The organism is Streptomyces sp. NPDC093225 (genome assembly GCF_044753805.1).
GTDB lineage: Bacteria > Actinomycetota > Actinomycetes > Streptomycetales > Streptomycetaceae > Streptomyces.
Map to the genome: position 1 here is coordinate 1 of NZ_JBIVNX010000043.1, position 55,140 is coordinate 55,140.

Annotated in this window: 51 protein-coding genes, 2 tRNA genes and 1 riboswitch (1 of these 54 only partly in view); of the genes, 23 read left to right on the plus strand and 30 right to left on the minus strand. The window is 73.1% G+C overall.

The genetic code is table 11. The features are described from left to right. Window positions 1–237 precede the first annotated feature (237 nt). The gene (locus ACIQCH_RS29670; protein ID WP_402585903.1) at window positions 238–1,788 is read right to left on the minus strand and encodes a DHA2 family efflux MFS transporter permease subunit; all 1,551 of its coding nucleotides are present in this window, start codon (window positions 1,786–1,788) and stop codon (window positions 238–240) included. Between the two features lie 224 nt (window positions 1,789–2,012). On the opposite strand from ACIQCH_RS29670, the gene ACIQCH_RS29675 reads away from it, so the two are divergent. Next, entirely contained in the window at window positions 2,013–3,050 is a 1,038-nt protein-coding gene (locus tag ACIQCH_RS29675; RefSeq protein WP_402585905.1) for an Lrp/AsnC family transcriptional regulator, read from the plus strand. A gap of 95 nt (window positions 3,051–3,145) precedes the next feature. Here the strand turns inward: ACIQCH_RS29675 and ACIQCH_RS29680 are convergent, their stop codons facing one another. Next, window positions 3,146–3,742: a TetR/AcrR family transcriptional regulator gene (locus ACIQCH_RS29680; RefSeq protein WP_402585907.1), complete on the minus strand. Its 597-nt coding sequence runs from the start codon at window positions 3,740–3,742 to the stop codon at window positions 3,146–3,148. 81 nt (window positions 3,743–3,823) lie between these two features. Between ACIQCH_RS29680 and ACIQCH_RS29685 the strand changes: the two genes are divergently transcribed. Beyond that, window positions 3,824–4,585, plus strand: a complete 762-nt coding sequence (locus ACIQCH_RS29685) for an SDR family oxidoreductase (protein WP_402585908.1) — start codon at window positions 3,824–3,826, stop codon at window positions 4,583–4,585. A 43-nt stretch (window positions 4,586–4,628) separates the two neighbouring features. Here the strand turns inward: ACIQCH_RS29685 and ACIQCH_RS29690 are convergent, their stop codons facing one another. After that, complete coding sequence (locus ACIQCH_RS29690; protein ID WP_402585993.1) at window positions 4,629–5,678, minus strand: SIS domain-containing protein; 1,050 nt, start codon at window positions 5,676–5,678, stop codon at window positions 4,629–4,631. Between the two features lie 269 nt (window positions 5,679–5,947). Between ACIQCH_RS29690 and nagB the strand changes: the two genes are divergently transcribed. Beyond that, entirely contained in the window at window positions 5,948–6,733 is a 786-nt protein-coding gene (gene nagB, locus ACIQCH_RS29695) for a glucosamine-6-phosphate deaminase (RefSeq protein ID WP_402585910.1), read from the plus strand. A 139-nt stretch (window positions 6,734–6,872) separates the two neighbouring features. On the opposite strand, the gene ACIQCH_RS29700 is transcribed toward nagB, so the two are convergent. The 4 genes from ACIQCH_RS29700 to ACIQCH_RS29715 form a co-directional block, all read right to left on the minus strand. After that, entirely contained in the window at window positions 6,873–8,387 is a 1,515-nt protein-coding gene (locus tag ACIQCH_RS29700) for a glycoside hydrolase family 3 protein (RefSeq protein WP_402585912.1), read from the minus strand. Between the two features lie 9 nt (window positions 8,388–8,396). Continuing rightward, window positions 8,397–9,260: a carbohydrate ABC transporter permease gene (locus ACIQCH_RS29705; RefSeq protein ID WP_402585914.1), complete on the minus strand. Its 864-nt coding sequence runs from the start codon at window positions 9,258–9,260 to the stop codon at window positions 8,397–8,399. Beyond that, window positions 9,257–10,252, minus strand: coding sequence for a carbohydrate ABC transporter permease (locus ACIQCH_RS29710; protein ID WP_402585916.1), 996 nt, complete (start codon window positions 10,250–10,252; stop codon window positions 9,257–9,259). The genes ACIQCH_RS29705 and ACIQCH_RS29710 overlap by 4 nt, the downstream gene beginning before the upstream one ends. An 80-nt stretch (window positions 10,253–10,332) precedes the next feature. Next, window positions 10,333–11,616 carry an extracellular solute-binding protein gene (locus ACIQCH_RS29715; RefSeq protein ID WP_030207222.1) on the minus strand — a complete coding sequence of 428 codons (1,284 nt, stop codon included), beginning with the start codon at window positions 11,614–11,616 and terminating at the stop codon, window positions 10,333–10,335. A 288-nt stretch (window positions 11,617–11,904) separates the two neighbouring features. Here ACIQCH_RS29715 and ACIQCH_RS29720 point away from each other — a divergent pair, with 288 nt between their 5' ends. From ACIQCH_RS29720 to ACIQCH_RS29735, 4 genes are all read left to right on the plus strand, one after another. Beyond that, on the plus strand, window positions 11,905–12,669 hold the full coding sequence (locus ACIQCH_RS29720; protein WP_030207226.1) for a GntR family transcriptional regulator: 765 nt from the start codon (window positions 11,905–11,907) through the stop codon (window positions 12,667–12,669). Window positions 12,670–12,819: 150 nt separating this feature from the next. Further along, complete coding sequence (locus tag ACIQCH_RS29725; RefSeq protein WP_402585918.1) at window positions 12,820–15,087, plus strand: carbon starvation CstA family protein; 2,268 nt, start codon at window positions 12,820–12,822, stop codon at window positions 15,085–15,087. Further along, window positions 15,084–15,278 carry a YbdD/YjiX family protein gene (locus ACIQCH_RS29730; RefSeq protein WP_402585919.1) on the plus strand — a complete coding sequence of 65 codons (195 nt, stop codon included), beginning with the start codon at window positions 15,084–15,086 and terminating at the stop codon, window positions 15,276–15,278. The genes ACIQCH_RS29725 and ACIQCH_RS29730 overlap by 4 nt, the downstream gene beginning before the upstream one ends. A gap of 83 nt (window positions 15,279–15,361) precedes the next feature. Then, on the plus strand, window positions 15,362–15,859 hold the full coding sequence (locus ACIQCH_RS29735; protein WP_402585921.1) for a GNAT family N-acetyltransferase: 498 nt from the start codon (window positions 15,362–15,364) through the stop codon (window positions 15,857–15,859). A gap of 6 nt (window positions 15,860–15,865) precedes the next feature. Here the strand turns inward: ACIQCH_RS29735 and ACIQCH_RS29740 are convergent, their stop codons facing one another. Both ACIQCH_RS29740 and ACIQCH_RS29745 read right to left on the minus strand, forming a co-directional pair. Further along, on the minus strand, window positions 15,866–16,180 hold the full coding sequence (locus tag ACIQCH_RS29740; protein ID WP_402585923.1) for a type II toxin-antitoxin system PemK/MazF family toxin: 315 nt from the start codon (window positions 16,178–16,180) through the stop codon (window positions 15,866–15,868). Continuing rightward, a complete protein-coding gene (locus tag ACIQCH_RS29745; RefSeq protein ID WP_402585925.1) occupies window positions 16,170–16,409 on the minus strand; it encodes a hypothetical protein in 240 nt (79 codons plus the stop codon). Before ACIQCH_RS29745 ends, ACIQCH_RS29740 begins: the two co-directional genes overlap by 11 nt. A gap of 109 nt (window positions 16,410–16,518) precedes the next feature. Continuing rightward, window positions 16,519–16,660: riboswitch (cobalamin riboswitch) on the plus strand. A 139-nt stretch (window positions 16,661–16,799) separates the two neighbouring features. On the opposite strand from ACIQCH_RS29745, the gene ACIQCH_RS29750 reads away from it, so the two are divergent. From ACIQCH_RS29750 to ACIQCH_RS29765, 4 genes are all read left to right on the plus strand, one after another. After that, the gene (locus tag ACIQCH_RS29750; protein ID WP_402585927.1) at window positions 16,800–19,196 is read left to right on the plus strand and encodes a ribonucleoside-diphosphate reductase subunit alpha; all 2,397 of its coding nucleotides are present in this window, start codon (window positions 16,800–16,802) and stop codon (window positions 19,194–19,196) included. Further along, window positions 19,196–20,212, plus strand: a complete 1,017-nt coding sequence (locus ACIQCH_RS29755) for a ribonucleotide-diphosphate reductase subunit beta (RefSeq protein WP_402585929.1) — start codon at window positions 19,196–19,198, stop codon at window positions 20,210–20,212. Before ACIQCH_RS29750 ends, ACIQCH_RS29755 begins: the two co-directional genes overlap by 1 nt. A gap of 67 nt (window positions 20,213–20,279) precedes the next feature. Further along, the gene (locus tag ACIQCH_RS29760; protein ID WP_402585931.1) at window positions 20,280–21,764 is read left to right on the plus strand and encodes a hypothetical protein; all 1,485 of its coding nucleotides are present in this window, start codon (window positions 20,280–20,282) and stop codon (window positions 21,762–21,764) included. A 215-nt stretch (window positions 21,765–21,979) separates the two neighbouring features. Continuing rightward, complete coding sequence (locus ACIQCH_RS29765) at window positions 21,980–22,945, plus strand: helix-turn-helix domain-containing protein (protein ID WP_402585933.1); 966 nt, start codon at window positions 21,980–21,982, stop codon at window positions 22,943–22,945. Window positions 22,946–22,967: 22 nt separating this feature from the next. Here ACIQCH_RS29765 and def read toward each other — a convergent pair whose 3' ends face one another. The 8 genes from def to ACIQCH_RS29805 all read right to left on the minus strand — a co-directional run bounded on the left by def (window position 22,968) and on the right by ACIQCH_RS29805 (window position 30,566). Further along, window positions 22,968–23,606: a peptide deformylase gene (gene def, locus ACIQCH_RS29770; RefSeq protein WP_402585935.1), complete on the minus strand. Its 639-nt coding sequence runs from the start codon at window positions 23,604–23,606 to the stop codon at window positions 22,968–22,970. Between the two features lie 58 nt (window positions 23,607–23,664). Then, window positions 23,665–24,660 (minus strand): hypothetical protein, encoded by a 996-nt coding sequence (locus ACIQCH_RS29775; RefSeq protein ID WP_030207258.1) that lies wholly within the window; start codon window positions 24,658–24,660, stop codon window positions 23,665–23,667. A gap of 118 nt (window positions 24,661–24,778) precedes the next feature. Further along, window positions 24,779–26,125 carry an HD-GYP domain-containing protein gene (locus ACIQCH_RS29780; protein ID WP_402585937.1) on the minus strand — a complete coding sequence of 449 codons (1,347 nt, stop codon included), beginning with the start codon at window positions 26,123–26,125 and terminating at the stop codon, window positions 24,779–24,781. Beyond that, the gene (locus ACIQCH_RS29785; RefSeq protein ID WP_402585938.1) at window positions 26,122–27,642 is read right to left on the minus strand and encodes an HD-GYP domain-containing protein; all 1,521 of its coding nucleotides are present in this window, start codon (window positions 27,640–27,642) and stop codon (window positions 26,122–26,124) included. The genes ACIQCH_RS29780 and ACIQCH_RS29785 overlap by 4 nt, the downstream gene beginning before the upstream one ends. A 195-nt stretch (window positions 27,643–27,837) precedes the next feature. Continuing rightward, the gene (gene rsrA / locus ACIQCH_RS29790; RefSeq protein ID WP_030207267.1) at window positions 27,838–28,140 is read right to left on the minus strand and encodes a mycothiol system anti-sigma-R factor; all 303 of its coding nucleotides are present in this window, start codon (window positions 28,138–28,140) and stop codon (window positions 27,838–27,840) included. Then, window positions 28,137–28,781: a sigma-70 family RNA polymerase sigma factor gene (locus tag ACIQCH_RS29795; RefSeq protein WP_030207269.1), complete on the minus strand. Its 645-nt coding sequence runs from the start codon at window positions 28,779–28,781 to the stop codon at window positions 28,137–28,139. Before ACIQCH_RS29795 ends, rsrA begins: the two co-directional genes overlap by 4 nt. Before the next feature lie 310 nt (window positions 28,782–29,091). Next, entirely contained in the window at window positions 29,092–29,733 is a 642-nt protein-coding gene (locus ACIQCH_RS29800; RefSeq protein WP_402585940.1) for an alpha/beta family hydrolase, read from the minus strand. A gap of 17 nt (window positions 29,734–29,750) precedes the next feature. Then, window positions 29,751–30,566, minus strand: coding sequence for an SOS response-associated peptidase (locus ACIQCH_RS29805; RefSeq protein ID WP_402585942.1), 816 nt, complete (start codon window positions 30,564–30,566; stop codon window positions 29,751–29,753). Between the two features lie 53 nt (window positions 30,567–30,619). Between ACIQCH_RS29805 and ACIQCH_RS29810 the strand changes: the two genes are divergently transcribed. The 4 genes from ACIQCH_RS29810 to ACIQCH_RS29825 all read left to right on the plus strand — a co-directional run bounded on the left by ACIQCH_RS29810 (window position 30,620) and on the right by ACIQCH_RS29825 (window position 34,246). Continuing rightward, entirely contained in the window at window positions 30,620–31,345 is a 726-nt protein-coding gene (locus tag ACIQCH_RS29810) for a M50 family metallopeptidase (RefSeq protein WP_402585944.1), read from the plus strand. A 111-nt stretch (window positions 31,346–31,456) separates the two neighbouring features. Continuing rightward, window positions 31,457–32,797, plus strand: a complete 1,341-nt coding sequence (gene aroA / locus ACIQCH_RS29815; protein ID WP_402585946.1) for a 3-phosphoshikimate 1-carboxyvinyltransferase — start codon at window positions 31,457–31,459, stop codon at window positions 32,795–32,797. A 3-nt stretch (window positions 32,798–32,800) separates the two neighbouring features. Beyond that, window positions 32,801–33,811 carry a ribosome small subunit-dependent GTPase A gene (rsgA, locus tag ACIQCH_RS29820; RefSeq protein ID WP_402585948.1) on the plus strand — a complete coding sequence of 337 codons (1,011 nt, stop codon included), beginning with the start codon at window positions 32,801–32,803 and terminating at the stop codon, window positions 33,809–33,811. A gap of 111 nt (window positions 33,812–33,922) precedes the next feature. Continuing rightward, a complete protein-coding gene (locus ACIQCH_RS29825; RefSeq protein ID WP_402585950.1) occupies window positions 33,923–34,246 on the plus strand; it encodes a DMT family transporter in 324 nt (107 codons plus the stop codon). Here the strand turns inward: ACIQCH_RS29825 and ACIQCH_RS29830 are convergent. Continuing rightward, complete coding sequence (locus tag ACIQCH_RS29830; RefSeq protein WP_402585952.1) at window positions 34,212–34,886, minus strand: TetR/AcrR family transcriptional regulator; 675 nt, start codon at window positions 34,884–34,886, stop codon at window positions 34,212–34,214. The two genes, ACIQCH_RS29825 and ACIQCH_RS29830, sit on opposite strands and share 35 nt — an antisense overlap. A gap of 142 nt (window positions 34,887–35,028) precedes the next feature. Here ACIQCH_RS29830 and hisN point away from each other — a divergent pair, with 142 nt between their 5' ends. The 3 genes from hisN (at window position 35,029) to ACIQCH_RS29845 (ending at window position 36,972) form a co-directional block, all read left to right on the plus strand. Then, complete coding sequence (gene hisN, locus ACIQCH_RS29835; protein ID WP_402585953.1) at window positions 35,029–35,832, plus strand: histidinol-phosphatase; 804 nt, start codon at window positions 35,029–35,031, stop codon at window positions 35,830–35,832. Between the two features lie 177 nt (window positions 35,833–36,009). Continuing rightward, the gene (locus ACIQCH_RS29840) at window positions 36,010–36,402 is read left to right on the plus strand and encodes a cyclic nucleotide-binding/CBS domain-containing protein (protein WP_402585996.1); all 393 of its coding nucleotides are present in this window, start codon (window positions 36,010–36,012) and stop codon (window positions 36,400–36,402) included. A gap of 159 nt (window positions 36,403–36,561) precedes the next feature. Further along, entirely contained in the window at window positions 36,562–36,972 is a 411-nt protein-coding gene (locus ACIQCH_RS29845) for a Fur family transcriptional regulator (RefSeq protein WP_030207307.1), read from the plus strand. 121 nt (window positions 36,973–37,093) lie between these two features. Here ACIQCH_RS29845 and ACIQCH_RS29850 read toward each other — a convergent pair. The 4 genes from ACIQCH_RS29850 to ACIQCH_RS29865 form a co-directional block, all read right to left on the minus strand. Beyond that, window positions 37,094–37,167 (minus strand) — tRNA-Met (locus ACIQCH_RS29850). Window positions 37,168–37,269: 102 nt separating this feature from the next. After that, window positions 37,270–39,144 (minus strand): tetratricopeptide repeat protein, encoded by a 1,875-nt coding sequence (locus ACIQCH_RS29855; RefSeq protein ID WP_402585956.1) that lies wholly within the window; start codon window positions 39,142–39,144, stop codon window positions 37,270–37,272. Between the two features lie 283 nt (window positions 39,145–39,427). After that, window positions 39,428–39,501, minus strand: a tRNA-Met gene (locus ACIQCH_RS29860). Window positions 39,502–39,546: 45 nt separating this feature from the next. Next, entirely contained in the window at window positions 39,547–42,456 is a 2,910-nt protein-coding gene (locus ACIQCH_RS29865) for a UPF0182 family protein (RefSeq protein WP_402585958.1), read from the minus strand. A 117-nt stretch (window positions 42,457–42,573) separates the two neighbouring features. Between ACIQCH_RS29865 and ACIQCH_RS29870 the strand changes: the two genes are divergently transcribed. After that, entirely contained in the window at window positions 42,574–43,134 is a 561-nt protein-coding gene (locus ACIQCH_RS29870) for a PPA1309 family protein (protein WP_402585960.1), read from the plus strand. Between the two features lie 23 nt (window positions 43,135–43,157). Here the strand turns inward: ACIQCH_RS29870 and ACIQCH_RS29875 are convergent, their stop codons facing one another. The 4 genes from ACIQCH_RS29875 to ACIQCH_RS29890 form a co-directional block, all read right to left on the minus strand. Beyond that, a complete protein-coding gene (locus ACIQCH_RS29875) occupies window positions 43,158–44,243 on the minus strand; it encodes a PDZ domain-containing protein (RefSeq protein ID WP_402585962.1) in 1,086 nt (361 codons plus the stop codon). Window positions 44,244–44,264: 21 nt separating this feature from the next. Continuing rightward, on the minus strand, window positions 44,265–44,444 hold the full coding sequence (locus ACIQCH_RS29880) for a hypothetical protein (protein ID WP_402585964.1): 180 nt from the start codon (window positions 44,442–44,444) through the stop codon (window positions 44,265–44,267). Between the two features lie 149 nt (window positions 44,445–44,593). After that, entirely contained in the window at window positions 44,594–45,055 is a 462-nt protein-coding gene (locus ACIQCH_RS29885) for a molybdenum cofactor biosynthesis protein MoaE (protein WP_402585966.1), read from the minus strand. 169 nt (window positions 45,056–45,224) lie between these two features. Further along, window positions 45,225–46,346: an SDR family oxidoreductase gene (locus tag ACIQCH_RS29890; protein WP_402585967.1), complete on the minus strand. Its 1,122-nt coding sequence runs from the start codon at window positions 46,344–46,346 to the stop codon at window positions 45,225–45,227. 191 nt (window positions 46,347–46,537) lie between these two features. On the opposite strand from ACIQCH_RS29890, the gene ACIQCH_RS29895 reads away from it, so the two are divergent. Together ACIQCH_RS29895 and ACIQCH_RS29900 are read left to right on the plus strand one after the other, a co-directional pair. Further along, window positions 46,538–47,947, plus strand: coding sequence for a zinc-dependent metalloprotease (locus ACIQCH_RS29895; RefSeq protein ID WP_402585969.1), 1,410 nt, complete (start codon window positions 46,538–46,540; stop codon window positions 47,945–47,947). Beyond that, window positions 47,944–48,468: an NUDIX hydrolase gene (locus ACIQCH_RS29900; RefSeq protein WP_402585971.1), complete on the plus strand. Its 525-nt coding sequence runs from the start codon at window positions 47,944–47,946 to the stop codon at window positions 48,466–48,468. Before ACIQCH_RS29895 ends, ACIQCH_RS29900 begins: the two co-directional genes overlap by 4 nt. A gap of 71 nt (window positions 48,469–48,539) precedes the next feature. Here the strand turns inward: ACIQCH_RS29900 and ACIQCH_RS29905 are convergent, their stop codons facing one another. The 4 genes from ACIQCH_RS29905 to ACIQCH_RS29920 all read right to left on the minus strand — a co-directional run bounded on the left by ACIQCH_RS29905 (window position 48,540) and on the right by ACIQCH_RS29920 (window position 52,404). Next, complete coding sequence (locus tag ACIQCH_RS29905) at window positions 48,540–49,271, minus strand: AIM24 family protein (protein ID WP_402585973.1); 732 nt, start codon at window positions 49,269–49,271, stop codon at window positions 48,540–48,542. 18 nt (window positions 49,272–49,289) lie between these two features. After that, on the minus strand, window positions 49,290–49,973 hold the full coding sequence (locus ACIQCH_RS29910; RefSeq protein WP_402585974.1) for an AIM24 family protein: 684 nt from the start codon (window positions 49,971–49,973) through the stop codon (window positions 49,290–49,292). Window positions 49,974–49,981: 8 nt separating this feature from the next. Further along, window positions 49,982–51,610, minus strand: coding sequence for a TerD family protein (locus tag ACIQCH_RS29915; RefSeq protein WP_402585976.1), 1,629 nt, complete (start codon window positions 51,608–51,610; stop codon window positions 49,982–49,984). A 173-nt stretch (window positions 51,611–51,783) separates the two neighbouring features. Beyond that, on the minus strand, window positions 51,784–52,404 hold the full coding sequence (locus tag ACIQCH_RS29920) for a M48 family metallopeptidase (protein WP_402585978.1): 621 nt from the start codon (window positions 52,402–52,404) through the stop codon (window positions 51,784–51,786). 207 nt (window positions 52,405–52,611) lie between these two features. Here ACIQCH_RS29920 and ACIQCH_RS29925 point away from each other — a divergent pair, with 207 nt between their 5' ends. Both ACIQCH_RS29925 and ACIQCH_RS29930 read left to right on the plus strand, forming a co-directional pair. Then, window positions 52,612–53,781 carry a TOMM precursor leader peptide-binding protein gene (locus tag ACIQCH_RS29925; protein WP_402585980.1) on the plus strand — a complete coding sequence of 390 codons (1,170 nt, stop codon included), beginning with the start codon at window positions 52,612–52,614 and terminating at the stop codon, window positions 53,779–53,781. 41 nt (window positions 53,782–53,822) lie between these two features. Then, window positions 53,823–55,140, plus strand: the 5' portion of a protein-coding gene (locus tag ACIQCH_RS29930) for an ABC1 kinase family protein (protein ID WP_402585982.1). The gene runs 11 nt beyond the window's last position; the window shows 1,318 of its 1,329 coding nt (coding positions 1–1,318); its start codon is at window positions 53,823–53,825; its stop codon lies beyond the right edge, outside the window.

Consider the following 55,140-nt stretch of genomic DNA (forward strand, 5'->3'; position numbering starts at 1 on the left):
CCGGGCGTACCAGAAGTTGGGGGTGCGGGGCCGGGCCGATCTGCCCGCGGTGCTGGGCCGGGTGCCGGCCGGGCGGCCCGCCGACGGGTAGCCGGGCGGGGGGGGGGGGGGGGGGGGGGGGCGCCCCCCCCCCCCCCCCCCCCCCCCCCCTCCCCCACACACCACGTGACCCACCTGGCACCGCCAAGGAGCCGTTGGAGCGGGTGGCGGCGGGGGACGACTCGGCCTGCGGCCGGGTCACTGCGTCGGCGTGGTTTCCGGGGCGGTCTGCGGCCTGGTCCCGGGACCCGTGCCGGGGGTCGCGCCCTCCGTGCGGGCCGCGGGTACGGGGCCGGGCGTGGTCGGGCGGGGGGTGCGGACCAGCAGGAACGTGAGCGCGGCGCCGAGCAGTCCGAGGACCGCTGAGGCCAGGAAGGTGTCGCGCAGGCCCGTGACGAAGCCGTGGTCGATCGCGGTGGCCAGGCCGGGGTGGCCGGCCGCGACGGCGGAGCCCTGGCCGGAGGCGAGGGGGCCGGCCAGGTCGGCGGCGGTGCCGAGGCCGCGCTGCAGTCCGTTGTGGAAGATCACCCCGAGGACGGCGATGCCGAGGGCCATGCCGAGCTGCCGGGCGGTGTTCATCGCGCCGCCGGCCATGCCGGCCCGGGCCGGGGGTACGGCGGCCATGGCGACGGAGGCGAGCTGCGGGGTGGAGGCGCCGACGCCGAGGCCGGTGAGGACGAGGCCGGGGAGGAGGGTGAGGGCGCCGTCGCCGGGGTCGAGGAGCAGGGCCTGGGCGGCGGCGCCGGCTCCGATGAGGAGGAGGCCGGTGCCGATGGTGACGCGGGGCGAGCGGCCGTGCAGGAACCGGCCGCCCGCCGCGGAGACGACGAACGCGGCCAGGCTGAGGGGCATCAGGACCAGGCCGGCCGCGACCGGGCCGAGCCCGCGGGCGGACTGCAGCCAGAGGGAGACGTACAGCAGGTAGGAGAACGCGGCGATGGACAGCAGCAGGGCGGCCGCCATGATCCCGGTGAAGACGGGGTCGCGGAACAGGGAGGGGTCGACCATGGGGTGCGAGGACCGGGTCTCGACCCGCAGGAAGACGGCGAAGGCGACCGCCGCCACCGCGAAGCAGGTGAGCGGGAGGGTCCCGGTCCAGCCGTCCTCGGCGACCTTGATCAGAGCGTAGGTGAGGGCGGCGGAGCCGAGGGTGAAGGTGACCAGGCCCGGCAGGTCGAAGCGGCCGGCGCGGGGGGCCTTGGACTCGCGTACGGCACGGAGGGTCACCAGGACGGCGAGGGCGGAGACCGGCACGTTGACGAAGAAGATCCAGCGCCAGCCGACGTGTTCGCTCAGCAGGCCGCCGAGGACCGGGCCGGCGGCGGACGCGGCACCGTTGACGGCGCCCCAGACGCCGAAGGCGACCGCCCGGTCGCGGCCCTGGTAGGTGGCGCTGAGCAGGGCCATGGTGGTGGCGAACATGGCGGCGGCGCCGATGCCCTGGACGGCCCGGAAGCCGATCAGCAGGACGGGGCCGTCGGCGAGGCCGCAGGCCAGGGAGGCGAGGGCGAAGACGACGAGGCCCCCGGTGTACACGCGGCGGCGGCCGATCCGGTCGGCGAGGGAGCCGGCACCGAGCAGGAGGCCGGAGAGGGCGAGGAGGTAGACGTCCATCACCCACTGCAGGTCGGCGAACCCGGTGTGGGTGTCGGCGGCGATGTCGGGCAGGGCGACGGTGACGATCGTGACGTCGACCAGCAGCATGAACGCCCCCAGGCAGACCGCGGTCAGCGGCGCCCACTTGCGCATGGCTCTCTCCTCGATGTGGTGGATGTCGTGGTTGCAGTGAACGTCGTGGGTGTGGTGGACGGGTCGCGGGTGGGTCGAGGGTGTCCGCGGCGTCCGTCCCCGGGCCCGGGGGCCCGGTGCGCCGGTGTGCGCTCGTCCACCGTCGGGGGCCGGCGGCCCGTGGCCGCGCCGGGCGGGGTCCGGTGACGGATTTCGACACGACGGCGGCTGTGATGATGGATTCCATGAATCCGAAGGAGTCCGTGCGGGACGATCCGGTGCTGGACGATCTGGACCGCCGGCTGGTGCAGGCCCTGATGATCGACGGCCGGGCCTCCTTCACCCGGCTCGCCGAGTTGCTCGGGGTGTCCGACCAGACGGTGCAGCGGCGCTACCGCCGGATGCGGGGCGAGGGACTGCTGCGGGTGGTGGGACTGCCCGTGGGCAGCCGGGTCGGGCTCTTCGAGTCCTGGCTGCGGGTGCGGTGCGCGCCGTCGGCGGCGCGGGCGGTGGCGAAGGCGCTGGCCCGACGTCCGGACATCGCCTGGGTCACGATCAGCGGCGGGGGCGGGGACGTCCACGCGATGACGCGGGCCCGGACCCGGCAGGACCGCGACACGTTGCTGCTGGACCGGCTGCCGCGGACCGAGCACGTGCGGGAGGTCGGGGCGCACACGATCCTGCGGAAGTTCTTCGGGGGGCCCGATCCGTGGCCGGGGGTGGACTTCCTCTCCGCCGCGCAGGTCGCCGCGCTGACCCCGCCGGCTCCGGAGCCCTCCCCGGGCCGGTACGCCCTGGACGCGGCGGAGTCCCGGCTGATGGCCGTGCTGGCCCAGGACGGCCGGACGCCCCGTCCGGCGTTGGCGCGGGCCACGGGGCTGTCGGAGTCGACGGTCGGCCGGCGGGTGGAGCGGCTGGTGGCGGAAGGGGCCCTGTTCTTCGACCTCGAGCTGATCCCGCGTCACTTCGGGTACGAGACCGAGGCCACGGTGCTGCTGACCGTGGACCCGGCCCGGCTGGCGGAGGTGGGGACCTCACTGGCCGGTCACGTGGAAGTGCCGTTCGCGGCGGCCGTGACGGGGTCCGCCAACCTGCTCGCGGTGGTGGTCTGCACGGACACCCAGCACCTGTACACGTACGTGACGGAGCGCCTGGGCCCGCTGCCGGGGGTGCGCCAGCTCGAGGTGATCCCGGCCCTGCGGAGCCTGAAACGGGCGGGGATGCTGGTGACGGACGACCGGCTGACCGACCCGCCGAGCGCCGGTTCCCGGAGCGTCCTCTAGCCCTCCGGTCGTCCGAGGGCGGGCACGGGCGCGGTGCGACCGTCGGCTGCCGGCCGGGGGCGCGGGCGTGGGCGTGGGCGTGGGCGTGGGTCGGTCTACGGGACCGGCCAGGCCTTCAGGGCGTGGGTGGCGACGGCCTCCAGCTGCTCGCGGGTGGCGCCGTCGCGGGCCTGCTGGGACATGCCCTGGAGGACGGCCCAGCTGTACCGGGCCAGGGCGGCCGGGTCGGTGTCGGCGGGCAGCAGGCCGGCGGCGACGTCGGCGCGGATGCGGCCCTCGAAGGCGGTGACGTTGGCGTTGCGGCGGGCCCGCAGGGCCTCCTCGACCTCCGGGGTGGCGCAGTTCGCGGAGGCGGTCATGACCAGGCAGCCGGCGGGCCGGTCGGGGTTCGTGTACGAGGCGGCCGCCTCGCGGAAGGTGCGCGCCACGCCGGCCCGGGCCGTGGGCTCCTCGGCGAGGGCGCGGGCGCCGAAGGCCCCGTACGTGCCGGCGTAGGCCTCCACGACCTCGTCGAAGAGGCGCCGCTTGTCGCCGAAGGCCGCGTACAGGCTGGGCGCGCCGATGCCCATGGCGCGGGTGAGGTCGGCGACGGAGGTGGCCTCGTACCCGTGGAGCCAGAAGGCGTGCAGCGCCGCCTCCAGGGCCGCGGCACGGTCGAAGGAGCGGGGTCGGCCGCGCTGTCCTGTCACCATGACGGCAATTCTATAGCGGTCGCTAGAGAATCTGGTACGGTCCCTTTCTGTAGCGACCACTAGAGAAATGGGGGGCGTGCCATGGGCGTGCTCAGCGGCAGGACGGCACTGGTGACGGGTGGCAGCCGGGGCATCGGGCGGGCGATCTCGGAGCGGCTCGCGCGGGACGGCGCGCTGGTGGCCGTCCACTACGGCAGCAACGAGGCGGCCGCGAAGGAGACGGTGGCGACGATCGAGGCGGCCGGCGGCCGGGCCTTCGCGGTGCGGGCGGAGTTCGGGGCACCGGGCGCGGCGGAGGCGCTCTGGGCGGCGTACGACGCCCACCCGATGGCGACCGGGGCGGTGGACGTCCTGGTCAACAACGCGGGCGCGGCGACCTTCGCGACGCTGGCGGACACCGACGAGGCGACGTACGACCGGATCCACGCGGTCAACGCCAAGGCTCCGTTCTTCGTCACCCGGCTCGCGCTGCCCCGGCTGCGCGAGGGCGGTCGCGTCATCAACGTGACGGGCACGCCGGACATCGCGCTCCCCGCGATCCTCGCCACGGTCATGGCCAAGGGTGCCGTGAACGCGCTGACCGTGTCGCTGGCCGCCGAACTCGCGCCGCGCGGGATCACCGTGAACTCCGTGGGCCCCGGCATCACCGAGACCGACCTCAACGCGGGCTGGCTGGCCGACCCGGCCGCCCGGGCGCACGCGGCCTCCCGGTCGGTGTTCCACCGCGTCGGGACGCCGGCGGAGGTGGCGGACGTCGTCGGCTTCCTCGCCTCGCCCGACTCCCGCTGGATGACGGGCCAGCACCTGGACGCCACCGGGGGGCTCCAGCTGGCACTCCTGTGACCTGCCTGGCCCCCGCCCGCTCCGCGGACGGGGGCCAGGCCGGCTAGCGGGTCCCGGTGACCTTCGCCGGGGCGCGCGGGGCGTCCGGGTCCCGGCCCCGGGCGAGGGTCACCTCGTACGCGAGGAGCTGCAGCGGGACGATCTCCAGGACCGGCTGCAGCTCCTCGGGTACGCCGTCCACGGGCAGCACGAACCCGGCCGAGGCGGCCGCCACGTGCCGCTCGGGGCCGACGACGAAGAGGTCCGCGCCGCGCCCGCGCAGCCGGTCGAGCACGGGACGCAGGGCCTCCCCGCCGCGCCCCTCGCCGACCACGGCGATGACCGGGGAGACGTTGTCGACCATGGCGAGCGGGCCGTGCAGCAGGTCCGCCCCGGAGTAGGCCAGCGCGGGGACGTAGCTGGTCTCCATGAACTTGAGGGCGGCCTCGCGGGCGGTGGGGTAGCCGAAACCGCGGGAGGTGATGACCATGCGCTCGGCGAAGCGGTAGCGGGCCGCGAGGGTGCGCACCTCGTCGTGACGGGCCAGGATCCGCTCGGCGAGGGCGGGGAGCCGGGCCGCGCCGGGCAGGTCCTCGGCGGCGCCGCCGAGGGCCTCCACGAACAGGTACAGGGCCAGCAGCGAGGCGGTGTAGGTCTTGGTGGCGGGCAGGGCCCGCTCCGGGCCCGCCAGCACGTCGACGTGGTACTCGGAGACGGCGGCGAGGGCCGAGTCGGGGTTGTTGGTGACCGCCAGCGTGATCGCGCCGGCGGCCCGGGCGGCCTGGGTGGAGGCGACCAGGTCCGGGGAGCCGCCGGACTGGCTGACGGTGACGACCAGGACGTCCTTCAGGCGCGGGCGGGCGCCGTAGGCGGTGGTGGTGCACATCGAGCTGAGCCCGCAGGGCAGTCCGAGACGCACCTCGAGCAGGTACTTCGCGTAGAGGGCCGCGTGGTCGGAGCTGCCGCGGGCGGCGAGCAGGACGAAGCGCGGGCGGTGTTCGGCGACGGCCTCGGCGGTGGCGCGGATGGCGGGGGCGCCGTCGGCCAGCAGGCGGCGCAGGACGGCGGGCTGCTCGGCCATCTCGGCGGCCATCATGCGGCCGGGGCGTTGCATGGCGGTCACGCGTCCAGTTTGGTCCCGTACGGGCGGCCCGGCACGCGTACGGGACGCCGGGCCGTACCCGGCCGGGCGCCCGCGACTCCGGCGGCGCGCGACGCGTGCGGGTCCGGGCGTTCCGGGAGGCCGTGGCGGGCCGTGCGGAACAGGATGGAAGTCGGGGTCGGACCGGGTGCACGGGCCCCCGGCTCTGCTAAATTGGTCACCAGATTGGTCTATACCACCAGAGCCCACCCCACTTTCCTTCTCAGATCGGCAGGCCCAGCGTGGAAGTTGTCATCGTTCCGGACGCCAAGGCTGGCGGCGAGCTCATCGCGGAGGCCATGGCCGCCCTGGTCCGCCGCAAGCCCGACGCCCTGCTCGGCGTGGCGACCGGCTCGACCCCGCTGCCCATCTACGAGGCCCTCGCCGCCAAGGTCCGGCGCGGCGAGGTGGACGCGTCCCGCGCCCGGATCTGCCAGCTCGACGAGTACGTCGGCCTGCCGGCCGGGCACCCCGAGTCCTACCGTTCCGTGGTGCTGCGCGAGGTCGTCGAGCCGCTCGGCCTGACCGAGGCCTCCTTCATGGGACCCGACGGCTCGGCCGAGGACGTCGCGGCCGCCTGCGAGGCGTACGACCGCGCGCTGGCCGCGGCCGGCGGCGTGGACCTGCAGCTGCTGGGGATCGGCACGGACGGGCACATAGGCTTCAACGAGCCCTGCTCCTCGCTGGCGTCGCGCACCCGCATCAAGACGCTGACCGAGCAGACCCGGGTCGACAACGCCCGGTTCTTCGACGACGACATCGACCAGGTCCCGCACCACGTCATCACCCAGGGCATCGGCACGATCCTGGACGCCCGGCACCTGGTGCTGCTGGCGACCGGCGAGGGCAAGGCGGAGGCGGTGGCGCAGACCGTCGAGGGGCCGCTGTCGGCGCTCGTGCCCGCGTCCGCGCTGCAGTTGCATCCGCACGCGACGGTCGTCGTGGACGAGGCGGCCGCGTCGAAGCTGAAGCTCGCGGACTACTTCCGGCACACCTACGCGAACAAGCCGAGCTGGCAGGGCCTGTAGCCCCGCCCGCCCCGAAGGCCGGCCCCCACCCGGGAGCCGGCCTTCGCCGTTCCCGGGCCCGGCCGCCCCGGCCGGACCGGAGCGGAAACGGCCGGAGGCCGGGCCCCCGCAGTAAGGGTCCGGCCTCCGGGGTCGGGGGTCACAGGGCGGCGACGGCCTCCGCGGCGGCCCGGGCGCAGACCCGCGACGCCCCGTACGTGGCGACGTGCACCGCCCCCCGCGGCGCAGCCATCGGCAGGCCCATCTCGACCACGACCGCGTCGGGCCGGACCGCGAGCACGGCGTCGAGGGCCTCGCCCATCCACGCGTGCCGGTGGGCGTCCCGTACGACCACCACCAGGGTGCGGTCGCCGGCGGCGGCCAGGATCGCCGCGGCCGCGCCGGGCTCGTCGGCGTAGGTGTCGCCGGTGACGTCGCCGAGCAGCTCGGACAGCTCCCCGACCAGCCCCCACGGCGTCTCGTCGCCGACGGCGATGTTCGCGACCGGCGACAGCCGGGCCACGTACGGCGCCTTGACCGAGACCTCGGCACCACGGGTCAGCCGTACCGCCCGCCGGGCCGCGACGAGGCCGATCTCCGCCGGGCCGGACGCGCTCCCCTCCTCGCTGGGCGCGCCCGGCACGGCGGCTCCGGTGGCCCGGGCCCGCCGGGTCCACTCGGCGAGGGCGCGCACCCGGGCGGCGGCGTCGGCGAGCCGCTCCTCGTGCAGCGAGCCCTCGCGCACCGCCGCCACCAGCGCGTCGCGCAGGCGCAGGACGGTGTCCTCGTCGGCGAGCCCGCCGCCGACGCAGATGGCGTCGGCCCCGGCGGCGATCGCGAGGACGGAGCCGCGCTCGATGCCGTAGGTGCCGGCGATGGCGTTCATCTCCATGCCGTCGGTGACGATCAGCCCCTGGTAGCCGAGTTCCTCGCGCAGCAGGCCGGTGAGGATCTGCGGGCTGAGGGTGGCGGGGCGGGTCGGGTCGAGGGCGGGCAGCAGGATGTGCGCGCTCATGACGGCCTTGGTGCCGGCGGCGACGGCGGCCCGGAAGGGCACCAGCTCGCGGGCGTACAGGGTGTCGAGGCCGGCGTCGATGCGCGGCAGCGCGTGGTGCGAGTCGACGTTGGTGTCGCCGTGCCCGGGGAAGTGCTTGGTGCAGGCGGCGACGCCGGCGGCCTGGAGGCCCTCGACGTACGCGGCGGTGTGCCGGGCGGCGAGGTGGGTGTCGGCGCCGAAGGACCGTACGCCGATGACGGGGTTGTCCGGGTTGGAGTTGACGTCGGCGGACGGCGCCCAGTTGAGGTTGACCCCGCACTCGGCCAGCCGGTGGCCGAGCTCGCGGGCCACCGCACGGGTCAGGTCGGTGTCGTCGACGGCGCCCAGGGCGAGGTTGCCGGGGAAGGACGAGCCGGCGCGGACCTCGAGGCGGGTGACGTCCCCGCCCTCCTCGTCGATGGCGACGAGGACGTCGTCCCGCTCGGCCCGCAGCTGCGCGGTGAGTGCGGCCAGCTGTCCGGGGGAGGCGATGTTGCGGCCGAAGAGGCCGACGGCGGTCAGGCCCTCGCCGACCCGGCGCAGCAGCCAGTCGGGGGCGGTGGTCCCGAGGAAGCCCGGCTGGAGCACGGCCAGGGCGTCGCGCGTGAGCGTGTCGACTCGGTGGTCGGTGAGCGTCATCGGGAGTCGTTATCCCTTCACTGCGCCTGCGGTGAGGCCCGCGGCCATCTTGCGCTGGACGATGAGGAAGAGCGCGACGATCGGCACGGCCATCATGGTGGAGCCGGCCATCATCGGGGCGAACTCGGTGCCGTTCTTGGTGATGAAGTTGCTGAGCCAGACCGTGGCGGTCTGGTTCTGCTGGCTCATGAGCATCAGGGCGTAGAGGTACTCGTTCCAGGCCTGGATGAAGCCGTACACCGAGGTGGCCACCATGCCGGGGGCCAGCAGCGGGAAGACCACGCGCAGGAAGGCGCCGGTGGGGGTGCAGCCGTCGACCATGGCCGCCTCCTCCAGCTCCTTCGGGATGTTCACGATGAAGCCGCGCAGGGTCCACACGGTGAAGGGCAGGATGAAGGTCAGGTACGTGATGATCAGACCGGACAGCTTGTCGTACTGACCGAGGTCGTTGAGCAGCAGGAAGACCGGGATGATCATCGCGACGAGCGGGACCATCTGGACGGCCAGGATGCCGACGATGACGACCTTGCGGCCGCGGAAGGCGAACCGCGAGATGGCCAGGGCGGCCAGCATGCCGACGACGATGCCGATGACGACCACGACGCCCGACACGACCAGCGACCGGCCCACCGGGCCCCAGAAGTCGGCGATGTCCAGGGCGCGCCGGAAGTTCTCCAGGGTCCAGCTCGTCGGGAAGAAGTGCGGGTTCGGGTCGATGGCGTCCTTGGCCGGCTTGAACGCCGTGTTGAGCATCCAGTAGACGGGGAAGCCGGCCGTGACGAAGACCAGGAGGCCGAGGAGGTTCCAGCCGAGCTTCGACTTCTTGAAGCCGCCCCGGCGGGCGGTGCGCGGGGTCGCGGTGGTTGAGGTCACTCCACCTCTCCGATCTTGAGCATCTGGCGCATGTAGGCGGCGACGACGCCGAGCAGCAGCAGGACGGTCACGAGGGCGATCGCCGAGCCGCCGGAGTAGTCGTTGACCACGAAGGCCTGCTGGTACGAGTACGTGGTCAGGAGCTGGAACTCGGCCTCGGGGTTGCCGTTGCGCATCACGAAGACCTGCGGGAAGACGCCCATGTCCCAGATGACCGACAGGGTGGTCAGCATGACGATGATGGGCTTCAGGATGGGCAGCGTGACGTGGCGGAACACGCCCCAGGAGCCGGCGCCGTCGAGGCGGGCGGCCTCCTCCAGTTCCTTCGGCACCTGGGTGAGGCCGGCGCTGAGGGTGATGACCACGAAGGGCACGGCGCCCCAGACGACCAGGAGCATGATGACGGCCAGGCCCTGGGGGCCGCTGGCGAACCAGTTGTGGCCGATGAAGTCCACGCCGGGCAGCTTGCTGAGGAGGTAGTTCAGGACGCCGTAGTCGGCGTCGAAGAGCCACTTGAAGATGGCGGTGGACACCAGGATCGGCATGCCCCAGCTGGCCACGAGCGCGACGTTGATCAGCGTCTTGACCCAGCCGGAGACCCGCTGGAGGAGCAGGGCCACCGCCATGCCGAGGACCATGGTGAGGACCACGGCGCCGACGGCGAAGAGCGCGGTGCGCAGGACGACTTCCCAGAAGACGCCGTCGCCGAGGATCTTGGTGAAGTTCGCGAAGCCGACCCACTCGGCGTCCTTGAAGCCCCACAGCTCGGACTTGCCGAAGCTCTGGAACGAGAGGGACACCAGCCGGTAGAGCGGATAGCCCATGACCAGCACGATGACGAGCAGGCAGGGGGCCAGCAGCGCCCAGGGGGTGGCCGCGGAACCCTTGCGGCGCCGCTTGCCCGGCGTGCCCGTGCTCCCGGCCGCGGCGCCTGTGGAGGTCTGCTGCTTCGCCGGTGGCAGGTCGGCGGTGGTTGTCTGTGCGGCACTCATCGCGCGCTCCTCGGGAGTCCCTCTCTCGGTACGGGCAGCAGGGCCCCGCCGGTGAGGTGGCGGGGCCCTGCTCAGTCAGGTCACTTGGTGTTGATGACCTTGTCGATCGCGGCGTCGGCGGCCTTGGCCGCGTCCTCGACCGACTTCTTGCCGGTGCCGATCTCCTGGAGCATGGTCTGGAGCAGCTTGGCCTTCTCGACCTGGCCCCAGCCCGGAGCGGTGGGGACGAACCAGGAGGACTCCGCCGCGGTGGCCGCGACCTGGGTCTTCGGGTCGGCCTTCAGCGGGCCGAGGTCCGTCTTGTTGTTGGGCAGGTTGCCCTTGGCGATGAGGCCCTTCTGGCCCTGGGCGCCGGTGAAGGCGTTGATCCACTCGCCGGCGACGTCCTTGGCGTCGGACTTGGCCGGGACGGCCAGGTCGGAGCCGCCGAGGAAGACGGGGAGGTTCTTGCCGTTCGGGCCGGGCATCACGAAGTTCTCGAGCTTCTCGGCGAGCTTGCCCACCTTGTCGCTCTTCGGGTCGGCGGCGGTGGCGCCCTCCCAGGCGGCGGCGAAGATGGTGGCCGCGTTGCCCTGGCCGAAGACGACCGGGCGGTCGGCCTCGTCCTTGGTCTTGTCGGCGTGCATGTACTTGTCGAGGATCTCCTTGTACTGCTTGAGACCCTTGAGCGACTCGGGGGAGGACAGCGAGGCCTTCCACTGGCCGCCCTCGTTCTTGGCGATGGCGCCGCCCGCGTCGTAGACGAAGGACATGGCCGCGTACCAGTCCGGCGACGGCTGGTACCAGGCGCTGAACTTGGCGCCCTTCTTCTTCTGGACGGCGTCGAGGGCGGCCGTCAGCTCGGCCCAGGTCTTCGGGGCGGCCTTGACGCCGGCCTCGGCGGCCAGGTCCTTGCGCCAGGTGCCCACGCGGCCGCCGGCGTAGTACGGGACGCCGTAGGTCTTGCCGTCGTAGGTGACGGACTCCTTGAGCGCGTCGAGCCACGCGGCGGAGTTGTCGTACTTCGAGGCGTCGATCTCGGAGAAGGCGCCGGTCGACATGTAGCCGATCATCTCGGAGTTGCCCATCTCGACGACGTCGGGGGCCTTGTCCGTCGCGAGCACGGCGTCGAGCTTGGCGTTCTTGTCCGGCCAGCCGTAGTACTCGTGCTTGACCTTCAGGCCGGGGTGCTTCGCGACGACCGCGTCGTCGGCGGCCTTCACCAGCTCGGGCCAGTTGTTCTGGGCGTCGACCGTGAGCCAGACGGTCAGCTCCTTGGCGGCCGACGGCTTGTCGCCGCCCTTCTCGCCGTCCGAACCGCCGCACGCCGCGAGACCGACCACCATGCCCGCGACACCGATCGCCGCGATGAGCTTGCGCTTCACGCCACCCTCCTCAGGGATGCCTGCACTCCCCCTGCCCGCCGCGTGAAATTACGCCAAGTACTGCCGTGGGGCCGGGATCTGATCCATATTGGTTTAGACCAGTAGCCTGGAGCTTGGCCTAGACCTTTGGGGGTGTCAAGGGTCTAATAAACCAGGTGCGGCTCCGTTACCGGACCGACACCTCAGGGAGGGGCGACACCCGTGCTCCGGCCCGTGTCACGATGTGACCGCAACAAGACGGAGGAGCCGGTGACGGCGACGAGACTGGAGTCGGGAAGGCAGGCGGCCATGGCCACCGAAGGGGCGCTCACGGAGCCCGACGGCGGGGCAGCTACACGCACCGCTCGCGTGCCCAAGTACTACCGACTCAAGCGCCATTTGCTTGAAATGACCGAAACGCTGCCCCCGGGCACCCCGGTGCCCCCGGAGCGCACCCTCGCGGCCGAGTTCGACACCTCCCGGACGACCGTCCGGCAGGCGCTCCAGGAGCTGGTCGTCGAGGGCCGCCTGGAACGCATCCAGGGCAAGGGCACCTTCGTCGCGAAGCCGAAGGTCTCCCAGGCGCTGCAACTGACCTCCTACACGGAGGACATGCGGGCCCAGGGCCTGGAGCCCACCTCGCAGCTGCTCGACATCGGCTACGTCACGGCCGACGACACCCTCGCGGGCCTGCTGAAGATCGCTCCGGGCGGCCGCGTGCTGCGCATCGAGCGGCTGCGCCTGGCCAGCGGCGAGCCGATGGCCATCGAGACCACGCACCTTTCGGCCAAGCGCTTCCCGGCCCTGCGCCGCTCGCTCGTCAAGTACACCTCGCTCTACACCGCGCTCGCCGAGGTGTACGACGTCCACCTCGCCGAGGCCGAGGAGACGATCGAGACCTCGCTGGCCACCCCGCGCGAGGCCGGCCTGCTCGGCACCGACGTCGGCCTGCCGATGCTGATGCTCTCCCGGCACTCCCTCGACGCCGACGGCGAGCCGGTCGAGTGGGTGCGCTCGGTCTACCGCGGCGACCGGTACAAGTTCGTCGCCCGCCTGCAGCGGCCGGCGGTCTGACCGGGGCGAACTCCACGTCCGCCCCACCCGTCCACCGCCGCAACGGGAGTCGACCCTCGTACCGGATTGCGGACGGGGTCTTACGTTCACCGGTCGGATCCCCGTAGATTCCCTGCGCATTGCGTAAATGATCACGAGGGGACGAGGGTCATGACGGAATCGGGACCGACCGGGTCGACGACCGGGTCGACGGGCACGGCACGGAACGGGGCGGGCGCGCCGGACACGGCGGGCCCGCCCTCGCCGTCCGGCGGCCCGTCGCCGAAGTCCATCGCCATCTGGTCGCTGGTGGCACTGATCGGCGCGGCGGGCTGGGCCGTCCTCGCGCTCTCCCGCGGCGAGGAGATCTCCGCCGCCTGGCTGCTGGCGGCGGCCCTGGGCTCGTACGCCATCGGCTACCGCTTCTACTCGCGCTTCATCGCGCACAAGGTGCTGCGGGTCGACAAGACCCGCGCCACCCCGGCCGAGCGCCTCGACAACGGTGTCGACTTCCACCCCACCGACCGCCGGGTGCTCTTCGGCCACCACTTCGCCGCCGTCGCCGGCGCCGGACCGCTGGTCGGCCCGGTGCTCGCCGCGCAGATGGGCTACCTGCCCGGTACCATCTGGATCGTGGCCGGTGTGATCTTCGCCGGCGCCGTCCAGGACATGGTGACGCTGTTCTTCTCCACCCGCCGCGACGGCCGCTCACTGGGCCAGATGGCCCGCGAGGAGATCGGCCCGGTGGGCGGCGCCGCCGCACTGGTCGCGGTCTTCGCCATCATGATCATCCTGCTGGCGGTGCTGGCACTGGTGATCGTGAACGCCCTGTCGCACTCGCCCTGGGGCGTCTTCTCCATCGGCATGACCATCCCGATCGCCCTCTTCATGGGCGTCTACCTGCGCGTCCTGCGCCCGGGCCGGGTCACCGAGGTCTCCCTCATCGGCGTCGCCCTGCTGCTCCTCGCGCTGGTCGCCGGCGGCTGGGTGGCCGAGTCGTCCTGGGCCGACTTCTTCACCCTCAAGCCCACCACGCTGGTGCTGTGGATGGTGGCGTACGGCTTCCTCGCCTCGGTGCTGCCGGTCTGGCTGCTGCTCGCCCCGCGCGACTACCTGTCCACCTTCATGAAGGTCGGCACCATCGCCCTGCTCGCGGTCGGCGTGGTCATCGCGCTGCCCACCCTCAAGATGGACTCGGTCACCTCCTTCGCGAGCCGCGGCGACGGCCCGGTCTTCGCCGGGTCGATGTTCCCGTTCGTCTTCATCACCATCGCCTGCGGCGCGCTGTCCGGCTTCCACGCCCTGGTCTCCTCCGGCACCACCCCGAAGATGGTCCAGAAGGAGACCCAGGTCCGCATGATCGGCTACGGCGCCATGCTGACCGAGTCGTTCGTGGCCGTGATGGCGATCATCGCCGCCTGCATCATCGAGCCCGGCCTGTTCTTCGCGGTCAACTCCCCCGCCGGCGTGGTCGGCACGACCGTACAGAGCGCTTCCGAGGCGGTGGCGCACCTCGGCTTCACCATCAGCCCCGAGGCGCTCGCGCAGGCCGCCAAGGACGTCGAGGAGGCCAGCCTGCTGTCGCGGACCGGCGGGGCCCCCACGTTCGCCCTGGGCATGTCCGAGATCTTCTCGGGCGTGATCGGCGGGGCCGGGATGAAGGCCTTCTGGTACCACTTCGCGATCATGTTCGAGGCGCTGTTCATCCTGACCACCCTCGACGCGGGCACCCGGGTCGGCCGGTTCATGCTCCAGGACACCCTGGGCAACCTCTACAAGCCCTTCAAGCAGGTCAGCTGGAAGCCCGGCGTGTGGTTCGCCAGCGCCGTCGTGGTGGGCGCGTGGGGCTACTTCCTGTGGGTGGGCGTCAACGACCCGCTGGGCGGCATCAACCAGCTCTTCCCGCTGTTCGGTATCGCCAACCAGCTGCTGGCCGCCGTCGCCCTGGCGGTGTGCACCACGCTGCTGGTGAAGTCCGGGCGCCTGAAGTGGGCCTGGGTGACGGGCGTCCCGCTGGTGTGGGACGCGGCCGTGACCCTGACCGCCAGCTACCAGAAGGTGTTCTCCGACGACCCGCGGGTCGGGTTCTTCGCCCAGCGCGACAAGTACGAGGCGGGCATCGAGGCGGGCAAGGTGCTGCCGCCCGCCAAGTCGATGGACGACATGCACACCGTCATCACCAACTCCACGGTGGACGGCGTGCTCTCGGCCCTCTTCGCCGTCCTGATCGTCATCGTGCTGGCGGACGCCCTGTGGGTGTGCCTCAAGGCGGTGCGCAACCCGGACATGGTGGTGCTGCACGAGACGCCGTACGTCGCGTCGCGGATCGTCGCGCCCGCCGGCCTGGTCGCCACCGCCGAGGAGAAGGCCGAACTGGCCGCCGCGGGCCTGGACTCGGGCGGCGGCCGGGTCCCGGAGTCCGCGTCCGTCCCCTCATGAGCGCCGCCGGCCTGATGGGGCGGATCCGGCACTACGTGCGCGAGTTCACCGGCGAGGCCGCGTACGAGCGGTACGTCGCCCACGCCCGCGGACACGACCCGGACGCCCCGGTGCCCAGCCGCCGGGAGTTCGAGCGGGCCCGCACCGACGCCCGCGAGGCGGACCCGCGCGAGGGCTTCCGCTGCTGCTGAGGCGCCCGCGGGCGCCGTGCCGGACCGAGAGGGCCGCCCGGGAACGGGCGGCCCTCTCGCGGCTCCTGGGGCACACTCGTGCCATGGACATCGTGATCAGGGAAGCCCGGCCGGACGAGTACGCGGAGCTCGGCGACATCACGGCCCACGCCTACCGGCGCGACGGCCTGCTGGACCAGAACGAGACCGACCACTACTTCCACGTGCTGCGCGACGTGGCCGGCCGGGCCGCCCACGGCGAGATCCTGGTCGCCGTCCTCGACGACGAGGTCATCGGCGGCGTGGCCTTCGCCCCGCCCGGCAGCCCGCTGGCCGACATCGCCCGCGAGGGCGAGGCGGAGTTCCGGATGCTGGCCGTGGCGCGCGAGGGCCGCGGCCGGGGCGCCGGCGAGGCCCTGGTCCGCGCGTGCATCGAGCGGGCCCGGGCCGTCGATGGCGTGACCCGCCTGGTGATGTCCACCCAGCCGGCCATGCGGGGCGCCCAGCGCCTCTACGAGCGCCTCGGGTTCGTCCGCTCCCCCGAGCGCGACTGGTCCCCCGTCCCCGGCCTCGGGCTGCTGACGTACGGGCTGGAGTTGTAGGCCGCCTCAGAGCAGACCGAGCACGAGCTTCACGGCGTGCTCGATGTCGGTCCACTCCTGCGGGTCGACCCGACCCGCGAACTCGCCGAGACGCCCCGGGTCCACGGCCGTCATCTGCTCGACGAGCACGACTGTCGCCGTCCCGTCCATGTCCAGCTTGGGGTGGAGCAGGCCCGGGGCGGCGCTGGTGGACGTCGGTGCCACGATCAGGGTGGAGGTGTTGACGGCCCCGGTCTGCAGCACCACCGCGTAGCGCGCGCCGCGCTGCTCATGGCCCACCGCATCCCTGCGGGGCCGGATCCGGTAGATGTCACCACGCACTGAGGTCGTTCAGCTCCTCCCGCACCTCGGCGATCTCGGCGAGGTACGCGGGGTCGTTGCGCCACTGGTCCAGCTCGGCCGCGGCCTGCCGGTACTGGTCGCGCACGTACGCCTCGTGGATGGCCAGTCTTATGGCGTCCGAGGCGGTGATGTCGCGCAAGGCGGCCAGGGCCTCCAGCTCGCGGTGGGTCTCCGCGTCCGGACGGAAGCTGATGGTCTTGGGCGTCATGCGACCATCGTAATACGTTTCGCATTACATGGCCACGCCTCGATAGCGGAGAGGCACCACACCAGGACTCCGTGTCGTCGACGACACAACATGTAGGGGGTCACACGGGGAGGCCCCCCCACATGTATGCTCGTCCTCGCTGTCGCCGCAGGGGAATCCGGTGCGAATCCGGAACTGTCCCGCAACGGTATGAAGTGCACGCATCCGCGCACGACCAAGTCCGAGGACCTGCCGACGGCGCTCACGGTTCAGCCGAACCGGAGCCGACCACGTCCGGGCCTCGCGGTTGGGCCGGTGGACGCCATGCGGAGCACGCGTAACCCGCCACGCCCGCATGCGCTTCCCCGCGCCCGCGCCGGCCCCGGAGCCGAGCGAGGGAGAGCCCCCACCGTGACCATCGCGCCCGCCGCACCGCGCGCCGAGTCCGACCCGTCCCAGGAGCCCCAGGGCCCCGGAGCCGCGCTGCTGCGCACCCTCACCGAGCTCACCTCGGACCTCCCCGACACCGACCCCGGTCGGGTCGCCGCCGCCGCGCTGCGCGGCCGCAGCGCCAGCTCGGACGAGGCCGAACTGCGCGGGCTGGCCACCGAGGCGGCCGCGGGGCTCATCTCCGAGGACCCGGCGTACTCCAAGCTCGCCGCCCGGCTCCTGACCCTCGCCATCGCCGACGAGGCGGCCGGCCAGGGCGCGGTCTCCTTCTCGGCCTCCGTCGAGGTCGGCCACCGCGAGGGCCTGATCGCCGACCGCACCGCCGAGTTCGTCCGTACCCACGCGGTCCGCCTGGACGCGCTGGTCGACTCGGCCCTGGCGGCGGGCGCCGACGACCGGTTCGGCTTCTTCGGCCTGCGCACCCTGCACAGCCGCTACCTGCTGCGCCACCCGATCACCCGCCAGGTCATCGAGACCCCGCAGCACTTCATGCTGCGCGTGGCCTGCGGCCTGGCCGAGGACGACAGCGTGCCCGCCGTCGAGGAGGTCGGCTCCCTCTACGGCCTGATGAGCCGGCTGGACTACCTGCCGTCCTCCCCGACGCTGTTCAACTCCGGCACCCGGCACCCGCAGATGTCCTCCTGCTACCTGCTGGACTCCCCGCTGGACGAGCTGGACTCGATCTACGGCCGCTACCACCAGGTCGCCCGCCTGTCGAAGCACGCCGGCGGCATCGGCCTGTCGTACTCCCGCATCCGCGCCCGCGGTTCGCTGATCCGCGGCACCAACGGCCACTCCAACGGCATCGTGCCGTTCCTGAAGACCCTCGACGCCTCCGTCGCCGCCGTGAACCAGGGCGGCCGCCGCAAGGGTGCCGCGGCCGTCTACCTGGAGACCTGGCACGCGGACATCGAGGAGTTCCTCGAGCTGCGCGACAACACCGGCGAGGACGCCCGGCGCACCCACAACCTCAACCTCGCCCACTGGATCCCGGACGAGTTCATGCGCCGCGTGAACTCCGACGAGCAGTGGTCGCTGTTCTCCCCGTCCGACGTGCCCGAGCTGGTCGACCTGTACGGCGACGAGTTCGACGCCGCCTACCGCAAGGCCGAGGCGGCCGGCCTGGCCCGCAAGACGATGCCGGCCCGCGACCTGTACGGCCGCATGATGCGCACCCTCGCGCAGACCGGCAACGGCTGGATGACGTTCAAGGACGCCTCCAACCGCACCGCGAACCAGACCGCCCTGCCGGGCCGCGTGGTGCACTCCTCGAACCTCTGCACCGAGATCATCGAGGTCACCAACGACGACGAGACCGCGGTGTGCAACCTCGGCTCGGTCAACCTCGGCGCCTTCGTCGCGGGCGACGACATGGACTGGGAGCGGCTGGACGAGACCGTCCGCACCGCCGTGACCTTCCTCGACCGGGTCGTGGACATCAACTTCTACCCGACCGAGGAGGCCGGTCGCTCCAACTCCAAGTGGCGGCCGGTGGGTCTGGGCGCGATGGGCCTGCAGGACGTGTTCTTCAAGCTGCGGCTGCCCTTCGACTCCGCCGAGGCCCGGGCGCTCTCCACGAAGATCGCCGAGCGCATCATGCTGGCCGCGTACGAGGCCTCGTGCGACCTCGCCGAGCGCAGCGGCCCGCTGCCGGCCTGGGCCGAGACCCGCACCGCCCAGGGCGTGCTGCACCCGGACCACTTCGACACCGAGCTGTCCTGGCCGGAGCGCTGGGAGGCGCTGCGCGCCCGCGTCGCGAAGAGCGGCATGCGCAACTCGCTGCTCCTCGCGATCGCCCCCACCGCGACCATCGCCTCGATCGCGGGCGTGTACGAGTGCATCGAGCCGCAGGTCTCCAACCTCTTCAAGCGCGAGACCCTCAGCGGCGAGTTCCTCCAGGTGAACGGCTACCTGGTCGAGGACCTCAAGAAGCTCGGCGTGTGGGACGCCCAGACCCGCGAGGCGCTGCGCGACGCGTCCGGCTCGGTGCAGGGCTTCGGCTGGATCCCGGCCGAGGTGCGCGAGCTGTACCGCACCGCGTGGGAGATCCCGCAGCGCGGCCTGATCGACATGGCGGCGGCCCGTACCCCGTTCCTCGACCAGAGCCAGTCGCTGAACCTGTTCCTGGAGACGCCCACCATCGGCAAGCTCAGCTCGATGTACGCGTACGCGTGGAAGCAGGGCCTGAAGACCACGTACTACCTGCGCTCGCGCCCGGCGACGAAGATCGCCCGCGCCGCGTCGGCCGCGTCCGCCGTCCCGGCCGCAGCCTCTCCGGCCCAGCTCCCCCAGGCGCTCGACGCCGAGGCGCTGGCCTGCTCCCTTGAGAACCCCGAGTCCTGCGAGGCCTGCCAGTAATGAGCACCACCCGTAAGCAAAACCTTCTCGACCCGGGCTTCGAGCTGACCCTGCGCCCGATGCGCTACCCGGACTTCTACGAGCGCTACCGGGACGCCATCAAGAACACGTGGACGGTGGAGGAGGTCGACCTCCACTCCGACGTGGCCGACCTCGCCAAGCTCAGCCCGGCCGAGCAGCACATGATCGGCCGCCTGGTGGCGTTCTTCGCGACCGGCGACTCGATCGTGGCGAACAACCTGGTGCTGACGCTGTACAAGCACATCAACTCCCCGGAGGCGCGCCTGTACCTGTCGCGCCAGCTGTTCGAGGAGGCCGTGCACGTCCAGTTCTACCTGACGCTGCTGGACACCTACCTGCCCGATCCCGAGGACCGGACCGCCGCCTTCGCTGCGGTCGAGAGCATCCCCTCGATCCGCGAGAAGGCCCAGTTCTGCTTCAAGTGGATGGACTCGGTCGAGAAGATCGACCAGCTGGAGTCGGCCGCCGACCGCCGCCGCTTCCTGCTGAACCTGATCTGCTTCGCCGCGTGCATCGAGGGCCTGTTCTTCTACGGCGCCTTCGCCTACGTGTACTGGTTCCGCAGCCGCGGCCTGCTGCACGGCCTGGCCACCGGCACCAACTGGGTGTTCCGGGACGAGACCATGCACATGAACTTCGCGTTCGAGGTCGTGGACACCGTCCGCAAGGAGGAGCCCGAGCTCTTCGACGACGCGCTCCAGCAGCAGGTCACCGACATGCTGAAGGAGGCCGTCGAGGCGGAGCTGCAGTTCGGCCGGGACCTGTGCGGCGACGGCCTGCCGGGCATGAACACCGAGTCGATGCGCGAGTACCTGCAGTGCGTGGCCGACCAGCGCCTGGTCCGCCTCGGCTTCGCCCCGGTCTACGGCTCTGAGAACCCCTTCTCCTTCATGGAGCTCCAGGGCGTCCAGGAGCTGACCAACTTCTTCGAGCGCCGCCCCTCGGCCTACCAGGTCGCCGTCGAGGGCACGGTCGACCTCGACGAGGACTTCTGAGCAGCGTCCGAGCACGGTCACGGCGGGCCCTGTCCGACGTGATCATGACTTGATAGCGTCCCCGCCCATGGGGAGGAACACCTGGCTGACCAGGGCCTTGGGCGGGGGCGCTCTGCTGTGTGCGGCGCTGGGGACATGGTCCCTGCTGTTCCGTGCGGGCATGGCGGTGGAACGCTTCGACGTGGCGGAGCTCTGGGGCGCGGCCCTGGTGCTGACCGCCGGCTGGACGTGGGCGGGCTCCCGCCCGGTCCGGATCCCGCCGCGGCGCGAGGTCGTGCCGGTGCCGGCGCCACCCGGGCAGCTGCCGCTGCGGCCGCTGCGCTGGGTGCTGCGCTGGCTGCTGGTGGCCCTGCTGGCCGTACCCGCCGTGGCCGTGGTGACGGAGCTGGCCGGCCGGGCCGACGGCGACGCCATGCGGCGGATCGCGGCCGTCCAGGAGGCCGGCGCCGTGCTGGTCGACGGCAGGATCACCGCCGTCGACCGCCTCGTGAAGAACCCGAGCAAGTGGTACGACGGGGACCTGGAGGTCGAGGTGCCCGTCCGTACCGGGGCCGGTGCCGCTGCCGCGGGCGGCACGACGCTGCAGGTCCGCAACGCCCACCTGGGCCAGAACCACCGCGACCTGGGCCTGTGGCACGAGCTCGGCATCCTGGACGCCGGCCGACTGGCCGGGGTCCCCCAGGTCCCGGTGCTGTACGCGCCGACCGCGCCGGAGCTCGGCGGCGTGGTCGACGTCAACGGCGGCCTGGGCCGGTACGCCGCGGCGGCCCCGCCGTTCGCCTTCGGCCGACCGTCGCTGCTGGTGGAGGCCTTGCTCTACGTCCCGGGCTGCCTCATGACGCTGGGCCTGCTGGCTTTCCTGCCGCGCCTGCGGGTGCCGCACGCGCCGCGGACCCTGCGGGACGACGCCCGCAACGGATCCGCCCTGCCCGCCGTACGGGCCCGGGTCACCGGGGCCCTGCGGTCCGACCACACGACCCGGGGGAACCGGGACGGCGCGGTCGCCGTGCGCTCGACCCACCGGATCCGGTTCGAGCTGGCGGACGGCACCGAGATCGCGTTCGAGGACGGCACCCGACCGCCCCGCCAACTGGCCCTGCTCGCGGCCCGCCTGCACGACCGCCCCGGCTGGCTGTGCGGTGCCCGCAACTGGCGGCTGATCAGCAGCCGGCAAACGGTCGTCTTCGTCACCGACGAGGGCGAGGCGCACTGGATGACCATGGAACGCGCGGAGTTCGAACGCGTCCTGGCCTCCGCCGAGCCGGTCGCACCGGACCCGGAGCGTCGCGTCGCGCTCTGCCCCACGCCCACCGGCGTGGTGCCCGGCGCCCACTGGCCCTGGCTGGCGACGACGACGGCGGGCTACGTCGCCGCGGTCCTCGTCCTGACCGTCCCGATGTCCTGGGCCGCCTCCTTCTGGCTGTCCCTGTTGGTCCTCGCCCTGCCCGCGGTCGCCACCTGGCGACTGCTCGTCCGTCTCCCGCTGGTCGGCGGCCGCACGGGTGCGTGGGTGGTCCAGGAAACCCGCGACCCCGCGATAGGACCCGCCTGAGACCGCACGGACCCGGCAGCCGCCCCGCGCAGCTGCCGGTCGGTCCGGCGTTCGCGCAGGGCGCCGTACACGGCGGGCCCGGCCAGCAGGACCGCGACGGACAGGACGACGAGGGCGTTCAGGATCGCGTTCATGGGTCCACTGTCGCGAGGGCGGCGGAATCCGGACAGTGGCAGGACTGTCGCAAGACAACGAATTACTGCCACACTGGGCGCATGTTGAACAACGTGGCCGTCGCCCTGGTCAACGGAGTCGCCCCCTTCGAACTCGGCATCTTCTGCGAGGTCTTCGGGATCGACCGCAGCGAGATGGGCCTGCCCGTCTACGATTTCGCGGTCTGCGGCGTGGAGGAGCCCGAGGTCTCCAGCGGCGACCGGCTGTTCACGATCAGCACGCACCACGGGATCGAGCGGCTCGCCGAGGCCGACCTGATCTGCCTGCCCGCCGACCGGCAGGCACCCGTACGGGACTACCCCGAGCCCCTGCTGGCCGCGCTGCGGGCCGCCGTGGACCGGGGCGCGCGCGTGCTCAGCGTGTGCAGCGGCGCCTTCGTCCTGGGAGCGGCCGGACTGCTCGACGGCCGCCGGTGCACCACGCACTGGATGCACTCCGCCGCGCTGCGGGAGAAGTACCCGAGGGCCCGGGTGGACCCCGACGTGCTGTACGTGGACGAGGGCCCGGTGATCACCGCGGCCGGCACCGCCTCCGGCATCGACGCGTGCCTGCACGTGGTGCGCCAGGAGCACGGTGCGGAGGTGGCCAACACCATCGCCCGGCGCATGGTCGTACCGCCGCACCGGGACGGCGGCCAGGCGCAGTACATCCAGCGGCCGCTGCCCCGCAGCTCCTGCGACACGGTGGGTGGGGTCCTGGACTGGATGAACCGGCACCTCGCCGAGGACGTCACCGTCGAGCAGCTGGCCGAGCGGGCGCACATGTCACCGCGCACCTTCGCCCGCCGCTTCCTGCAGGAGACGGGCACCACGCCCTACCAGTGGGTCCTGCGCCAGCGGGTGCTGCTGGCGCAGGAGTTGCTGGAGTCGACGGACGAGACGGTGGACGCGATCGCGGGACGGTCCGGGTTCGGTACCGCCGCCGCCCTGCGCCACCACTTCCTGCGCGCCCTGGGCACCACGCCCAACGCGTTCCGCAGGACCTTCCGCGGCCCGCGGGCCGCCTAGCGACCGAACCCGGGCGCCGGGACTACGCGTTCGGGACGGTCTCGTAGCGCGGCGTGCCCTCTTCCATCTGGCGCAGGGCGTCCTTGCGGTCGCGCTTGGAGAGCCGGTCGATGTACAGGTAGCCGTACAGGTGGTCGGTCTCGTGCTGGAGGCAGCGGGCGAAGTAGCCGGTGCCCCGCACCTTGATCGGGTTGCCCTGGGCGTCCTGGCCGGTCACCTCGGCGTAGTCGGGGCGGGCCAGGGCGGCGTACGCGGTCGGGACGGACAGGCAGCCCTCGTTGGAGTCGTCCAGGACGCGGCGGTCGGCGGGCAGGTCCACCGGCTTGGGGTTGACCACGACACCGACGTGGCGGACGCCCTCGTCGTCCGGGCAGTCGTAGACGAAGACCTTCTGGTCCACGCCGATCTGGTTCGCGGCCAGGCCCACGCCCTCGGCGGCCCGCTGGCTGGCGAACATGTCGTCGATCAGCGCGGCGAGCTCGTCGCCGAACTCGGTGACGTCCTTGCACTCGCGGTGCAGGACGGGGTTGCCCACGACGGTGATCGGGCGGGCCGTGCCCCGCTCGCGGTAGGCGGCCTCGCGCGCCTCGCAGTCTTCGGTGTCCACGACGTACCCGTCGTTGACCTCGCCGACCTGCTGCTCCGTGTCCTGCTGCGCCATGTCCGCCGTACGCCTTCCTCAAGTCACCGCGTGTACCCGTACAGCCTACGGGCAGGCGTCAACACACCTCTTCGAGGTCGCGCCATTCCCGGGTGTCCGGGCTGTCCGCCACCCAGCCGTCCAGCAGCCCCCGCACCAGCCCCGCGGGCGCGGCGATGCCGCACTCGCGCTCCGGCACCCACAGGGAGCCCGAGCCGGCCGTGCGGTGCCCCAGCGGGCCCGGGTGGCCCGGCTCGCTGTGGTCGTGCGGGTCGACGTGCTCCCCGTCGCCCTCGCCGCTGGGCATCGCGCTCTCCGAGCAGGTCCGGCAGAGCAGCCGCACGGACGAGGACCAGTCCTCCGCGGCGAACCCGGCGTCCGAGGCCAGCTGCTCCAGCGCGTCCCGGTCGGCCTCGGTGGCGGCCTCCAGCAGCACCACCCACGTCGGCACCGGCGAGGGCGCCCACAGTTCGATCTCGTCGAAGACGGGGTACGAGGGCCCGGCCGCGGTCACCCGCTCGCCGTGCGGCACCCCGTCGTGCAGGACGACCTCGCCCCAGCGACGTCCGGACGAGGGCAGCGGGATCGAGAGGACCTCGATCCGGGCCGGATCGAGCCTGCGCCCCCACACGACCTCGGCCTCGCCCTCGGGTGACAGCCGGACCGCCGCGCTGCCCAGCTCCATGCCCACCGGCTCGCCCGTCCCGGACCCGCCGCGCGGGTCCCCGGGCACCTTCAGCCCGTACGCCTGCCAGGCCCGCCGGGCCAGCGGCCAGTCCTGCAGGGCGGTGGCGGCGATGCCCACGTTCCACCAGTCGGGGGCGCCCGTCTCGCGGTCCAGCAGGGCCACCGCGCGCAGGCCGGCGGCCCGCGCCTGCTCCCAGTCGTGCCGGAACTTGTGCAGCAGGGCGAGGTTGAACCACGACTCGGACAGCCAGGGTTCGAGGTCCGCGGCACGGGTCAGCAGCGCGCCGGCGTCCTCGTACCGGCCGTCGCCGATCAGCGTGAACGCGCGGTCGGTGGCCTGCCGCCACGAGGCGGAGGGCCGGTGCCTTACCTTTCCGAAGATCCTCACGATTCCCGCCTGCCTGGGGGCGCCCCAGCGGTGGCTGGGGGTCTACGGTGCAGCCTTGCGGACACTCTCACTTCGCATCCAACCATGCCCACTCGGACGGCCGCTCATTACCCATGGGTTACCCCCCGGGATAGGCGGTGACTCCGGCCCCCGCAGCGGCCCCCGAGGGCCGCCCGCCGCCGCGCTGGAGGACCCGGGCGAGGCACTCCACGACCCGTGGCTCGTACTCGTGGCCGGTACCCAGCCGCAGCTGCTCCAATGCCGCCAGCGAGCCACCGGGGTGCCGGGCCCCGCCGACCAGGTCGTCGTACGCGTTGACGGCCCGGACGATCCGGGCGGCCACGGGCTGCTCCCGATACGGGTCCGCCTGCCGCTCCACCACGACGGCCACCTCCGCGGGCACCCCCGTCTGCCGGGCCACCTCGCCGCCCAGCCGGGCGATCCGCTGCCGCTCGGGCGCGGGGAGCGGGGCGGTGGCGCCGCTGGGTACCGGGTCGACGAGGGAGAGCTGGCCGATGTCGTGCATGAGGGCCGCGTACTCCAGCACGGTCAGGTCCCGCTCGGTCAGGCCCAGCTCGCGGCCGACGGCGCAGCTGAGGGCGGCCACCCGGCGGGCGTGCCCCTGCCGCGTGTAGCCGGCGATCTCGGTGGCCCGGGCGAGGGAGGTGATGGTCTGCCGGTACGTGGTGCGGACGCCCCAGATGCGGCGGAAGGACAGCTGGGTCAGCAGCAGGGGCACGCTGAACACCGGCAGGGCCCACGGGCCGACCACCGCCGTGCCGAGGGCCATCACCACCCCGCTGGCGCAGATCGCCGAGCCGATGCCGCGCAGGGCGCCCAGCTCGTCGCGCAGCAGGGGCCCGTACGGCCAGCCGGTCCGGGCCGCGGCCAGGGCGGCGGCGAGCACCGCGTCGCACAGGGCGGTGAGCCCGAGCAGCGCGACCAGGTAGCCGACGAGGTACGGGCTCTGGCCGAGCCACCGGTCCAGGCGGCCGGAGTTGTAGAGGGGCTGGAAGCAGACGGCGGCGAAGGCCACGGTGAGCACGCGCCGTGCCACGTGGTCGAGGGCGGGCGCCCGGCCCGTCGCCACGTGCGGGACCACGCCGACGAGGGCCGCGGCCACCACGACGGCGACGATCTGGAGCACGCCGTGGTGGGTGGGGCGGCCGGCGTTCTGGCCGAGCAGGGCGTAGGCGAGCGCTCCCGCGGAGCCGAGCGGGGCGGGCTGGCGGCCCCCCGCCAGGGCGTGGCCGGCGGCCTCGGGGGCCTCCCTGCGGGCCAGCTCGCCGACGGTGATCAGGACGCCGAAGGCGAGGGCGGTGGCGGGTTCGACGACCCCGTGCCAGAGCGTCCAGCCGAGGGCGAGTGCGGTGAGGGCGGCGGCCGACCCGCGGACCAGGGCCACCGCCGCCGTCCCGCCGCGACAGGGCCCGGGGGCGTCGCCGCCGGGCACCGCGGCCGTCACCGGCCCTCTCCGGGCCGCCGCGGGGCGCCCGCGGCCCGCGCCCCGGCGCCGCTGCCGCCCTGGCCGGGCACCAGCCCGCCGGGCGTGGTGGCGGTACCGGGCCCGGGCACCGGCCCGTCCGCCGCGACCGGCTCCTCCGCCGCCCGCGGACCGTCCCCGGCCCGCGGACCGTCCCCCGACCGCGGACCGTCCGCCGCCCTCGGTGCGGCCACCGACACGGTGTCCTCGTCCGAGGTGACCGCGGGGTTCCACCCCTCCCGCTCGACCGCCCGCACCAGGGCGCCCACCATCACCGGGTCGAAGTGCGCCCCCGCGCACCGCCGCAGCTCCGCCACGGCCGTCGCCACGGGCCGGGCCCGGCTGTAGCAGCGGGTGGAGGTCATCGCGTCGAAGGCGTCGGCCACCGCCACCACCCGGGCCAGCTCCGGGATCTGGTCCCCGGTCAGCCCGTAGGGGTAGCCGGAGCCGTCCACCCGCTCGTGGTGGTGCAGGATCGCCGCCCGGGCCTCGCCGAGGAATCCGATGCCGCGCACCATCTCGTGCCCGTACTCGGGGTGCAGCTCGATCACGCGGCGCTCGTCGGGGGTCAGCGGCCCGTCCTTGCGCAGCAGCCGGGTCGGCACCCCGAGCTTGCCGACGTCGTGCAGGATCCCGGCGAACCGGACCACCTCCAGCCGCTCCTCCGGCATGCCCAGTTCGCGGGCGATCATCGCGGAGGCCTGGCCGACGCGCTCGCTGTGGCCGCGGGTGTAGCGGTCCTTGATGTCCACGGCCTGGACGAGGGCGCGGATGGTGGCCTGGTGGGCGGCCCGCTCCTGCTGGTACTGGGCGAACACCCAGCAGGAGATGTACATGGGCAGCAGGACGAGCAGGGCGGCCGGCGCCCCGTAGGGGCTGTGCCACAGCACGGCCATCATCAGCCCGGCCAGCCCGTGCACCCAGAAGGGCACGAGGGCCCGGAACACCAGCCCGCGCCAGGCGGCCCGGACCGGCCGCCGCTCGGCCGCGGCCAGGACCAGACCGTCGAGGGCGGTGAGCACGAGGCAGAAGGCGGCCGCCGCGACGGCGGCGGGCAGCAGCACGTACGGGAAGTGCGGCCCCTGGCCGGGGTCGGCTCCGCCGAGCGCCGCCGGCCCGCGCAGGACGGCGTACGTGTGCCCGGCGGCCCAGGCGGCCAGCGCCTGCTGGGCCGCGTGCCACCCGCGCCGGACCCCGGCGGGGCGCTGCTCGACGCGCCCGGCGAGCGCGCCGGGGACCGCGACGAGCGCGGCGGCGGCCGGGGGCAGCAGGAAGACGGCGGCCAGGACGACGGGGAGGAAGGCGCCCAGGCCCTGGGGGACGCGGGCGTCGAAGGTCCGGCAGGCGCGGACCAGTTCCACGCAGAGGTAGAGGGTGGCGAGGACCGCGACGGCCGGCCAGGGGGTGCCGGCGGCGGTCAGTGCGGGGGCGGCGCAGAGGGCCGCGCCGAACAGGGCGCACAGAATGAGGACGCGCGCCCCCGGCGGAAGTGCCCGCATGGCGCTCTCCTCCCCGTGCACCCGGGATAAACCCGGTACGAATCGGTGCGGCGGCACCGATTGGGGAGAATAGGTGGGGCCCGGTCGCTGCCGGGCCCCATTTTCGTATTGCGCCGTCCGGGTAGCCCCGGATTAGCACCTTCGGGTGAACGAAGTGATGCGTTCGGGGCGGCCGTTCGGGTGAATCGGCGGAACTCAGCCGGTGGCGGGCGGAGCGCTGACGTCCTGCTCGGGGACGGCCTGGCCGGAGCGGATCAGCTCGATCCTGCCCATCACCTTCTGGCGCAGGTCGGTCGGGACGTCGTCCGACCCGCAGCAGCGCTTCACCAGCTTCTTCACGGCCTGTTCGAGCCCGTACTTCTCGAGGCAGGGGTTGCACTCCCCGAAGTGGGTTTCGAACTTCGTGCAGTCGCTGTCCGGCATCTCGTGGTCGAGGAACTCATATAGGTGGTCCAGGACCTCAGAGCAGTCCGTCTCGTGCGGCTCTCCGCAGCTCATGAGCCCGAGCCTTTCCGATCGTTCGACTCTCCGGCGCCAGCCGGGACCAGCCCGCGCTCACGGGCGTAGTCCTCGAGCATTCCACGGAGTTGGCGGCGGCCACGGTGCAGTCGCGACATGACCGTACCGATGGGTGTACCCATGATGTCCGCGATCTCCTTGTACGCAAAGCCCTCGACGTCGGCCAGATAGACGGCGATGCGGAACTCCTCGGGAATGGCCTGGAGCGCTTCCTTGACATCAGAATCGGGCAGGTGGTCGAGCGCCTGCGATTCGGCGGAGCGCAGACCGGTCGACATGTGCGACTCGGCCCGGGCCAGCTGCCAGTCCTCGATCTCCTCCGCCGCGCTGCGCTGCGGCTCCCGCTGCTTCTTGCGGTAGGAGTTGATGAAGGTGTTGGTCAGGATGCGGTACAGCCACGCCTTCAGGTTGGTGCCCTCGCGGAACTGGTGGAAGGACGCGTACGCCTTCGCGTACGTCTCCTGCACGAGGTCCTCGGCGTCGGCCGGATTGCGCGTCATGCGCAGCGCGGCCGAGTACATCTGGTCGAGGTAACCGAGGGCGTCCCGCTCGAAGCGCGCGTTGCGCTCGGCGGTCGTCTCCTCCACGTGGCCGTCGTCGGTCCCAGAGACAGGACCCACCTCCTCCAACACCGGGGCGAGGCCGTGGGCGGACCCGCTCGAATCGGAGAATAGTCGACCATCCTGGCCGTCCGCCGCCCGAGCAGGGGCGCGCCTGGGCCCCGGCAGCACCGTCCACTCCAGGTCGGCGGCCTGCGGACGGTTCGGGCAAATGGTCGAACCCATGCGGTCCCTCTCCTCTGGCGTGCGTGCGTACGTTTACCGACGTCTGGCACAACAGAGGGGCCGGGCGGCGCATTCCCGGGCCGGCGGGCGCGGGCGGGTGTCCGTCGCCACATCCCCGACGGGAATGGAACCGCGGCCTCCGCAATCAGCCGGGCAGCTTCTCCAGCCAGTCCCCGACGGCCCCCGTGATGAGCTCCAGGGCCTCGTCCTGGCCGATGTCCGCCCTCTTGGGCACGGCGAACCCGTGGTCCCCAAAAGGTACCTCGACCAGGGAGAACCCGCCTTCCGGGAACTCCTCGGGCCGGCCGAAGGAGTCCCGGCCGCCCTGCACGACGAGGGTGGGCAGACCCGCCTCGGTCAGCTCCTCGGCCCGGGACTTCTCCGGCTTGCCGGGCGGGTGCAGGGGGAAGGCCAGCGCGAGCACGGCCAGCGCTCCGAGCTCCCGGCCGGTGCGGCAGGCCACCCGGGCCCCGGCGCTGCGGCCGCCCGCGACCACGGGGAGGCCGGGCGCGGCCAGGGCGGGCCACAGCCCCCGCCAGCCCTGGTCGAGGACCTTGGGCGCGGACGCGACCTTCTTTCCGGCGATCCTCCAGGGCTGCTCGACCAGCGCCACGGTCACCCCGCGACCGGGCAGGGCCGCGGCGAGGGCCTGGAGGTCGCGGGCTTCGATGCCGCCGCCGGCGCCGTGGCCCACGGCCAGCACGAGGCGGGCGTCCGGGGCGGTGTGCCAGGTGATCCGGGCCTCGCCCGCGGGCGTCTCGACGGATTGCGTGCGGGTGCGCGTCATGGCGCCATCCTGCCCCGTCACCACAGGGTGCCGAGCTCAGGCGCGTCGAGCTCGGTCATCAGCTCGGGGCCGTTGTTGCGCACGTTCGACACGGCCGTCGGCACCGGGTAGGCCCGCATGAGCCCCTCGGGCGGCGGGGCGAGCAGTCCGCGCAGCCGGTCGGTGTCGGTGTGGCGGGGGTCCAGCCAGGCGTCCCAGCGGTCGGGGGTGAGCATGAGGGGCATCCGGGGGTGGATCTCGGCCAGGGACCGCGGGCCCTCGGCCGGGGCGACGCCCAGCGGGGCGGCTTCGGCGTCGGTGGTGATCACCGAGCAGGTCACCCACCAGGCCCGGGGGTGCTCGTCGGGCAGCGTGCGGTCCCGCCAGAACTCGTATATGCCGGCCATCGCGAAGACCGAGCCGTCGGCGGGGAGCACGAAGTACGGCTGCTTGCGGGGCCGCTTCCGCTTCCCCTCCACCTCCAGCTCGCGCTCGTCGCCGCCGGTGACCCACTCGTAGTAGCCGTCGGCGGGGATGATGCAGCGGCGCTGCGCGAAGGGCCTGCGGAAGGACGGCTTCTCGTGGAGCGACTCGGCCCGCGCGTTGATCATCCGGGCGGCGCCGTCGGGGTTCTTGGCCCAGGACGGGACCAGGCCCCACCGCAGGACGCGGAGCTGGCGAACCGGGCGCGGGTCCCGTGCGTCTTTCAGGGGGCGGTCGAGGACGACGTACACCTGCTTGGTGGGCGCCACGTTGTAGTCGGGTGCCAGCGCCTCCGTGGGCTCCCACTTCTCGATCCCGAAGCGTTCCACCAGCTCTTCGGGCCCACGACTCGATGCATACCGTCCGCACATGCCTGCAACACTGCCACGGCACGCGAGACCTACCGCAAGGAGACGGCCACATCATGGACAGCAGCGCACTGGGCGGGCTCTGGGACCGGGTGACGGGACTGCAGGCCGCGCCCGAGCCGTGGCTGGTCGTCGCCACGGGCCTGGTCGCGCTGGCCGCGGTGGCACCGCGGCCGGCCTGGCGGATATCCCGCAACGCGATCACCATCGCGCACGAGGGCGGGCACGGCCTGGTCGCGGTGCTCACCGGCCGCCGCCTGGACGGCATCCGGCTGCACTCCGACACCAGCGGACTGACCGTCAGCCGCGGCCGCCCGACCGGCCCGGGCATGATCCTGACCGCCGCCGCCGGCTACACCGCCCCGTCCCTGCTCGGCCTGGGCGGGGCCGCGCTGCTGGGGGCGCACCGCGTGACGCTACTGCTGTGGGCGGCTACCGCGCTGCTGCTCCTGATGCTGGTGATGATCCGCAATGCGTACGGGGTGCTGACCACCGTCCTCACCGGGGGCGCGTTCCTGCTGGTGTCGTGGCTGGCACCGACCGAGGTGCAGGCGCTGTTCGCGTACGGGGTGGTGTGGTTCCTGCTGCTGGGCGGGGTGCGGCCGGTGTTCGAGCTGCAGCGCAAGCGGCGGCACGGCGGTGCGCCCGACTCGGACGCCGACCAGCTCGCCCGGCTGACCCACGTCCACCCGGCGATGTGGCTGTTCCTCTTCCACGCGGTCTCGTTGTGCTCCCTGATCGGCGGCGGGCGCTGGCTGCTGGCCCCGCTGATCGAGGGCTAGGCTCGTCCTGTCGATCATGTGGGGGGTCCGCCCGGGGCGGGGTCTTCCGACCCCTGAGACGGGCCCGGTTCCGGGCAGGGGGGCAGGGTCCCGAGCATCTAGAGTGAGGGCATGACCCAGACCCCCGCGCTTCCCGCCCTCTGGCCCGCCCCGCTCGCCGACGGGCCCGTTCGTGCCACCGTGACGGTGCCGGGGTCCAAATCGGTCACCAACCGCGCCCTCGTGCTGGCCGCGCTGGCGGCGGAGCCGGGCTGGGTGCGCCGACCGCTGCGCTCGCGCGACTCGCAGCTGATGTCGGACGCGCTGCGCGCCCTGGGCGTGGGCATCGAGGAGACCGTCTCCTCCAGCTCGGGCGGCGCCGGGGACACCGGCGAGGCCTGGCGGATCATCCCGGCCGGCCTGCACGGGCCGGCCACCGTGGACGTCGGCAACGCGGGCACCGTCATGCGCTTCCTGCCTCCGGTCGCGGCCCTGGCGGACGGCCCGGTCCGGTTCGACGGCGACCCGCGCTCGTACGAGCGCCCGCTCGGCCAGGTCATCACGGCACTGCGCGCGCTGGGCGCCCGGATCGACGACGGCGGTCGCGGCGCGCTGCCGCTGACCGTGCACGGCGGCGGCGCCCTGGAAGGCGGCACCGTCGAGATCGACGCCTCCTCGTCCTCCCAGTTCGTCTCCGCCCTGCTGCTGTCGGCCCCGCGCTTCAACCAGGGCGTGGAGGTGCGGCACGTGGGCGACACGCTGCCGTCGCTGCCGCACATCCGCATGACCGTGGAGATGCTGCGCGCGGCCGGCGCCCAGGTCGACACCCCCGAGGCGGGCGGCGAGAAGAACGTGTGGCGGGTCTCGCCGAGCGCCCTGCTCGGCCGCGACCTGGTGGTGGAGCCGGACCTGTCGAACGCGCAGCCGTTCCTGGCGGCCGCCCTGATCACCGGCGGTACGGTCACCGTCCGCGACTGGCCGCGCCGCACCACCCAGCCGGGTGACGAGCTGCGCCGCATCTTCACGGAGATGGGCGGTTCGTGCGAGCTCACGGACGAGGGCCTGGTCTTCACCGGCTCCGGCCGGATCCACGGCATCGACGTGGACCTCGGCGAGGTGGGCGAACTGACCCCGGGCATCGCGGCGGTGGCCGCCCTGGCCGACTCCCCGTCGACCCTGCGGGGCGTCGCGCACCTGCGGCTGCACGAGACGGACCGGCTGGCGGCCCTGACCAAGGAGATCAACGAGCTGGGCGGCGACGTCACCGAGACCGCCGACGGCCTGCACATCCGCCCGCGCGCGCTGCACGGCGGGGTGTTCCACACCTACGACGACCACCGGATGGCCACCGCCGGCGCGATCATCGGCCTGGCCGTGCCGGGGGTGGAGATCGAGAACGTGGCGACGACGGCGAAGACGCTGCCCGACTTCCCGAAGATGTGGACCGGCATGCTCGCGGGCTCGGAGGCCTGAGCGATGCGCCGGTACGGCAAGCACACCGACGAGGACGACATCCGGTCCCGCCCCAACCCGAAGGGCAACCGGCCCCGGACCAACATCCGGCCCAAGCACGAGGACGCGGCCGACGGCTTCGTCCTGACCGTGGACCGCGGCCGGCTCACCTGCCTGGTCGAGGACCGCCAGGTGCTGGCCATGAAGGCCCGCGAGCTGGGCCGCAAGGCCGCGGTCGTGGGCGACACCGTCTCCCTCGTCGGGGACCTGTCCGGCAAGAAGGACACGCTGGCCCGCATCGTGCGGATCGGCGAGCGGAAGTCCGTGCTGCGGCGTACCGCCGACGACGACGACCCGTACGAGCGCGTGGTGGTCGCCAACGCCGACCAGCTGGCGATCGTGACGGCCCTGGCCGACCCGGAGCCCCGGCCCCGGATGATCGACCGCTGCCTGGTGGCCGCGTACGACGCCGGCCTGGAGCCGTTGCTGGTCCTGACGAAGTCGGACCTGGCGCCGCCGGAGAAGATCCTCGACACCTACGCCACGCTGGGCCTGGCCCACGTGGTGGTCAACCGGGACGAGCTCGAGACCGGGGACGCCGCCGACCGGGTCCGCGAGCTCCTGACGGACCGGGTCACCGCGTTCGTCGGCCACTCCGGCGTCGGCAAGACCACGCTGGTCAACGCCCTGGTCGCCAAGGGCCGCCAGCGGGCCACCGGGCACGTCAACAAGGTGACCGGGCGCGGCCGGCACACCACCACCTCGGCGCTGGCGCTGCCGCTGCCGGACGGCGACGGCTGGGTCATCGACACCCCGGGCGTGCGCTCCTTCGGCCTGCACCACGTCGACCCGGCCCGCGTGATCCTGGCCTTCCCCGACCTGATGGGCGGTACGGAGGGCTGCCCGCGCGCGTGCAGCCACGACGAGCCGGACTGCGCGCTGGACCAGTGGGTCGCCGAGGGCCATGCGGACCCGGCGCGGCTGTACTCGCTGCGGCGGCTGCTGGCCACGCGGGAGCGCCGCGAGGGCGACTGACCGGCCCCTTCCGTGACGCCTCGGGGTTTGGCGGGCGGGAGGTCTGGTAAATGCATAATCGCACCAAGTGAGACGAAGCAGTCACCGAGTGTGCGGGGAGGCAGGTGCGTCATGGCGTGGCTGCTGGTCGTGGTCGCGGGGATCCTGGAAACCGGCTTCGCCGTCTGCCTGAAGCTCTCGCACGGCTTCACCCGGCTGTGGCCGACGATCGCGTTCGCGAGCTTCGCCCTGGGCAGCTTCGGTCTGCTGACCCTGGCCCTGAAGAAGCTCGACGTCGGGCCGGCGTACGCGGTGTGGACCGGGATCGGCGCGGCCGGCACCGCCATCTACGGCATGGTCTTCCTCGGTGACCTGGTCTCCACCCTGAAGATCGTCTCGATCACGCTGGTGATCGTCGGGGTCATCGGTCTCCAGCTCTCCGGCTCCGCCCACTGAACCGCCGCGGGTCCGGGACGCGCCGGCCGAGCGGGCCCGGCCGGTCGGGCGCGGGGGCGGACGGGCCGGGCGGCAGCCCGAGCAGCTCGCGCAGGGCCTCGCCGCCCTCCTCGGCGGGGGCGATCACGTAGGAGAGCGCGAGGCGCACGGCCAGTTCGCTGCGGCGCCGGGCGGCCTCCCCTGGTTCGAGGGCGGCCGCGGTGCGGTCCCGTACCGCACGGGCCAGCTCGGCGGGGCCGGGCACGCCCGCGTCGGCCCTGCGCTGGGCCGGTACGGCTGAGGACGGCCGGTCCGGGTGGGGCCGCGGGGCGGGCAGGGCCGGGTCCCAGCAGCCGGTCAGCAGGGCCCGTAACAGCGGGTGCGCGCGGGCCGCCCGTACGGTCCACTCGGCGACCGCCGCCAGTCGCTCGCGTCCGCCGGAGGCCGCGTGCAGCGCCCGGTCGACCCCGTCGAGGTACCAGTCGGTCTCGCGCCGCAGGAGGGCGCGGGCCAGGCCCTCCTTGCCCCCGAACTCGTTGTAGAGGGTCTGCCGCGAGACGCCCGCGGCGGCGGCCACCTCGACCATGCGCACGGTGGGCCAGGGCCGTATCGCGAGGGCCGCTCCGGCGGCGTCCAGCAGGGCTTCCCGAGCCGTCGGCATCTTCGCCTCCCCTCCCCCGACGCGGCCGGGGGACGCCTTCCCGGTCAGCGTTGACGGGCCCGGCGGAGGTGTCAAGGGGGTGCGCGGCGCGACCCGCCGGGGCGCGTGCCCGTCCGCATCGTGGGCCGATACTGTTTCGGCCATGCCCGCTTATGACGATGATCTGCGCCTTGCCCACCGCCTCGCGGACGCCGCCGACGAGGTCACGATGGCCCGCTTCCGGGCCCTGGACCTGAAGGTGGAGACCAAGCCGGACATGACTCCGGTGAGCGAGGCCGACACCGCCACGGAGAGCGAGGTCCGGCGGCTGATCGAGGAGGCCCGGCCGGCCGACGCGATCCTCGGCGAGGAGTACGGGCTGGTCGGCGAGGGCCCCCGGCGCTGGGTGGTGGACCCGATCGACGGGACCAAGAACTACGTGCGGGGCGTCCCGGTGTGGGCCACGCTGATCTCCCTCATGGAGGAGGACGCGACCGGCGGGTTCCGCCCCGTGGTCGGCGTGGTCTCGGCGCCGGCGCTGGGGCGCCGCTGGTGGGCGGCCGAGGGCGCGGGGGCGTTCACGGGCGGGGCGCTGGGCGAGGAGGGCCGGATCGGGGTCTCGAAGGTGGCCTCGCTGGGCGACGCCTCGTTCGCGTACTCCTCGCTGACCGGCTGGGAGGAGCGGGACCGGCTGCCGGGCTTCCTGGAGCTGACCCGGGCCTGCTGGCGCACGCGCGGGTACGGGGACTTCTGGCCGTACATGATGGTCGCCGAGGGCTCGCTGGACCTGTGTGCGGAGCCGGAGCTGAACCTGTGGGACATGGCCGCCATCGCGGTCGTGGTGCAGGAGGCCGGCGGCCGCTTCACCAGCATCGACGGGGTCGACGGGGTGCACGGCGGCAACGCCGCGGCGTCCAACGGCCTGCTCCACGACCAGATGCTGGGGTACCTGCGCCCCCGCGGCTGACGCGTGCGTCCCCGTGCGCCGCGCGGTACGCCGCGTGCGGTAACGACCGCGTGCGCCCTCTTGATGACCCTCAGTGGTCGTGGGAGTCTGAGAATCCTCCGCTTGTGCGCTTGTGAATCCCTTCTCTAAGCGCTCCGCCCGAGCGGAGGATCTCACCCCCAGGAGGTGGCTGACTCCATGCTCGTCCGCGACGCCATGAGCACCCTGATCCTCACCCTCGGACCCGCCCACACCCTCCGACAGGCCGCTTGCCTCATGTCCGGCCGCCGGGTCGGCGCGGCGGTCGTCCTCGACCCCGAGACCAGCGGCATCGGCATCCTCACCGAGCGCGACATCCTCAACTCCGTGGGCGCGGGACACGACCCCGACCGCGAACTCGTCTCCGCCCACACCACCAACAACGTCGTGTTCTGCACGCCGGAGGCCACCCTGCAGGAGGCCGCGGAAGCCATGGCGCACGGAGGCTTCCGGCACCTGATCGTGCTGGCCGACGGCGGGCCGGTGGGCATCGTCTCCGTCCGCGACGTCATCCGCTGCTGGGTCCCGGCCCGGCGGACCGTGGCGGCCTGACGCCGCACGCACCGGGCGGCGGGCCGGGGCCCTGGGGTAGGGTTCCGGCCCACCGTCGCGTTTCGGCCCACCCTGGATGCCATCCAAGTCGAGGCTCCATCCAATTCCGTAACCGTTCGGGATCTACACCGGGTCACCCTCGCTGTTAGGCTGGTGTTCATGAGTGACCTGCTGGAACGGCTCCGCGGACGCGGCTGGCGCATGACCGCGCAGCGGCGCGTCGTGGCCGAGGTGCTCGACGGTGACCACGTGCACCTGACGGCCGACGAAGTACACGCCCGCGCCGTGGAGAGGCTCCCCGAGATCTCCCGCGCCACGGTCTACAACACCCTGGGCGAGCTGGTCTCCCTCGGCGAGATCCTGGAGGTCTCGACCGACCGCCGGGCCAAGCGGTACGACCCGAACGCGCACCGGCCGCACCAGCACCTGGTCTGCGCCGGCTGCGGCGCGATCCGCGACGTGCACCCGGCGGGCAACCCGCTGGCCGACCTCCCCGACTCGGAGCGCTTCGGCTTCGTCGTCTCGGACGTCGAGGTCACGTACCGGGGCCTGTGCCCGAACTGCCGGTAGGAGCCTGGACCGCGGGGCCTCCGGGCCCCGCTCCCTCCGCCACCCTCCGGCGAACACGACGGACAACACGAACAACACGACGAAGGCCCGGATCCTTGAGGATCCGGGCCTTCGTCTTCAGTAGCGGGGACAGGATTTGAACCTGCGACCTCTGGGTTATGAGCCCAGCGAGCTACCGAGCTGCTCCACCCCGCGTCGGTGAACCCCACACTACGTCACGGTTCACGCCGGGGGCAAATCCATTACATGGCGCCCCCGGACGCGGCGCGGGTCGGGCGGGGGTCCGGCGCGGACGGCCTACGCGCTGACCTCCGCCGCCAGCGCCTCCCGCAGCTTCCCGGCCCGCTCCGCCACCGACTCGGGCCCCAGCTCCATGGCCCGGGCGCACCACTTCTGCCCCTCGGTGAGGTCCCCGTGCCGCGCCGCCAGCAGCGCGAGCCGCAGCGCGGCCCGGCCGTGCCCGGCCACGGCGGCCCGGGTCCACCACAGCGCGGCCTCCGGCTCGCTGCCCTCCCGGGCCAGCAGCAGCCCGAGGTTGAAGGCTCCGTTGCGGGAGCCCGCCTCGGCGGCCTCCCGGTACCAGCGGGCGGCCTTGCCCAGCTCCCCGCGGGTGGCCGCGAGCATGCCCACGCGCACCTGGGCCCTGCGGTGCCCCTGCTCGGCGGCCCGCTCGTACCACTCCTCGCTCTCGGTCCGCTCGACCCGCTCCCCGAGGCCCACGGGCCCGGGAGGGGGCTGGAGGGACTCCAGCAGGGAGGCCAGCCGGAAGGCCGCCTCGGCGCTGCCGCCGCCCGCCGCGCACCGCAGGTGGCGCTCGGCGGCGCGCTCCTCGCCGTCGCGCACCAGGGCGATGCCGACCTGGAGCGCCGCGTCGGTGTGGCCGGCGGCGGCGGCCCGCTCGTACCACTTCAGGGCGGAGTGGTCCTCGTCGCGGCTGGCGAAGAGGATGCCCAGGTTGAACGCGGCGTCGACGCTGCCCGCCTCGGCGGCCTTGGAGAACCAGGGCTCGGCGCCCGCGGCGTCGCCGGCCTGGAGCAGCAGGATCGCGAGCGCGTTGGCGGCCTCGCGGTGGCCCGCGTAGGCGGCGCGCCGGTACCACTGCTCGGCCTGCGGGACCCGGTCCTGGGCGGCGCAGAGCAGCCCGAGGTTGTACGCGCCGTTGTGGTCGCCCGCGTCCATGGCGGCGCGGTACCAGCGCTCGGCGGTCTCGGTCTCGCCGCGGGCGGCGTGCAGGGCGCCCAGGGCGTTGGCCGCGTTGCCGTCGCCGTCCTCGGCGGCCCGCAGCCACCAGGTGGCCGCGCCTTCCTCGTCGCCGGCGTCGCGCAGCAGGAAGCCCAGCGCGCAGGCGGCCCGGGCCTCGCCCTGCTTGGCCGCGGACAGGTACCAGCGCCCGGCCTCCTTGAGCTCGCCGCGGGCCTCCAGGAGGGAGCCCAGGTGGAGGGCGGCCCGGCGGTGGCCGCGGGCGGCGGACTGCCGGAACCACTGCTCGGCCTCGGTGGGGCGCTTGGCGCGCAGCCGTCGGGCCAGGCGGTACGCGGCTTCGCGGTGGCCCTGCTCGGCGGCGGCCCGCAGCCAGCGCTCGGCGCCCGCGTCGCCCCGGTGCTCCAGGAGGTCGGCGAGCGCGTACGCGCCGAGGGCGTGGCCGGACTCCGCGGCCTGGCGCAGCCAGTACTCGGCGGCGGGCTCGTCGCCGCGCTCGCGGTAGTGGCGGCCGAGGGCGTGCGCGGCGGGGGACGAGCCCGCGACGGCGGCGACCCGCCACCAGCCGGCCGCCTCCTCGGGGTAGCCGCGCTGGAGGAGCAGGACGCCGAGGTTGTTTGCGGCGGCGCGGTCGCCTTCGCCGGTGGCCGCGCGCAGGAAGCGCTCGGCGCCGGCGAGGTCGCCGCGGCGCAGGAGGAGGGCGCCGAGCACGCTCATGGCGCCCGGGTCGCCGGACTCGGCGGCGGGGCGGTACCGGGCCTCCAACTCGGCGTCGGACACGGCCTCGTCCGTGACGGCCTCGTTGACGGCGTCGGCCAGTGCGGCCTCGGCCGCGGCGCCGGTCGGTGCGCCGTCGGCCGGTCGCGCGTCAGGCCCCTGGCCCGCCACGTCCACCGCCTTCACTTCGTCGGAATCCGCCCGCACAAACCGCCCTGTCTCCAGCAGAGTTGACCTGTCCCCCATAAATCCCATCGTCGCATCACCTGCTACCCGCGTACACCGGGAACGTCGCAGCCAGTGAGGTCCCTACAGCGTTTTGTCGACATGCCCACAGAGAGACAAGTCAAACACGACCATGCCCCAACTCACCCCACACGGGGGACAGATCGCGGATACGGCATATGACGGGTGCCGAACCGTGACAAAGCGATACCGGGACGGTGGCAGAAGAGACCGTACGACGACGGTCTGACAGCGGACCGGGGACGGCACGACGAAGGCCCGGATCCTTCAGGATCCGGGCCTTCGTCTTCAGTAGCGGGGACAGGATTTGAACCTGCGACCTCTGGGTTATGAGCCCAGCGAGCTACCGAGCTGCTCCACCCCGCGTCGGTGAAACCACAGTATCACGACGCGGGGCGGGGTCCCGACCGGTTATCCGCCCGGGGGCGGGGTGGCCCCGGCCGAGACCGAGGCGTTCGGCGTGGGCTGCCCGGTCTTCGCCTCGGCGGCCTGCGCCCGCTCCAGGGCCGCCTTCAGCTCGTCCTGGGCCTTGCCGTACGCCGCCCAGTCGCCGGCCTTCAGGGCCTTGTCGGCGTCCTCCATGGCCTTCGCCGCGTCGGCCAGCGCCTGCTTGACCGTCGCGTTCTGCGTGGGCGGCTTGGTGGTGGTGCCCGGCGGGTTGTTGCCCGTGGTCGGCGCCTCCGCCCCGAAGACCACGTTCAGCGCCTTCTCCAGGGTGTTCTCGAAGGCCGTCTCGTCGCCGTAGGTCACCAGGACCTTCTTCAGCAGCGGGTACTTGAGGCCGCCGCCGCGCACGTACACCGGCTCGACGTAGAGCATGCCGCCGCTGAGCGGGACCGTGAGCAGGTTGCCGTACTCCACCTGCGAGTCGCCCCGGCTCAGGATGTTGATCTCCTGGGCGATGTCCGGCTTGGAGTTGAACTTGGCCTGCACCAGCTTGGGTCCGTCGACCGGATTGGCCGTGGGCAGCTTCAGGACCCTGATCTTGCCGTAGTCCTCGGTGCCCGGGTCGGCGTTGACCGCCATGAAGGCGCTCAGGTTGTCGCGCCCGTTGGGCGTGAACGTGGTGGTGAGCGAGAAGACCTGGCTCTGCTGGCCCGGCATCTTCATCGACAGGTAGTACGGCGGGACCGCCGTGTCCTTGGTGGTCGGGTCCTTCGGGACCGACCACACCTCGCTGCCGCTGAGGAAGGTCTGCGGGTCCTTCACGTGGTACCGGGTGAGCAGCTCGCGCTGGACCTTGAACAGGTCCTGCGGGTAGCGCAGGTGGTCCAGCAGGGCCCTGGGGATCTCGCCCTTCGCCTTCACCGTGTCGGGGAAGGCCTTCATCCACGTCTTGAGGACCGGGTCCTGGGTGTCCCACTGGTAGAGCCGGACGGTGCCGTCGTACGCGTCGACCGTGGCCTTGACGGAGTTGCGGATGTAGTTGACCCGGTTCTCCTGCGCGACGACCGCGCGCCGGCTGTTGGTCAGCGAGTCCGTGGTGCTCTCGCCCAGGGTGGTGCGCGAGGCGTACGGGTAGCCGTTGGTCGTGGTGTAGGCGTCCACGATCCACTGGATGCGGTTGTCCACCACCGCCGGGTAGGCGGCGCCGTCGATAGTCAGCCACGGGGCGACCGCCTCGACGCGCTCCTTGGGCGTGCGGTGGTACAGGATCCGGGAGCCCTCGCCGATCGCGCCGGAGTAGAGGATCTGCGGCTCGCTGAAGGCCAGCGAGTACGCGGCCCGGTTGAAGGCGTTGTCGAGGTTGACCCCGCTCTTGCCCTCGTAGCGGGTCTCCTTCTCGCCCTTGTCGTCGGCGTAGTCGAGCTCCAGCTGCGGGCCGCCGACGATGGAGTACTGCTTGGTCTCCTCGCCGTAGTAGATCCGCTGCTCGTACGGGCCCAGCTGGCCCTTGGCCGGCAGGCCGGACTCGGTGAAGACCGGGGCGCCGTCGGAGGTGACCTCGGTGCCCTTGGCCGCCACCACGCCGAAGCCGTGCGTGTAGCGGAAGTGGTCGTTGATCCAGTTGTTCTTCGGGATGCCGCCGAGGTTCAGCTCGCGCAGACCGATGACGGTGTCCTGGGCCTTGTACCGGTCCACCGCCAGGGTGGACGGGAAGCCGTAGTAGCCCTTGTTCTGCTGGAGCTGCTGGAAGGCCGGCGAGACGATGTTCGGGTCGAGCAGACGGATGCTCGCCGTGGTGTTCGCCTCCTGGCGGAGCTTGTTCTTGTCCGTCGTGTTCGGCTGGCCCGAGTAGTCCGTGACGTCGGTGGTGTCGATCCCGTACGCCTCGCGGGTCGCCTGGATGTTCTTGTCGACGTACGGCGCTTCCTTGGCCTGCTCGTTCGGCTGGACCTGGAACTTCTGCACGATGGCCGGGTAGAGGCCGCCGATCAGGATCGCGGAGAGCACCATCAGGCCGAAGCCGATCACCGGCAGCTGCCAGGTGCGCCGCCACAGCGTCGCGAAGAACAGCGCGGCGCAGATCGCGGCGATGCAGAAGAGGATCGTCTTGGCCGGCAGGTAGGCGTTGGCGTCGACGTACCGCAGGCCCGTCCAGTTGTCGGCGGCCTTGAAGTCACTGGACTTCACCGCCAGGCCGTACCGGTCCAGCCAGTACGCGACGGCCTTGAGGGAGACGAAGACGCCGAGCAGCACCGACAGGTGCCCGGTGGCGGCCGCGGTGGCCCGCGCGCCCGGGCTGGTCAGGCGCAGTCCGCCGTAGAGGTAGTGCACGATCGCGGCGGCGATCAGCGACAGCACGACGGCCGCGAAGCCGAAGCCCAGCAGGAACCGGTACCAGGGCAGCTCGAAGGCGTAGAAGGAGACGTCCAGGCCGAACTGGGGGTCCTTCTTCCCGAAGGGCACGCCGTTGACGTACATGAGCCAGGTGCGCCACTGGCCGGCGGCCGAGGCGCCGGCGATCAGCCCGACGAGCGCGGCGATCGCGGCCAGCAGCCACTTCTTGTACGGGGCGACGCCCACCCGGTACCGGTCGAGGCTCTGCTGCTCCAGCGACATGGCGCTCAGCGGCGGCCGCAGCCGGTGGGCCAGCCAGATGTTGAACCCGACGGCCAGGGCCATGAGCAGCCCGAAGACGGAGAACAGCCCGACCTTCGTCCACAGGGTCGTGGTGAAGACCGACGAGTAGTGCACCGACCGGAACCAGAGCCAGTCCGTCCAGAACCCCGCGAACATCACGAACGCCATGGCCAGCACGGCCAGCACGCCCAGTGTCGTCAGCAGGGTCCGGGCGCGCCGGGAGGGGCGGCCGACTCTGATCCGTGGCCCCGAAGGGCCTCCGCCGCGGTCCGGCATCTGGAAAGCCAAGGTTCGCACCTCGAAGTCGCTGGTGTCTGTGGAGCGGGGCCCCCGATGGTAGGGGCCCACTCGTGCAACTTACTGAGGCCTTGGTCAGTTCCCGTTATCGGCCCCGAACGAGGCAGGATGTTGGTCATGTCCAACATCTCCACCTCCGGCACCCCCATGGCGGCCAGCCCGCTGACCCGTGCCGTCCTCGAAATCGACGAATACGCCGCGACCCTCGGCTGGGACCAGCCGGCCCGGCTCTTCGCCCTGGTCGACACCGCGAAGCTGCGCGCGCAGGAGCCGCAGCTGGCCGCGCAGCTCGGCCTCGACGGCACCGACAGCGGCGCCGCCACCCTGACGCCCGTCGAGCAGGACGAGGTGCCGGCCGGGACGCCCCTGGACGAGTTCCTCGGCACGATCGCCTGGCCGGACGCCGTGGCCGGGTGCGCGCTGGCGGTCGAGCGGCAGATGCTGCCGCCGTCCGCCGAGGCCGCCGTGCCGCAGGGCATGTCCGAGAAGCAGCTGGCCGCCTGGGTCGCGAAGCATCCGGACCGCCAGGAGGTCCGGATGACCGTGGCCGTCCTGCGTGACGGCGCGCGCGAGTCGGCGGTGCGGCTGCGCGAGAAGGACTCGGCGAGCGAGGTCCTCACCGGCGCCGACCTGGTGCCGGGGCTGGCCGAGGCGCTGGCCGCGACCTTCGTGGAGTAGTCCGCCCGCGGGCGGGGGCACGGTCAGGGCCGGCAGCTGGGCAGCCCGGCCGTGTCCCCCTTGCTGATCTTCTCCAGGGCCTTCACCGCGTCGCCGATGGTGGCGACCTTCACCAGGGTCAGGCCCGAGGGGGTCTCCTTCGCGGCCGCCGCGCAGTTGTCGGCCGGGGTGAGGAAGTAGCGGGCCCCGGCGTTGCGGGCGCCGATGGTCTTCATCTGGATGCCGCCGATCGGGCCGACCTTGCCGTCGTCGTCGATGGTTCCGGTGCCCGCGACGAACCTGCCGCCGGTGAGGTCCTGCGGCGTGAGCTTGTCGACGATGCCGAGGGCGAACATCAGGCCGGCGCTCGGCCCGCCCACGTCGGCGAGGTTGATGTCGACGGTGAACGGGAAGGTGTGGTCGGTCCCGGCGCGGATGCCGACGACGGCGCGGCCGTCCTCGGGCGACTTGCCGGAGGTGATCGTGACCTTCTCGGTGCCCCGGGTCTCGCGCTGCGCCTTCTCGGCGGCGGCCGCCTCCTTGGCCGGGACGACCGTGAACACGACCGGCTGGCCGGCCTTGTGCTTCGTCACGAGCTTGGCCACGTCCCCGGGCTCCTTCACGGGGCTGCCGTCGACCGACCTGATCACGTCGCCGGCGTGCAGCCGGCCGTCGGAGGGGCTGTCCTTGACCACGCTGGCGACGATCACGCGCGAGGTGACCGGGATGCCCAGCTGCTTGAGCGCGGCGACCTTGGCGCTCTCCTGGGACTGGCTGAACTCCTCGGCGTTCTCCTGCGTGGACTGTTCCTCGGTCTTGCCGTCCGGGTACAGGTTCTCGTGCGGCACGACGATGTTGTCGTGGGAGAGCCAGCCGTAGACCGCCTCGACGAGGTTCATGTCGTAGTCCGCGCCGGTGACGCGGACGGTCGTCATGTTGAGGTGGCCGCTCGTCTGGTACGTCTTGTGGCCGGAGATCCGCAGGACCGGTTCGCCGCGCGACTCGCCGAGGGTGTTCACCGTCGGGCCGGGGCTCATCTCCGAGTACGGGACCTTGATGAAGAGTCCCGCGCACAGGAGCGCGAACAGCATCAGCGTGGCGGCGAGCATCGTCGCGGTGCGGCGTGACATGGAACGACAGTACGGGACGTCTCAGAGCGCCTCGGAACCGGAGGGCGCCTTCTCCCCGCGGGCCATCGCCTCCCGGAACCGCGCGTACCCGGCCAGTTCGGATATGTCGCCGGCGGTGCGGTCACGGGCCGCCCAGCCGGCCCATATCGCCACCCCGACGGCGGCGAACAGCGGGATCAGCAACCACGCGAGTGACGCCATTTCCTGGCCTCCCTACCCCTTGAGTACGGCCGAAACGATGGTGTGGAATCCAACGCTGGCGTCGGCGGCCGGGTTACGCAAATCGGGGGCGCGGCGACCTGCACCGGCGGGGCGTCACACGCCGCCGGACGGGTGGTCCTCCGGGGTGGTCAGCAGGCGCCGACCCACTCCTCGGTGCCGTCGGAGAACCGCTGGTGCTTCCAGATCGGCACCTCGTGCTTGAGGTCGTCTATCAGCATCCGGCAGGCCTCGAAGGCCTCTCCCCGGTGCGGGCAGGAGACGGCCACGATCACGGCCGTGTCGCCCACGGCCAGGTCGCCCACCCGGTGGACGGCGGCCAGCGCCCGGACCGGGTACTTGGCCACGACGCGCTCGGCGACCCGGCGCATCTCGGCCTCGGCGGTCGGATGGCAGGAGTAGCCGAGGGAGTCCACGTCGGTCCCGCCGTCGTGGTCGCGCACCGTGCCGACGAAGAAGGTCGTGCCGCCGGTGGCGTCGTCGCCGACGGCCTTGTGGACCTCGTCCAGCGAGAGCGGGGTCTCCCGGATCGCGAGCAGCCGGATCGGGTCCGCTGCCGCCTGCTCGCCGGGGTGGTCGAAGTGCGGTGCCATGCCTTCCATCGTGCCCTACCCCTCTGACATCGGGGAATCCCCGGATCACCCGGGCCTCCCGGCCCGGAATATGGACACTCCTACAGGCGCCGCGGACCGGACCCGCCCGGACCGCCCGCAGCGTCTCGACCGGCGTCGGCCCCCGCCCGGGCCGGCGCGGCGCGGCCGGTCAGATGCCGCGGCGCTTGCGGGCTCGGCGTACCACCGCGGCCGCGCCGAGCAGGGCGACGGTGGCGCCGGCGGCGCCCGCGGCGGTCGCGTCCTTGCGGCCCAGCCGCCGGCCGGCGACGGTGTGGCGGCCCGCGACCTCCTGGAGGAGCTCCGCGAGCACCTCCTCGTTCGTCCAGCGCGGCCGCCACCCGGCGTCGTGCAGCCGGCTGACGCTCACCACCCACGGGTGCATCGTGTACGCGAGGTCCCCGGCCGGCGACGGGGTCAGCCCGATCCGGTGCAGCCGGGCGGCCGCGCCCAGCGCGACCGCGGAGGGCAGCTCCATGCGGCGGATGCCGCTGAGCTCCTCGACCTCCTCCTGCTCCAGCCATCCCTCGCAGCCCACCGCGAGCTCGCCCTCGACCTTCTCCAGGGCGGCGTACTCCAGGGCGCTGACCAGGTCCTCGACGTGGCAGAACTGCCAGGTGGGGCGGGAGCCGGCCACCACGAGCAGGCGCGGCGACTCGAAGTAGCGGGTCAGCGCGGTGTCGGTGCCGCCGACCAGGACGGCCGGGCGGACGACGGTGACGTTCAGGCCGGGGTGCGCCCGGGGGGCCCGGCGGCCCAGCCGCTCGATCTCCAGCAGGTCGCCCACGCCGGTGGCCTCGGCGGTGGCCCGCAGCTCGGCGTCCTCGGAGAGCGGGATGTCGTTGTCGGGCAGCGCCCCGTAGACCATGGCGGACGTGCACAGCACGACGCGGCGCACCCCCGCCGCGGCCGACGCGGTCAGCACGGTCTGGGTGCCGCGCACGTTGTACGCCGTACGGGCCGCCGGGTCGGTCTCCAGATCGAGGTCGAGCGCGAGGTGGACGACCACGTCGGCGCCGCGCAGCTTCTCGGCGATGGCCGGGTCGCGCACGTCCAGGACGTGCCAGGTAGCGGTATCGCAGTCGCCGCGCCGCTCGTCGATCGCGACGATCCGCCGGACCTCGTCGGACTCGGCCAGGCGCTGCACGAGCGCCGCGCCGACCCCGGAGGCGGCGCCGGTCACGGCCACGACGGGGCCGCGCACGCCGTTGTTTCGCCGTTGGCGAATTTCGTCGTCGTGCACTGCTCGGACCTGTCGGTCTGGGGAACTCACCGGGCGTCTCCAGCGGTTGTCTTCAGTGCGGGCACGATGCGACGCGTCCGCACCAGGTGACGTCCATCCTGCCGCAGCCCCGCAGCAGGCGGAGCACCGAGCCCGGAACCGGGTGTGGTGTCTACGCTTGAAGGTGTTGTCGCACCATCGCCGTCGGCAATCGCCGGCGGCCCTACGAGCCGAGGAACCCCGTGAGTGACACCCCATTCGGATTCGGCCTTCCGCCGGAGGAGCCGGAGCACGGCGACGAGGGCAAGAAGAAGGGCGATCAGGGCGGCCAGGGCGGCCCGGCGAATCCGTTCGGGTTCGGCGGGGCGGGCCTGCCGGGCGGCGCGGACAACCCGTTCGCCGCGATGTTCGGGTCGATGAACCCGACCGACCTGGGCGCCGCGTTCCAGCAGCTCGGCCAGATGCTGAGCTACGAGGGCGGTCCCGTGAACTGGGACATGGCCAAGGACATCGCCCGCCAGACGGTCGCCCAGGGCACCCAGGACGGGGTGAAGGACGCCAGCGTCGGTGCCGCGGAGCGGGCCGCCGTCGAGGAGGCCGTCCGCCTGGCCGACCTCTGGCTGGACCAGGCCACCTCGCTGCCCTCGGGCGCCGGCAGCGCCGTCGCGTGGAGCCGTGCCGAGTGGGTCGAGGCGACCCTGCCGGTGTGGAAGGAGCTCGTCGACCCGGTGGCCGAGCGGGTGGGCGCGGCGATGGGCAGCGTGCTGCCCGAGGAGATGCAGGCCATGGCCGGCCCGCTGCTCGGCATGATGCGTTCGATGGGCGGCGCCATGTTCGGCCAGCAGATCGGCCAGGCCGTGGGCGTGCTGGCGGGCGAGGTGGTCGGCTCCACCGACATCGGCCTGCCGCTGGGCCCGGCCGGCAAGGCTGCGCTGCTGCCGGTGAACATCGCCTCCTTCGGCAAGGACCTGGGCGTGCCGGCGGACGAGGTGCGGCTGTACCTGGCCCTGCGCGAGGCGGCCCACCAGCGGCTGTTCGCGCACGTGCCGTGGCTGCGCTCGCACCTGTTCGGCGCGGTCGAGGGGTACGCGCGGGGCATCAAGGTCGACACCTCGAAGCTGGAGGACGTCGTCGGCCAGCTCGACCCGAGCAACCCGGAGGCCCTGCAGGAGGCGCTCCAGGGCGGCATGTTCCAGCCGCAGGACACCCCCGAGCAGAAGGCCGCGCTGGCCCGGCTCGAGACCGCGCTCGCGCTGGTCGAGGGCTGGGTGGACGCGGTGGTGCACGAGGCCGCGAAGCCCCGGCTGGGCTCGGCGGACGCACTGCGCGAGATGCTGCGCCGCCGCCGCGCCACGGGCGGTCCCGCGGAGCAGACCTTCGCGACGCTGATCGGTCTCGAGCTGCGGCCGCGCCGGCTGCGGGACGCATCCCGGCTGTGGGCCTCGCTGACGGACGCGCGCGGCGTGGACGGCCGCGACGGCCTGTGGGAGCACCCGGACATGCTGCCGACGGCCTCGGACCTCGACGACCCGGACGGCTTCGTCCACCGCGAGCAGCTGGACTTCTCCGAGCTCGACAAGATGCTCGGCGAGGCTGCGCAGCAGAACGACCCGGCCAAGAAGGACGAGAACGAGGGCGACGGCGAGAAGTGAACCTGTACGACGACGCGGTCCTCGTGCTGAAGGGCTACGAGGACCAGCCCGAGCTGCGGGACCTCTACCTGGAGCACCTCGCCGCGCACCCCGACGGCATGTACAAGCCCTGCACGGCGGGGCACGTCACCAGCAGCGCCCTCGTCATCGACCCGGTGGCCGGGCGGGTGCTGCTGACGCTGCACAAGAAGCTCGGCATGTGGCTGCAGATGGGCGGCCACTGCGAGCCGGGCGACGCGACGCTGGCCGAGGCGGCGCTGCGCGAGGCGCGCGAGGAGTCCGGCATCGCGTCCGGGCTGGCGCTGCTCCCCGGCGGCCCGGTGCGGTTGGACCGGCACCCGATCCCGGCGCCGTGCAACTGGCACCTGGACGTGCAGTACGCCGCGCTGGCCCCGGCCGGGGTGGAGGCGGAGATCAGCGACGAGTCGCTGGACCTGCGCTGGTTCGGGTACGACGAGGTGGCGGGCGTGGCCGACGAGTCGGTCGTACGCCTGCTGGAGGCGACGCGGGCCCGGCTGTAGCCGGCCGCGGTACGAAACGCCGAGGGGCGGCCCCGCTGCGTGCGGGGCCGCCCCTTCGCGCGTGACCGGCGTCAGTTGCGGCTGCCGCCCATGCTGTTGCCGCGCAGCCCGAAGCCGAAGGCACCGCCGCGCATGTGCTGGGGCGGCAGCAGCTCGCTGGGCTGGATGAGGACGTGGCCGCGGCCCTGGAACTGCATCTCCCAGCCCTCGCCGGTCGCGCCCTTGCGGCGCCACACGGCGGAGGTGGAGGTGGGCGCCTGCATCTGGGTCCGCAGGGTGGTGGACCAGGCGATGACCGCGTCCGCGTCGGCGCAGATGTTGGTCTCCGGGGTGACCTCCAGCACCAGCGGCTCGCCGGAGGTGAGGAGGGCGACCTTGCCGCTGCCGGTGAGCTCCAGGTTGTACGCACCGGCGGAGGCGACCTCGACGGCGCTGTCGACGGCGACGATGCCGACGCCGAGGCTGCTGTCGAAGGCGAGCACGGAACCGCTGCCCACGGTGACGCCGCCGCCGACGTCCATGACGTGGATGTGCTGGGCGTAGTGGGCGAGGTAGACCTGGCCGGCGCCCTTGACCTTCATGAGCTCCAGGCGCTCGCCGGCCATCCGCTCGACGTTGCGCCAGGTGCGGTTCTTGTACTGGCTCTGGAAGTCGACCTGGCCCTCGAAGGCGACCATGGCGCCCTGGCGGGCGAGGACCGCGCCGTTGCCCTGGCCGATCTCGACCTTGAGCAGTTGCGGGTTCTGCAGGGTGTAGCGGCCGGTGGACTCGACCGGGACGTGGGCGAAGAGTGTGCTGTGCATGGTGGGTCGGTGCTCCTCTCAGCCCCGGATCTTGAAGCGGTCGGCGGTGTCCTCGCTGGGCTGCACCACCACGAAGCCGTGGCCCTTGAAGCCGATCTGGAGCGCCTCGCCGCTGCCGCGGCCGATGAGGGCGCCGGCCTTGAGGGTGCGCTTGGCCTTCATCTCCAGGTCGGTGGTCCAGGCGACGAGCGCGTCGGGGTCGACGTACGTCTCGCGCTCCGCGCAGTCGAGGACCATGGGGACGCCGCGGCTGACCAGGGCCACCCAGCCGGTGCCGCGGACGACCAGGTTGGTCAGGCCGGAGCCGGAGAGCTTGGCCACGCCCTTGACGGGCTCGATGGTGAGCTGGAGCGAGGCGTCGCAGGCCAACAGGGTGGAGCCGTTGACGGAGAGGGCCTCGTTGTCGAGGTGGAGGACGAGGACGTCGCCGCCGTAGTCGGCGAGGTAGAGGTCGCCGTCGCCGCGGCAGAGCATGAGCCGGCCGCCCTCGCCGGTGACCATCTCCTCGGCGCTGCGGCGCAGGGTCGCTGGGGCGCCGTCGAACTGGACGTACCCGTCGTAGGCGATCATCGAGCCGGCCTTGGCGATGAGGTCCTGGCCGGTGACCATCGTGACCTTGAGGGTCTTGGAGCTGTGGACGGCCATCCGGACGACGGTGGCCGGGGCCGGGGCGCCGTGCGCGCCGATCGTGTGCGTATCCATGGCCTGCCTCACGCCTCGAAGGGCTGGACGACGACGAAGTTGCCCGGGGCGCCCCGGAACTGGAGGTTGATGGCCTCCGACTGGGCGCTGGCGTAGCCGGAGCGGCGCAGCCGCAGCGCGGTGGTGGTGACGGCCTGGGCGCCGGCGGACCAGGCGATCACGGCGTTGCCGTCGACGTACGTGGCCGCACCGACCGGGAGGACGACCGGGGTGCCGCGGGTCTTGACGACGACCGCTCCGGTGCCGGAGAAGAGCATCGAGAAGAAGCCGCCGCCGGGCAGGCCGGCGCCCTCGATGCGGCGGACCTCGGTGTCGAGGCTCTCGTCGAAGGCCAGGACGCCGTGCGCGCTGGTGTAGAGCTGGTCGTTCTCGAGGCGGATGACGAAGAGGCGGCTGGCCTCGTCGGCGAGGAAGACCTCGCCCTCGCCCGCGCAGCGCATGAGGGACATGCCCTGGCCGGTGAGCTGGCCGGTGAGCTTGCCGAGCAGGCCGGAGCCCTTGTGGGCGAAGTCGATGTCGCCCTGGTAGGCGACCATGCTGCCCTGCTTGGCGAGGATGGACTGGCCCTTGGTGAGGGTGACGCGGACCTGCTGGGGGTTCTGCTCGGTCCAGCGGTCGCCGACGGGGACCTCCGCGTACTTGGTGAGGACGGCGCGCAGGCCGACCTCCGGTGGTACGGGGGCGAGTTGACGGCCGCCGCCGAAGGGCTGGCCCGGGGCGCCCGCGGGGATGCCGGAGGCGACGCCCGGGGGCGGGACCGAGCCGGGGATGCCGGGCGGCGGGACCGAACCGGGGATGCCGGGCGGCGGGACCGGACCCGGGATGCCCGGGGGTGCGGTCGCCGGGGCCGGGACCGCGGCGGTGGCGGGCGGGCCGAAGGGTGCGGGGACGGCAGCCGGGGGGACCGCGGGGGACGCCGGGGCCGGTGCGGGCGGTGCGACGGGGGCCACGGCCGTGGGCTGCGGGACCGGGGCCGGGGTGAAGGGGTACGCCGCGGGGGCGGGGGTCTGCGGCACCGGCGCCGGGGCGGGCTGCGGGGCCGGGGCCGGCGGCGGGGCGAAGGCGGGGGGCGCGGCGGCCGGGGCCGGCTGTTGCGCCTGCTCCACTTCCTCGGCGACCTCGCCGCCGAAGTTCTTCAGCAGCGCGTCGAGTCCGCCGTCGAAGCCCTGGCCGACCGCGGCGAACCGCCAGACGTCCTTGAAGTAGAAGTCGCCGAGCATCACGGCCCGCTCGGTGCTGAACTCCGCGCCGGTGAAGGCGTACCGGGCGACTTCCTCGCCGCCGGCGACGATCCGGATGTGGCCGGATCCGATCTGCGACATCTGGCCGTTGCCGTCGATGGTCGCGGTGAACGACAGCGTGCGGACGGCGTCCGGGATCCGGTCCAGGGTGACGCGGAACGACTCGGTGTCCCCGGCCTGCGGGCCGAGCTGCTGGATGGACTCCTCGGGCGACTTCGGCTGGTTGTAGAAGACGAAGTACCGGTCGTCGGAGAGCCGTTCGTCCGCGTCGAGGCCGAAGCAGCTGATGTCGAAGGCCAGTCCGGGGCCCTCGATGTGGACGCCGACGTACAGGTCGGTGCCCGCCGTGAGGTCGCTGATCCTCGCCTTGTGGCCGCGCTGGAATTCCCTGACCATGCGTGAAGCCCGCCCCCGTCCCGGTTGAATGCGTACGGCCAGGCTAACGGCAGCCGGCGGGATCCGGCCGGGCCGGTACGGAGACGGTACATTTCACGGCTCGTCAGGCGGGGTGGCGCGGGATCCGCGCCGGCTTGCTCCGGGGCGCGACCGCACCGTCCGAAGGGGCCGGCTCAGACCTCGGTCGGGGCGGCCGCCCCGGTCGGGCCCTCCGCCGCGTCCGGGGCGCCGCCCTCGCGCGGGGCCGGCAGGTGCGGCAGCCGGTCGGCGGCGACCACGCCCTCGAGGTAGCCGCGGGCCCGCTCGGTGCGCGGGTACGCCTCCAGGAGCTCCCAGAAGCGGGGGCCGTGGCCCGGGACCAGCAGGTGCGCCAGCTCGTGCAGCAGCACGTAGTCGATCACGTACTCCGGCATGCCCTGGAGGCGGTGGGAGAGCCGGATGCTGCCCTCGGCGGGGGTGCAGGAGCCCCAGCGCGTGTTCTGGTTGGTGACCCAGCGGACCACGCGGGGGCGCGCACGGCCGCCGAGGTACTGCCCGGACAGGTGTGCGGCCCGCTCGGTCAGCTCCGCGTCACCGAGGCTGCGGCGGCTCTCCTGGGCTGCGAGCTTGTCCAGCATCACGCCCACCCAGCGCCGCTCCTCGGCCTCAGACATGCGGGCAGGGATGAGGACGACCGTGCGGTCGCCCTCTCGGTAGGCGGAGACGGTCCTGCGGCGGCGCGCGCTCCGGCGGACTTCGACGGCGCGGTGCGGGGGATCGGCGGACACCCCACGACGGTACCGGGTGGCCCTCACCGACGTCCCGCACGTGCCGGGTTTGAACTATTAATAGCCTTAATTCCTGTGTGCTGTGGATAACTCGGAGCGGGGGGTCCGGGCGGCCGGCATGCTCGCTTTGCTCGCACGGCTCGGTGCGGGTCGCGGGCCATGACGGACGCGTTGCCACGGACGGGCGCGCGGTCCCTCGTGGGCGCGTGGCCTGCGGGGACGAGGGGGCGTGCGATGTATCCGAAGGTGAAGCCCGCACTGGCGCGGGCCTGGCGTGACCTCCAGACGGTGCAGTTCGGGGTCACGCCGGCGCAGGCGGTGGTGCTCGGGCCGATCGACATGGCGACGGGCAGTTTCATCGAGCAGCTCGACGGCTCGCTCGGGCCGCCCGCGTTGCGGGAGCGGGCTCGGGTGCTGGGCCTGCCCGAGGGCCGGGCGGACGAGCTGGTGGCCCGACTGGCGAAGGCGGGGCTGCTGGAGGACGTGACCGCGGGCGGTGCGGCGGCCCAGTCGGTGCGCCGCCGGATCGAGCTGGTGGAGCGACTGCGGCCGGACCTGGGTTCGCTGTCGCTGCGGCGGCGCGAGCCGGGCGGGGCCCTGCGCGCACTGGCGGCCCGGCGGGGCGCGTGGGTCCAGGTGCGCGGGCTGGGCCGGGTCGGGGCGGTGATCGCCTCGGTGCTGTCGGGTGCCGGGGTGGGCAGGGTGGAGGTGATGGACGGCGGCGTGGTCGAGCCGGGCGATCCGGTGCCCGGCGGGATGCCCCCGGAGGCCGTGGGTCTGCGCCGGGCGGTGGCGGGAGCGGAGCTGGTACGGGACTCGGCGCCCGAGCGCGGCCCCGGCGGCGACCGGGACGGCGGCCCCGGTGCCGGTCGGGGCCGGGCGCCGGGGCCCGACGGGGCCGCCCGGCCGGCGCTCGTGGTGGTCACACCCCGGGAGGGGATCGAGGCGCACGCGCCCGATCCGGGACGGGCCGCGGACTGGCTCGCGTCGGGGACCCCGCACCTGTACGCGGGAGTGCTGGAGGGCACGGGCATCGTGGGCCCCCTGGTGCTGCCCGGGGACACCGCGTGCGCCGGGTGCATGGAGCGGGAGCGGGTGGACCGGGACCCGGCCTGGCCGCGACTGCTCACCCAGTGGCGCTCGGGCCGGGGGCGGGCGGGGCCGGCCTGCGACATGGGGTTGGCCGTGGCGGTCGCGGGGCTGGCCGCGGCGCATGCCCTGGCCTTCCTGGACGGGGAGTTGCCGGGCTCGGCGGGGGCGCGCTGGGAGGCGGCGCTGCCCGGACTGGACTGGCGGCGGAGCGTGCTGGTACCCCATCCCGGCTGCCCCTGCGGGGCGGTGGGCGGTGGACCGCAGGAGCACTCCGTCGGCCGGCGAGAGCCACACGACACAATGGCCGGGTAACCGCCGCTCGCGGCGCGGCTGAGTGGGATCTGGAGGGGCGTATGTCTGATCTTCCCCGGAAGGCGGTCACCCGTACCGCGAAGCTCGCCGCGCTGCCCTTGGGCATCGCGGGGCGGGCGACGTGGGGGCTCGGCAAGATGATCGGCGGCAAGTCCGCCGAGATCGTGGCGCGCGAGCTCCAGCAGCGCACCGCCGAGCAGTTGTTCAAGGTCCTGGGCGAGTTGAAGGGCGGCGCGATGAAGTTCGGGCAGGCCCTGTCCGTCTTCGAGTCGGCCCTGCCGGAAGAGGTGGCGGGGCCGTACCGCGCCGCGTTGACGAAGCTTCAGGAGGCGGCGCCGCCGCTGCCGGCCGGGACCGTGCACCAGGTGCTGGCCGAACGGCTGGGGCCGGACTGGCGCGAACTGTTCCTGGAGTTCGAGGACAAGCCCGCGGCGGCGGCCTCGATCGGGCAGGTGCACCGGGCGGTGTGGCACGACGGGCGGGAGGTGGCCGTCAAGGTGCAGTACCCGGGCGCCGGGGAGGCGCTGCTGTCGGACCTGGCCCAGTTGGGGCGCTTCGCCCGGCTGTTGGGGCCGCTGATCCCCGGCATGGACCTCAAGCCGCTGATCAGCGAGATGCGCAGCCGCATCGAGGAGGAGCTGGACTACGAGCTGGAGGCGGAGTCCCAACGGTCGCACGCGGACGTGTTCGCGGGGGACCCCGACGTGGTCGTGCCGGACGTGGTGCACCAGGGCGAACAGGTGCTCGTGACCGAGTGGATGGAGGGGACGCCGCTTTCGGAGGTCATATCCGACGGCACACAGGAGCAGCGCGACCGCGCCGGGCAACTGCTGGCCCGCTTCCTGTTCTCCGGACCCGCGCGGACGGGGCTGCTCCACGCGGACCCGCACCCGGGCAACTTCCGGCTACTGGCGGACGACGACGGCCGACTGCGGTTGGGCGTGCTGGACTTCGGCACGGTCGACCGGCTTCCGGGCGGCCTGCCGCGCACCATCGGCACCTCCCTGCGGATGGCGCTGGCGGGGGACGGGGACGAGGTCTACCGGCAGTTGTGCGCGGCGGGCTTCGTGAAGGACTCCATCGAGCTCGACCCGGACGCGGTGCTGGAGTACCTGCGGCCGATGATCGAGCCGGCGTTGGTGGCGGAGTTCACGTTCACCCGGGGCTGGATCCGCGGCCAGGCGGCCCGCATCGCCGATCCCCGCTCCCCCGCGTACCAGTTGGGCAAGCAGCTCAACCTGCCGCCGGCCTACCTTCTGATCCACCGCGTCACGTTGAGCACGATCGGCGTCCTGTGTCAGCTCGGCGCCACGGTCCGGCTGCGCGAGGAGCTGGAGTCCTGGCTGCCGGGGTTCGTGC

What these genes read in the sequence shown, in the direction of transcription:
- ACIQCH_RS29670 (WP_402585903.1), bottom strand. Translation starts at nt 1,788, where the DNA reads ATGCGCAAGTGGGCGCCGCTGACCGCGGTCTGCCTGGGGGCGTTCATG.
- ACIQCH_RS29675 (WP_402585905.1), top strand. Translation starts at nt 2,013, where the DNA reads ATGAATCCGAAGGAGTCCGTGCGGGACGATCCGGTGCTGGACGATCTG.
- ACIQCH_RS29680 (WP_402585907.1), bottom strand. Translation starts at nt 3,742, where the DNA reads ATGGTGACAGGACAGCGCGGCCGACCCCGCTCCTTCGACCGTGCCGCG.
- ACIQCH_RS29685 (WP_402585908.1), top strand. Translation starts at nt 3,824, where the DNA reads ATGGGCGTGCTCAGCGGCAGGACGGCACTGGTGACGGGTGGCAGCCGG.
- ACIQCH_RS29690 (WP_402585993.1), bottom strand. Translation starts at nt 5,678, where the DNA reads ATGCAACGCCCCGGCCGCATGATGGCCGCCGAGATGGCCGAGCAGCCC.
- ACIQCH_RS29700 (WP_402585912.1), bottom strand. Translation starts at nt 8,387, where the DNA reads ATGACGCTCACCGACCACCGAGTCGACACGCTCACGCGCGACGCCCTG.
- ACIQCH_RS29710 (WP_402585916.1), bottom strand. Translation starts at nt 10,252, where the DNA reads ATGAGTGCCGCACAGACAACCACCGCCGACCTGCCACCGGCGAAGCAG.
- ACIQCH_RS29720 (WP_030207226.1), top strand. Translation starts at nt 11,905, where the DNA reads ATGGCCACCGAAGGGGCGCTCACGGAGCCCGACGGCGGGGCAGCTACA.
- ACIQCH_RS29725 (WP_402585918.1), top strand. Translation starts at nt 12,820, where the DNA reads ATGACGGAATCGGGACCGACCGGGTCGACGACCGGGTCGACGGGCACG.
- ACIQCH_RS29730 (WP_402585919.1), top strand. Translation starts at nt 15,084, where the DNA reads ATGAGCGCCGCCGGCCTGATGGGGCGGATCCGGCACTACGTGCGCGAG.
- ACIQCH_RS29735 (WP_402585921.1), top strand. Translation starts at nt 15,362, where the DNA reads ATGGACATCGTGATCAGGGAAGCCCGGCCGGACGAGTACGCGGAGCTC.
- ACIQCH_RS29745 (WP_402585925.1), bottom strand. Translation starts at nt 16,409, where the DNA reads ATGACGCCCAAGACCATCAGCTTCCGTCCGGACGCGGAGACCCACCGC.
- ACIQCH_RS29755 (WP_402585929.1), top strand. Translation starts at nt 19,196, where the DNA reads ATGAGCACCACCCGTAAGCAAAACCTTCTCGACCCGGGCTTCGAGCTG.
- ACIQCH_RS29760 (WP_402585931.1), top strand. Translation starts at nt 20,280, where the DNA reads ATGGGGAGGAACACCTGGCTGACCAGGGCCTTGGGCGGGGGCGCTCTG.
- ACIQCH_RS29765 (WP_402585933.1), top strand. Translation starts at nt 21,980, where the DNA reads ATGTTGAACAACGTGGCCGTCGCCCTGGTCAACGGAGTCGCCCCCTTC.
- def (WP_402585935.1), bottom strand. Translation starts at nt 23,606, where the DNA reads ATGGCGCAGCAGGACACGGAGCAGCAGGTCGGCGAGGTCAACGACGGG.
- ACIQCH_RS29785 (WP_402585938.1), bottom strand. Translation starts at nt 27,642, where the DNA reads ATGCGGGCACTTCCGCCGGGGGCGCGCGTCCTCATTCTGTGCGCCCTG.
- rsrA (WP_030207267.1), bottom strand. Translation starts at nt 28,140, where the DNA reads ATGAGCTGCGGAGAGCCGCACGAGACGGACTGCTCTGAGGTCCTGGAC.
- ACIQCH_RS29800 (WP_402585940.1), bottom strand. Translation starts at nt 29,733, where the DNA reads ATGACGCGCACCCGCACGCAATCCGTCGAGACGCCCGCGGGCGAGGCC.
- ACIQCH_RS29805 (WP_402585942.1), bottom strand. Translation starts at nt 30,566, where the DNA reads ATGTGCGGACGGTATGCATCGAGTCGTGGGCCCGAAGAGCTGGTGGAA.
- ACIQCH_RS29810 (WP_402585944.1), top strand. Translation starts at nt 30,620, where the DNA reads ATGGACAGCAGCGCACTGGGCGGGCTCTGGGACCGGGTGACGGGACTG.
- aroA (WP_402585946.1), top strand. Translation starts at nt 31,457, where the DNA reads ATGACCCAGACCCCCGCGCTTCCCGCCCTCTGGCCCGCCCCGCTCGCC.
- rsgA (WP_402585948.1), top strand. Translation starts at nt 32,801, where the DNA reads ATGCGCCGGTACGGCAAGCACACCGACGAGGACGACATCCGGTCCCGC.
- ACIQCH_RS29825 (WP_402585950.1), top strand. Translation starts at nt 33,923, where the DNA reads ATGGCGTGGCTGCTGGTCGTGGTCGCGGGGATCCTGGAAACCGGCTTC.
- ACIQCH_RS29830 (WP_402585952.1), bottom strand. Translation starts at nt 34,886, where the DNA reads ATGCCGACGGCTCGGGAAGCCCTGCTGGACGCCGCCGGAGCGGCCCTC.
- hisN (WP_402585953.1), top strand. Translation starts at nt 35,029, where the DNA reads ATGCCCGCTTATGACGATGATCTGCGCCTTGCCCACCGCCTCGCGGAC.
- ACIQCH_RS29840 (WP_402585996.1), top strand. Translation starts at nt 36,010, where the DNA reads ATGCTCGTCCGCGACGCCATGAGCACCCTGATCCTCACCCTCGGACCC.
- ACIQCH_RS29845 (WP_030207307.1), top strand. Translation starts at nt 36,562, where the DNA reads ATGAGTGACCTGCTGGAACGGCTCCGCGGACGCGGCTGGCGCATGACC.
- ACIQCH_RS29855 (WP_402585956.1), bottom strand. Translation starts at nt 39,144, where the DNA reads ATGGGATTTATGGGGGACAGGTCAACTCTGCTGGAGACAGGGCGGTTT.
- ACIQCH_RS29870 (WP_402585960.1), top strand. Translation starts at nt 42,574, where the DNA reads ATGTCCAACATCTCCACCTCCGGCACCCCCATGGCGGCCAGCCCGCTG.
- ACIQCH_RS29875 (WP_402585962.1), bottom strand. Translation starts at nt 44,243, where the DNA reads ATGTCACGCCGCACCGCGACGATGCTCGCCGCCACGCTGATGCTGTTC.
- ACIQCH_RS29880 (WP_402585964.1), bottom strand. Translation starts at nt 44,444, where the DNA reads ATGGCGTCACTCGCGTGGTTGCTGATCCCGCTGTTCGCCGCCGTCGGG.
- ACIQCH_RS29885 (WP_402585966.1), bottom strand. Translation starts at nt 45,055, where the DNA reads ATGGCACCGCACTTCGACCACCCCGGCGAGCAGGCGGCAGCGGACCCG.
- ACIQCH_RS29905 (WP_402585973.1), bottom strand. Translation starts at nt 49,271, where the DNA reads ATGCACAGCACACTCTTCGCCCACGTCCCGGTCGAGTCCACCGGCCGC.
- ACIQCH_RS29910 (WP_402585974.1), bottom strand. Translation starts at nt 49,973, where the DNA reads ATGGATACGCACACGATCGGCGCGCACGGCGCCCCGGCCCCGGCCACC.
- ACIQCH_RS29915 (WP_402585976.1), bottom strand. Translation starts at nt 51,610, where the DNA reads ATGGTCAGGGAATTCCAGCGCGGCCACAAGGCGAGGATCAGCGACCTC.
- ACIQCH_RS29925 (WP_402585980.1), top strand. Translation starts at nt 52,612, where the DNA reads ATGTATCCGAAGGTGAAGCCCGCACTGGCGCGGGCCTGGCGTGACCTC.